The sequence below is a fragment of the Fervidobacterium sp. genome (genome assembly GCF_059913585.1).
Genome location: NZ_DBOLZL010000006.1, coordinates 115,343 through 164,143, shown reverse-complemented (window position 1 = coordinate 164,143; position 48,801 = coordinate 115,343). Strand labels below are relative to the sequence as shown.

44 protein-coding genes and 2 pseudogenes (1 of these 46 running past the window's edge) are annotated in these 48,801 nt (G+C 36.9%); 28 read left to right on the top strand and 18 right to left on the bottom strand.

Going from position 1 to position 48,801, the window contains the following annotated elements; all coding sequences use genetic code 11:
• A partial coding sequence (locus tag AC3M61_RS01400) for a DDE-type integrase/transposase/recombinase (RefSeq protein ID WP_500779147.1) occupies positions 1-296 on the bottom strand: 296 nt, incomplete at its 3' end.
• Between the two features lie 123 nt (positions 297-419).
• On the opposite strand from AC3M61_RS01400, the gene AC3M61_RS01395 reads away from it, so the two are divergent.
• The 4 genes from AC3M61_RS01395 (at position 420) to AC3M61_RS01380 (ending at position 4,688) form a co-directional block, all read left to right on the top strand.
• The gene (locus AC3M61_RS01395) at positions 420-740 is read left to right on the top strand and encodes a hypothetical protein (RefSeq protein ID WP_500779146.1); all 321 of its coding nucleotides are present in this window, start codon (positions 420-422) and stop codon (positions 738-740) included.
• Positions 741-783: 43 nt separating this feature from the next.
• Positions 784-1,755 carry a glycosyltransferase family 2 protein gene (locus AC3M61_RS01390; RefSeq protein ID WP_500779145.1) on the top strand — a complete coding sequence of 324 codons (972 nt, stop codon included), beginning with the start codon at positions 784-786 and terminating at the stop codon, positions 1,753-1,755.
• Between the two features lie 335 nt (positions 1,756-2,090).
• The gene (glf, locus tag AC3M61_RS01385; RefSeq protein ID WP_500779144.1) at positions 2,091-3,197 is read left to right on the top strand and encodes a UDP-galactopyranose mutase; all 1,107 of its coding nucleotides are present in this window, start codon (positions 2,091-2,093) and stop codon (positions 3,195-3,197) included.
• Between the two features lie 39 nt (positions 3,198-3,236).
• Positions 3,237-4,688 (top strand): flippase, encoded by a 1,452-nt coding sequence (locus AC3M61_RS01380; protein WP_500779143.1) that lies wholly within the window; start codon positions 3,237-3,239, stop codon positions 4,686-4,688.
• A gap of 123 nt (positions 4,689-4,811) precedes the next feature.
• Here AC3M61_RS01380 and AC3M61_RS01375 read toward each other — a convergent pair whose 3' ends face one another.
• The 3 genes and pseudogenes from AC3M61_RS01375 to AC3M61_RS01365 form a co-directional block, all read right to left on the bottom strand.
• The gene (locus AC3M61_RS01375; RefSeq protein ID WP_500779142.1) at positions 4,812-5,000 is read right to left on the bottom strand and encodes a hypothetical protein; all 189 of its coding nucleotides are present in this window, start codon (positions 4,998-5,000) and stop codon (positions 4,812-4,814) included.
• 255 nt (positions 5,001-5,255) lie between these two features.
• Positions 5,256-5,531 carry a hypothetical protein gene (locus tag AC3M61_RS01370; RefSeq protein ID WP_500779140.1) on the bottom strand — a complete coding sequence of 92 codons (276 nt, stop codon included), beginning with the start codon at positions 5,529-5,531 and terminating at the stop codon, positions 5,256-5,258.
• 319 nt (positions 5,532-5,850) lie between these two features.
• A pseudogene (locus AC3M61_RS01365) lies at positions 5,851-8,180 on the bottom strand (AAA family ATPase).
• Between the two features lie 650 nt (positions 8,181-8,830).
• On the opposite strand from AC3M61_RS01365, the gene AC3M61_RS01360 reads away from it, so the two are divergent.
• The 5 genes from AC3M61_RS01360 (at position 8,831) to AC3M61_RS01340 (ending at position 16,323) form a co-directional block, all read left to right on the top strand.
• Entirely contained in the window at positions 8,831-9,691 is an 861-nt protein-coding gene (locus AC3M61_RS01360; RefSeq protein WP_500779139.1) for a restriction endonuclease, read from the top strand.
• 287 nt (positions 9,692-9,978) lie between these two features.
• Positions 9,979-11,832: an ATP-binding protein gene (locus tag AC3M61_RS01355; RefSeq protein WP_500779138.1), complete on the top strand. Its 1,854-nt coding sequence runs from the start codon at positions 9,979-9,981 to the stop codon at positions 11,830-11,832.
• Between the two features lie 105 nt (positions 11,833-11,937).
• Positions 11,938-13,296 carry an MBL fold metallo-hydrolase gene (locus AC3M61_RS01350; protein ID WP_500779137.1) on the top strand — a complete coding sequence of 453 codons (1,359 nt, stop codon included), beginning with the start codon at positions 11,938-11,940 and terminating at the stop codon, positions 13,294-13,296.
• Positions 13,297-14,086: 790 nt separating this feature from the next.
• A complete protein-coding gene (locus tag AC3M61_RS01345; protein WP_500779136.1) occupies positions 14,087-14,353 on the top strand; it encodes a hypothetical protein in 267 nt (88 codons plus the stop codon).
• A 251-nt stretch (positions 14,354-14,604) separates the two neighbouring features.
• Positions 14,605-16,323: an ATP-dependent nuclease gene (locus AC3M61_RS01340; protein ID WP_500779135.1), complete on the top strand. Its 1,719-nt coding sequence runs from the start codon at positions 14,605-14,607 to the stop codon at positions 16,321-16,323.
• Between the two features lie 683 nt (positions 16,324-17,006).
• On the opposite strand, the gene AC3M61_RS01335 is transcribed toward AC3M61_RS01340, so the two are convergent.
• The 7 genes from AC3M61_RS01335 to AC3M61_RS01305 all read right to left on the bottom strand — a co-directional run bounded on the left by AC3M61_RS01335 (position 17,007) and on the right by AC3M61_RS01305 (position 22,578).
• The gene (locus tag AC3M61_RS01335) at positions 17,007-17,141 is read right to left on the bottom strand and encodes a DUF4411 family protein (RefSeq protein WP_500779157.1); all 135 of its coding nucleotides are present in this window, start codon (positions 17,139-17,141) and stop codon (positions 17,007-17,009) included.
• Between the two features lie 74 nt (positions 17,142-17,215).
• Positions 17,216-17,506, bottom strand: a complete 291-nt coding sequence (locus tag AC3M61_RS01330; RefSeq protein WP_500779134.1) for a DUF4411 family protein — start codon at positions 17,504-17,506, stop codon at positions 17,216-17,218.
• Positions 17,503-18,627 carry an ImmA/IrrE family metallo-endopeptidase gene (locus tag AC3M61_RS01325; protein ID WP_500779133.1) on the bottom strand — a complete coding sequence of 375 codons (1,125 nt, stop codon included), beginning with the start codon at positions 18,625-18,627 and terminating at the stop codon, positions 17,503-17,505. Before AC3M61_RS01325 ends, AC3M61_RS01330 begins: the two co-directional genes overlap by 4 nt.
• Positions 18,628-19,515: 888 nt before the next feature.
• Positions 19,516-19,878, bottom strand: coding sequence for a hypothetical protein (locus AC3M61_RS01320; protein WP_500779132.1), 363 nt, complete (start codon positions 19,876-19,878; stop codon positions 19,516-19,518).
• Positions 19,879-19,899: 21 nt separating this feature from the next.
• A complete protein-coding gene (locus tag AC3M61_RS01315) occupies positions 19,900-21,447 on the bottom strand; it encodes an AAA family ATPase (protein ID WP_500779131.1) in 1,548 nt (515 codons plus the stop codon).
• A 95-nt stretch (positions 21,448-21,542) separates the two neighbouring features.
• Positions 21,543-22,097, bottom strand: coding sequence for a TIR domain-containing protein (locus AC3M61_RS01310; protein WP_500779130.1), 555 nt, complete (start codon positions 22,095-22,097; stop codon positions 21,543-21,545).
• Positions 22,098-22,158: 61 nt separating this feature from the next.
• On the bottom strand, positions 22,159-22,578 hold the full coding sequence (locus tag AC3M61_RS01305; protein ID WP_500779129.1) for a hypothetical protein: 420 nt from the start codon (positions 22,576-22,578) through the stop codon (positions 22,159-22,161).
• 185 nt (positions 22,579-22,763) lie between these two features.
• Here AC3M61_RS01305 and AC3M61_RS01300 point away from each other — a divergent pair, with 185 nt between their 5' ends.
• From AC3M61_RS01300 to AC3M61_RS01290, 3 genes are read left to right on the top strand one after another with little or no spacing between them, the layout of a single operon-like run.
• Complete coding sequence (locus AC3M61_RS01300) at positions 22,764-22,973, top strand: TIGR04255 family protein (RefSeq protein WP_500779128.1); 210 nt, start codon at positions 22,764-22,766, stop codon at positions 22,971-22,973.
• Positions 22,964-23,530 carry a TIGR04255 family protein gene (locus AC3M61_RS01295; RefSeq protein ID WP_500779156.1) on the top strand — a complete coding sequence of 189 codons (567 nt, stop codon included), beginning with the start codon at positions 22,964-22,966 and terminating at the stop codon, positions 23,528-23,530. Before AC3M61_RS01300 ends, AC3M61_RS01295 begins: the two co-directional genes overlap by 10 nt.
• Before the next feature lie 5 nt (positions 23,531-23,535).
• On the top strand, positions 23,536-23,817 hold the full coding sequence (locus AC3M61_RS01290; protein WP_500779127.1) for an AbrB/MazE/SpoVT family DNA-binding domain-containing protein: 282 nt from the start codon (positions 23,536-23,538) through the stop codon (positions 23,815-23,817).
• A 217-nt stretch (positions 23,818-24,034) separates the two neighbouring features.
• Here AC3M61_RS01290 and AC3M61_RS01285 read toward each other — a convergent pair whose 3' ends face one another.
• Together AC3M61_RS01285 and AC3M61_RS01280 are read right to left on the bottom strand one after the other, a co-directional pair.
• Entirely contained in the window at positions 24,035-24,907 is an 873-nt protein-coding gene (locus AC3M61_RS01285) for a DNA adenine methylase (protein ID WP_500779126.1), read from the bottom strand.
• A gap of 98 nt (positions 24,908-25,005) precedes the next feature.
• A complete protein-coding gene (locus AC3M61_RS01280) occupies positions 25,006-25,635 on the bottom strand; it encodes an IS1096 element passenger TnpR family protein (protein ID WP_500779125.1) in 630 nt (209 codons plus the stop codon).
• 327 nt (positions 25,636-25,962) lie between these two features.
• Here AC3M61_RS01280 and AC3M61_RS01275 point away from each other — a divergent pair, with 327 nt between their 5' ends.
• The 6 genes from AC3M61_RS01275 to AC3M61_RS01250 all read left to right on the top strand — a co-directional run bounded on the left by AC3M61_RS01275 (position 25,963) and on the right by AC3M61_RS01250 (position 33,355).
• On the top strand, positions 25,963-26,916 hold the full coding sequence (locus AC3M61_RS01275) for a Fic family protein (protein WP_500779124.1): 954 nt from the start codon (positions 25,963-25,965) through the stop codon (positions 26,914-26,916).
• 73 nt (positions 26,917-26,989) lie between these two features.
• A complete protein-coding gene (locus AC3M61_RS01270) occupies positions 26,990-28,108 on the top strand; it encodes a Fic family protein (protein WP_500779123.1) in 1,119 nt (372 codons plus the stop codon).
• 641 nt (positions 28,109-28,749) lie between these two features.
• Complete coding sequence (locus AC3M61_RS01265) at positions 28,750-30,204, top strand: oligosaccharide flippase family protein (RefSeq protein WP_500779122.1); 1,455 nt, start codon at positions 28,750-28,752, stop codon at positions 30,202-30,204.
• A gap of 28 nt (positions 30,205-30,232) precedes the next feature.
• Positions 30,233-31,567 carry a glycosyltransferase gene (locus AC3M61_RS01260; RefSeq protein WP_500779121.1) on the top strand — a complete coding sequence of 445 codons (1,335 nt, stop codon included), beginning with the start codon at positions 30,233-30,235 and terminating at the stop codon, positions 31,565-31,567.
• A gap of 16 nt (positions 31,568-31,583) precedes the next feature.
• Positions 31,584-32,516 carry an NAD-dependent epimerase/dehydratase family protein gene (locus AC3M61_RS01255; RefSeq protein WP_500779120.1) on the top strand — a complete coding sequence of 311 codons (933 nt, stop codon included), beginning with the start codon at positions 31,584-31,586 and terminating at the stop codon, positions 32,514-32,516.
• Entirely contained in the window at positions 32,513-33,355 is an 843-nt protein-coding gene (locus AC3M61_RS01250) for an NAD-dependent epimerase/dehydratase family protein (RefSeq protein ID WP_500779119.1), read from the top strand. Before AC3M61_RS01255 ends, AC3M61_RS01250 begins: the two co-directional genes overlap by 4 nt.
• A 537-nt stretch (positions 33,356-33,892) precedes the next feature.
• On the opposite strand, the gene AC3M61_RS01245 is transcribed toward AC3M61_RS01250, so the two are convergent.
• A complete protein-coding gene (locus tag AC3M61_RS01245) occupies positions 33,893-35,062 on the bottom strand; it encodes an ATP-binding protein (RefSeq protein WP_500779118.1) in 1,170 nt (389 codons plus the stop codon).
• Between the two features lie 198 nt (positions 35,063-35,260).
• Complete coding sequence (locus tag AC3M61_RS01240; protein WP_500779117.1) at positions 35,261-35,698, bottom strand: hypothetical protein; 438 nt, start codon at positions 35,696-35,698, stop codon at positions 35,261-35,263.
• Between the two features lie 222 nt (positions 35,699-35,920).
• On the opposite strand from AC3M61_RS01240, the gene AC3M61_RS01235 reads away from it, so the two are divergent.
• The 5 genes from AC3M61_RS01235 (at position 35,921) to wecB (AC3M61_RS01215) (ending at position 41,568) form a co-directional block, all read left to right on the top strand.
• Entirely contained in the window at positions 35,921-37,039 is a 1,119-nt protein-coding gene (locus AC3M61_RS01235; protein WP_500779116.1) for an AAA family ATPase, read from the top strand.
• A gap of 82 nt (positions 37,040-37,121) precedes the next feature.
• Positions 37,122-38,285 carry a glycosyltransferase family 4 protein gene (locus AC3M61_RS01230; protein WP_500779115.1) on the top strand — a complete coding sequence of 388 codons (1,164 nt, stop codon included), beginning with the start codon at positions 37,122-37,124 and terminating at the stop codon, positions 38,283-38,285.
• Between the two features lie 48 nt (positions 38,286-38,333).
• A complete protein-coding gene (wecB, locus tag AC3M61_RS01225) occupies positions 38,334-39,413 on the top strand; it encodes a non-hydrolyzing UDP-N-acetylglucosamine 2-epimerase (RefSeq protein ID WP_500779155.1) in 1,080 nt (359 codons plus the stop codon).
• 4 nt (positions 39,414-39,417) lie between these two features.
• The gene (locus tag AC3M61_RS01220) at positions 39,418-40,503 is read left to right on the top strand and encodes a glycosyltransferase family protein (RefSeq protein WP_500779114.1); all 1,086 of its coding nucleotides are present in this window, start codon (positions 39,418-39,420) and stop codon (positions 40,501-40,503) included.
• A gap of 12 nt (positions 40,504-40,515) precedes the next feature.
• A complete protein-coding gene (gene wecB / locus AC3M61_RS01215; protein ID WP_500779113.1) occupies positions 40,516-41,568 on the top strand; it encodes a non-hydrolyzing UDP-N-acetylglucosamine 2-epimerase in 1,053 nt (350 codons plus the stop codon).
• A 47-nt stretch (positions 41,569-41,615) separates the two neighbouring features.
• On the opposite strand, the gene AC3M61_RS01210 is transcribed toward wecB (AC3M61_RS01215), so the two are convergent.
• Together AC3M61_RS01210 and AC3M61_RS01205 are read right to left on the bottom strand one after the other, a co-directional pair.
• Complete coding sequence (locus tag AC3M61_RS01210) at positions 41,616-42,590, bottom strand: LCP family protein (RefSeq protein ID WP_500779112.1); 975 nt, start codon at positions 42,588-42,590, stop codon at positions 41,616-41,618.
• Between the two features lie 33 nt (positions 42,591-42,623).
• On the bottom strand, positions 42,624-43,634 hold the full coding sequence (locus tag AC3M61_RS01205; protein ID WP_500779111.1) for a glycosyltransferase family 2 protein: 1,011 nt from the start codon (positions 43,632-43,634) through the stop codon (positions 42,624-42,626).
• Positions 43,635-44,073: 439 nt separating this feature from the next.
• On the opposite strand from AC3M61_RS01205, the gene AC3M61_RS01200 reads away from it, so the two are divergent.
• From AC3M61_RS01200 to AC3M61_RS01180, 5 genes and pseudogenes are all read left to right on the top strand, one after another.
• Complete coding sequence (locus AC3M61_RS01200; RefSeq protein WP_500779110.1) at positions 44,074-44,697, top strand: HAD family hydrolase; 624 nt, start codon at positions 44,074-44,076, stop codon at positions 44,695-44,697.
• Between the two features lie 31 nt (positions 44,698-44,728).
• Positions 44,729-45,793: a mannose-1-phosphate guanylyltransferase gene (locus tag AC3M61_RS01195; RefSeq protein WP_500779109.1), complete on the top strand. Its 1,065-nt coding sequence runs from the start codon at positions 44,729-44,731 to the stop codon at positions 45,791-45,793.
• 32 nt (positions 45,794-45,825) lie between these two features.
• Positions 45,826-46,758, top strand: a complete 933-nt coding sequence (locus AC3M61_RS01190) for an acetamidase/formamidase family protein (RefSeq protein ID WP_500779108.1) — start codon at positions 45,826-45,828, stop codon at positions 46,756-46,758.
• Positions 46,759-47,073: 315 nt separating this feature from the next.
• A complete protein-coding gene (locus AC3M61_RS01185) occupies positions 47,074-47,772 on the top strand; it encodes a formyltransferase family protein (protein WP_500779107.1) in 699 nt (232 codons plus the stop codon).
• Between the two features lie 234 nt (positions 47,773-48,006).
• Positions 48,007-48,180, top strand: a pseudogene (locus AC3M61_RS01180) (N-acetyltransferase); the annotation flags it as partial.
• On the opposite strand, the gene rbsK reads toward AC3M61_RS01180, so the two are convergent.
• Positions 48,168-48,801: the 3' portion of a ribokinase gene (rbsK, locus tag AC3M61_RS01175; RefSeq protein WP_500779106.1), read on the bottom strand. The gene runs 284 nt beyond the window's last position; only the last 634 of its 918 coding nucleotides appear in the window; the start codon falls outside the window, past its right edge — the gene reads right to left on this strand; the stop codon is at positions 48,168-48,170. The pseudogene AC3M61_RS01180 and the gene rbsK sit on opposite strands and share 13 nt — an antisense overlap.

Sequence of the window (48,801 nt, the reverse complement as noted above, 5' to 3'; positions counted from 1 at the left end):
AATATCAGTGCACTTTCATATGCCCCAAGTTGTTTTGTAATGAGTTCGATACTTTTGTCTTTGCAATTGCCTAAAAACTTTTCAAGTAGCACTTTTACTTGACCCATGTCACGATACTTTGAGACATGCCAGCAAAGGATAAGGTTAGTATCGTGGTCAACTAATAACCAGACATAATATTTTTGGTCTTTGAATACTACAATAGTTTCGTCAGCATGAACTCTGAAAACATTCTCGTAGATAGAAACATGAGAGACTTTGATATTAAGAGAATCTGCAACAGTACGATAAGACATATTGCGTTTCATATACAAAACGAAAGTTTTTAAGACAATAAAGATAGGGAAACGGAAGTATTTAAAGTAATCAGAAACAAAAGAGACAGGTTCAGGGAGATTAAAAGGGACCCTATCTTTTGTATGACAAGTTCTACAACGGAAGACAACGAAAGAACGATGGGGTTTGTGAATTTCCATAGATTTACCACAAGAAGGGCATTTAGGATAAGGGAAAGAGACCTTTTTGTGCTTATGAGAATGAGAAAGTCTAATAGAATGTTTACAGACTTTGCAAGGGAATTGTTGATTGCCGTATTTGTCGTGACCATTTTTATAGACGTTAGAAGAACGCCATTTAGAACAAGCTGTTCTTTTGGCTTGCATGGTGGAGTATCCCATCTGCGGAGCGGTGTCGAATGTGTTCCCTGTTTAGAAGATAATGTGGTTTTTCAAAAGTTTTAACACTTATAGTTAACATTATTACAAATTGGGGTGAGGTGCTTATATGGAAAGTGTTTGTGCTGTAGTTGTTACGTACAATAGAAAAAACTTACTGATTGAATGCCTGGAGGCACTGAGAACTCAAACAAGACCTGTTCAGGGGATCGTTATCTTAGACAATAATTCGACAGACGGCACGCCTGAACTGCTGCTTGAAAGAGGTTACATTTCAAAGTTGCCGCCAAACGAACTCACAGAACCCTGGGAGCATTTCAGGTTGGTGAGCAACTACTTGGATAAAGAGTCGATAAAGGTTCATTATGTAAGGATGTCAGAAAACACAGGTGGGGCTGGTGGTTTCCATCACGGAGTGCGGATAGCATTCGAAAACAATTACGATTGGATTTGGGTTATGGATGATGATTGCGAACCACAAAAGGAAACATTGGAGCGCTTACTATATAATGCGAACGAAAACATATCTTGCCTCTGCCCGGTCATAGTACATAAGCATTCTGGAGAAGTCGAGTATTACCACCATAAGGTTTTTAACTCTGTGATGGACGATACTCCTGTGCTGAATAGTAAAGATATTGAGGATTTCAGAGGGAAAGTTTTAGAACTTGACGCAAATGCGTTTGGAGGTCCATTAATACGACGTTCTGCAATCGGAATTGCAGGTTTTCCAGAAGCTTCTCTCTTTATTTGGGGCGACGACACGGAGTACACCCACAGAATTAAAAAAAAGGTCGGCAAGGTAGTGCTTGTTGGTTCCTCTATAATGTATCATAAAGACAATCCTTATCAAAAGGTTATAAGTAAGCAACACATTAGCAGAGTATATTATTTTTATCGCAACAGACTATGGTTAATAAAATCCTACGCTAGATACAACTTATTGGCGTATCCATACTGGCTATACCGTTCCATCCGGCACTCTCTCAGTCTTCTGTTGAAGCACAATGCGGGAGTAAGTTCTTTCATCCCGTTGAAAGGCTTTTTTGCAGGAATCTTTAAGACTTACAGAAGAAAGTAGCCAAGATATGATAAAAATCAGTCGAAACAATACACGCTGAGTGAAAAACGAAGTCTTGTTTAAACTTTTATAAGTCTTTTTTCGTTTGTAACCAGGGCAGATTTCCTTTGGTTAAGCACTATTCCGAAAACCTGCTTTGAAAGGTCTCTCATTAATAAGAAATACAGGAAAAATTTCTGCGGTTTCCACAGGATAAAACCGGTAAATCTTCGGTTCGCTATTTAGTGAGAGCACGTTTTTACTATATTATAGAGTTCTAAGAATGCTTTATGGAGTGTAATTTTCTTTTGATTTTTGCATAAAACAAGAAAATATTTGAGGGATGGTGATGTATTTTGCAATTCGAAGTTGTCATAGTTGGTGCAGGATTAGCAGGAGCAACAGCAGCAAGAATTTTGGCAGAATCAGGAAAGAAAGTTCTTGTTGTTGAAAAGCACAAACACATTGCAGGTCATTGCCATGATTACAAAGATGAAAATGGCATTACTGTCCATACGTATGGTCCTCATATCTTCCATACCAACAACAAAAAAGTCTGGGATTTTGTTAACCGCTTTACCGAATTCCACTACTACCAGCACAAAGTCCTCAGCTATGTTGAAGGCAAGCTCATTCCATTTCCAATCAACAGAGACACACTGTGCGAAGTGTTTGGGGTTAATATAGCTACATACGAAGTAGAAGAGTTCTTAGAAAAAGAAGTGAAAAAGTCAAAGTTCAACAAACCGCCAAAGAACTTTAGGGATGTAGTTGTCTCACAAGTTGGGGAAAGGTTATACGAAATGTTTTTCAAAAACTACACGATAAAACAATGGGAAAGAGACCCAGAAGAGCTATCACCAGAGATAGCAAAGAGAATACCGATAAGGACAAATAGGGATGATAGGTACTTTTCTGACAAATACCAAGGTATACCAAAGCAAGGATACACAAAGATGGTAGAGAATATGCTCAATCATGAAAATATAGCAATACTTACAGGAGTGGATTACTTCGAAGTAAAGGATTTATTCAAACCGCAGCTAACAGTATACACAGGGGAGCTTGATAGGTTCTTTGATTATGTATATGGGAAACTTGAATATCGTTCGCTGAGGTTGGAGTTAAAGACATACGATAAAGAATATTACCAACCAGTGGCAGTTGTTAATTATCCGAACGATTACGATTGGACAAGGATAACTGAGTATAAGCACTTTTTGAACGAAAAGAGTGAGAAAACGACGGTATGTTTTGAATACCCTCTTGCGAGTGGGGAGCCGTATTACATAGTGATGACGGAAGATAATATGGAGAAAAGGGAAAAATACATGAGAGAAGTGAAGAAGTTGGAAGAGAGTGGGGAATACATATTTGTAGGAAGGCTTGCGGAATACAAATACTACAACATGGATCAGGTTATTGAGGCGAGTATGCAAAAATTAGAAAACAGGCTTTTGTAATGACTAAAAGTTATTCTCGACTTATGGATGTGACGAGGAATGAGCATAGCAAAAAACTACATATACAACGTTCTACTTCAGATAACAAATATATTAATACCGTTTATCACTACACCATATATAAGTCGTGTCCTTGATCCCAAGGGAATAGGAATTGCATCTTTTACGGGCTCAATAGTGCAATATTTCATACTTATTGCAACACTGGGAACAGGACTGTACGGAAGCCGCGCCATTGCATATGTAAGAGATGATTCAGAGAAGCTCAGAAAGACTTTTTGGAATGTGTTCTACGTAAAGCTACTCGCCGGTCTTTTAGCATTCATCGCTTATTTGTTTTTTGTTGTCTCCTTTACAAAAGAGTATATGCTTGTTTATTTTATACAATCCCTGAATCTCTTTGCTGCAATTATTGATATAACTTACTTTTTTCAAGGTGTGGAGGATTTCAAAAAGATTTCGACAAGAAGCCTTGTAATTAGAATAGCTTCCGCTGTATCAATTTTTCTGTTTATAAAAAAGGAATCAGATTTTGTAATTTATGTTTTGATAACAACCTTAGGCAACCTTATTGGTCAGTTGATTATGTGGTTATATGTCCCGAAAAGTTACTTTGACATTGAAAGGGCTAAATGGAATGATATTTTAGAGCATCTTATCGGAAGCTTTAAGCTTTTCATACCTATGGTTGCCATTCAGATTTATATTGTTTTAGACAAGACAATGGTTGGCTTATTAGCAGGAGAAGAACAGGTTGGTTATTACGACATGGCTCAAAGAATTGTCAAAATGCTGCTTGGGTTAGTTACTTCAATAGGACCAGTAATGTTAGCAAGAATGTCTTCGCTTGTAGCCAGAAAAGAACATGATTCTGTTAATTCTTACACAATAATGGTATTCGATTTTGTTACTTATCTTTCTCTGCTAATAATTAGCATTCTGTTTACAACGATGCCATATTTCGTTCCAATCTTTTTTGGTTCCAAGTTTTTGGCTGTAAAGGACTTAATTTTGATTATAAGTCCGATTATACTTTTCATAAGTTGGAGTAATCTATTTGGTATTCAGATTATGTTGCCTTTTAAGAAAGAAAACGAATTCACTTTGTCGGTTATCACCGGTGCTGTGGTAAATTTTTCATTGAATATGCTATTAATACCAAGATATGCTGCCAAAGGTGCTTCTGTAAGTACTGTTATTGCTGAGTTCTCCGTAACTTTGGCTCAGATAATAATGATAAGAAAGATGATACCTCTTCGCCAAATGTTGAAGACGGTTCCTACACATGTTGTTAGTAGCATTGGAGCACTCTTAGTAACTTACGTGTTGGGGGTTTTAATTAATAACGTAGGTAATCTGGAAAAGACGATTTTAAATGCAGTTCTAGTAACTGTTACGTACGTATTCATCGAGTTTATTCTTGGTAGTAATATTAACAAGTTAGTGATTTCTAAGGTGTTTCATGGTGTATTTCAGAGGATATTGAGGTGATTATTAGTGTGACGCACTTATGTTGGGGAGTTAAGAATCTAACCATGATTGCTATTTTAATGAACTTATATATCTTCTGAGATATTATTTAAACATCATGACATGATAGCCTTACAGTGGTTTTTACCACCCCATCCCAAGCACCCACATTGGTATAGCATTTCTAACAGGCAGGTCGATGTCATCTCGGATGACAAAATCTGCCTGTTTTGGTTTTTTACTTGCTCCTCCGATTTCTAAGCGAATTCCGTTGAAGATTAAATCACCTTTTGTTTCATCTTTTTCAGCAAATAGTGTCCCACGATTTTTCAATGCAAAGACAACAAAAGCCTCTCGGAAGTTTCCTGTTTCGGCTTCCAGAACATTGTAAATAACCGGGTCAGCGAAGAATATCTTTGAGCCTTCTATTGTTTTTTTGCATCTATTAGTGAAGGGTTTCGAAAGCTGCGGCCTTTATTTTTAACTATCAGATAGCTTTGTTTCTTAAACACTATTAGCTGACAGCTTATTTTTGTTTTTACATAAACCATCTTGTGGCTGAAGGTTTTTTGATTAAGTTGCTTTTGATTATTGATTAACTGGTTCTAAAGCGTCTTCTAGAACATAAAATGAATCCGTCTTTTTATTACATTCCTTGCAAAGTGGGACTATGTACCATTTTCTATCACTTGGTTCATCCTTTTGAACATGACCGCCAACTTCGGCTGGGTTCTTACAATTTAAATTTGAACACTTACCAAACTTTCGCCCTTTTCTGGCTTCCCACCATTCTCTCCAGCTGGAATATCCACTTGGAGCAGGTCTTTCAGCTGTGCCTTTTAAGTTACGAACCCTAACTGCCATATGCATACACCTCCTGAAGTTCATAGTTTTTTAACCTTCAGCCACAAGATGTGTTAAGAGCTTATAGAAAGCACGAGAAAAGATGGATGTTTTTGCAAACAATTAAAATATTCCGGGTTCTGTTAGAAGTTACCTAAACTCAACAATACGAGTTCTCTTTTCTAAAGAGATTCGAAAGTGCTGTTCTCAAAGTCATGAACAATCCTTTCTTAAAAAAGCATTCTGGCGTAACTTTTTTCAAAAATAATCGATTTTCAACAGATTTAATTATTCTTTCCATGTCTATGAAACACCATTAAATCAATCTTTTATTTGAGCATCATATTTCTAATCTCTCAGTACTTTCTCCTATTTCACTTAATAAATGTTTCAGGTGATTAGGGTCAGTTGCTTTTAAAAGTTGGAGAATATTTCTACACGCTAATTGAATCTCTCCAAGTAGTCGTTCATCAAAGTCGTGAATTGAGTCGTGGTACAGTGGATGAGATTGGTCTTGTGTGAATGATTCTAATCGATGTATGAGTGTTTTGTCGAGATTTGGGTAGTCTTCAGATAACTTGCGGAGTTTTTCGTGTATATTAACACCACTAAGAGGTACTTTGAAGGAGATGTATGATTCCAAGAATTTTCTTAGGACATTAGGTAGTATATAATCTTCTTCTAAAGATGATGAAGGAGTTTTTGCTTTAGAGTAGATTAATTTGAACAAAAACGTGTATTCAGAATTGTGTTCTAAGAGTAGTTTGTCTGCCATTTCAATATCAGAGACCCTATTTTGATTTCTGAATTTGGAGCGCAGAAAATAGATTGATGCGTCACATCGGGAGTGTTTGAACCAATCTCTTATCAACTTAAAGAATTGATAGTTGTGAGTAAAGATAAAAAGCTGTTTTGGTTTTAATTCTTGAAAGGCTTCTTTAATTAAAGCATATACTCCATACGAATTTTGCGAGTCAAGACTTGATACTGGATCGTCTATTACAACAATACCGTTCTTAGCATCGAAAGTATTTTCTTTTAGCTTTATGAGAAAGTAGATAAGCGAAATGATATTTCTTTCTCCCTCGCTAAGGTTTTGCGCTATTTCTCCGTTACGCAAGATTTTGTAGCCCTCTTCGAAAGGTTCTAAGGAAAGTTCGTTATATCCAAGGAGTAATTTTAGTTTTTTGTTAAACTCTTCTGCCGCTATCTTGTAATTGTTAATCTTTTGAATAATGGTGTTTTTTTCGTTTTCGAGATTTTCCATTTTTTCAGTTTCCTGCTCCATACTTTGTTGTAATTCTAAAAGTTGTTTATTTATTTTATTGTATGTTTCAGCGTGCTTTAAGACAAAGTACTTTTCCAAAGAGTGAGCCGCATTTTGTAATTCTTTGTAGAATTCTTTGGTTGTATTGTTGTTTTTTCTATTAGGATATTTACTTGTTTCAAAATCTCTTCTATTTCGTTTAGCGTTTGATCGAATAGTTTTGAATCAACGCTTATCTTTGTTGAAGGATTCTCTCTTTTTGCTTCAATTTTGTCGCTTAGAGCATTTATCAGTCTCGAGAGCATGTTTGTAGCATCGCTTAATCTTTGATGTAGATTTAGATATTCGGTATGATATTCTAAGTAAAACTCATCCTTTTTGAGATTGAGAGTAGGCGGAACGAATTTTGAAATCTGTCTTTCAACGTTGTCAAGTTTGTGGTAAAAATCTTCAACTTCTTTTGCGAAAGAATTTTCAATTTGTTGCCATCTTTTGTCTGAGATTTCGTTTTTGCAGAAAAGGCATGTCTTTGGTTTGCTCAGGTCTTTGTGAAGTTGGTAGCCTCTTAACAACCATTCTCTGACGCTTTTATCAAGCTTTTTAGAATTTAGAGAAATATCAATTGTTGTTTCCGGTATCTCGGTTTCTAAAATATCTTTAGTTTTTTGTACAAGTTCTTTTATAGGTTTGAGAATCTCTTCTATTTGCAAGGGTTTAATCTCGGCTTTTGGATTTTTTTCCTCTAAAGTGAGCTTCCATTTTCTTATTAAATCTTCATTAGCGTATTTATCCTTGGTTTTGGAAAATTCAGCTAATATCTTCTCTGCATCTTGAGAGTTATAGTTTATGTAATCTTTCGCTCCACCACTAAGTGGTCTTATATTTTTAACCTTTCTAAGTTCGTCTCGTACTTCTTTGGCGGCTTTGGATAAAAGGTTTGATATCTCAGTTTCCACATTTTTGATTTGTTTTTGTACTGTGTCGACAATCTCTTTTTGTCTTTCAATTTTTTCTTCTATGCTTTTTAAATTCATTTTCAGTTGTATCGATTGCTGACCAATCATTAGAATTTTACCTAACTTGCCAGACGTCCATTCTATATTTTCTTCTACGAAGTCTTCATTAAAAACTCGCACTTTATTACTTAATGACCCGGGTGTGTTTCCATTACTAAGAGGCAGAGAAGTCAAATGGTTATTATCACGAAACTCTATGATACACTCAGAATTTTCGGACAGTTTCAGTTTGCCTGGATGACCTTTTTCCAGACAAGCAAAAATACGGCTCAACGTTGTTTTTCCACTCGCATTCCAGCCATAAATTAAATTTACGTTTTTAAATTCTCTAAGATTGTTATTATACCTATCCCACTTGAAGTCTTTAAATATGCCTACGTCCTTCATAGTTCTTATGGATAAGATCATGGCAATAACCTCCCATCTTCTTAATTTACATGGCGTGATTTTTATTGTGAGCGTAAATATAACGTTTATTAAAATGATAAAGATTTCTTTTGAGCAGAATCTGAAATACTATCTGGGGTTTGCATTGTAAGTTTAGTGTTCTGCCATTACTTAAATTTTATCATATAATCGCTACGTTTTTGCAACAAACTAAAAAACATAGCCGTCGTGAGACAGGGATAGAAATTGTTAGTATCTTAATGTTAAAAAAACGACACCCGAAAATGTTAATTATTCTCAGAAAATATTACTGTAAAAGCATTGCTATTTTTTTGCTTGTGTGTGTTATAATAAAAATATATTGTTGTAAAATTATAATATGTTGAAAGTTTTACTACGTACTAAGAAGAAAGTTCATTGATAAAAAATTCACAATACTTTTTTGGAACTTTTACGTAACACCAAATGCTTTTTAGTGAAACTTGCTCTGGCATAAGGCAGGATTCTTGCCATGCATGGAAACTAGCAGAATAGAAAAGTTTAATTTTTTTGCCAGTGGTACTTAAAGAGAGAAGTCAAACCATAGCATTTTAAACTTGGTTCTTTTGAAAATGGTGCTTTTGTGTTGCTTTATTGAAAGAGGTGTTAGAATGCCCAAAAAGGCCTGGAAAGAGTACGAAGAAATTGTGAAATTGATTTACGAAAAACTTGGTGAGCAAAATGGAGTTAAAGTGGTATGTTATGGAAGTAATTGTAGGTTAAAAGGTAAAAGCGGAAATGAATATCAGCTGGATGTGTTAACGGCACATTCTGATGGTCTTCATGAGTATCTTACCTACATTGAGTGTAAGCACTGGGAAAGAGAAGTTGACAAAGACGTTGTTATGAAGGTTTCTTCAATCGTTGAGGACTGTGGGCTTAGCAAAGGTGTTATTGTTTCAAGCTCGGGTTTCACAGCAAGTGCGGAAAGGTATGCAAGGGAAAAAGGTATTGGCCTTGTAATTTTATGTGAGCCCACTGAAAATGATTTGGTAAGCAAAATTGATTGGTTGGAAATAGGATGCAAAGCGTATGTCCGAAGTGTTTCAGCCAGTTTCAAGATTTCTGTTAATTCACCATTTGAGACTAATGTGATTGATCATTCGGAAAATTTTTACATCCGTTTTTTGGATGGTAGCACTGTGAATGTGGGATTGTTTGTAAGCAGTCTTACAGATTCTTACGAGGACCCAAAAGACATAGGCAAATCAGGAGAAATCGAAGTTAAAATGCCAGAAAATACATTTTTGGTCAAAGACGATGGAAGCATTCTTGGAACTATAACCTCTATTACACTAAAAATCGAATGGAAGCAATTAAAGGATAGTACAGTGAGAATAGAATACAAAGACCGTGTCTGGCTCATAATGAAGGCTATTTTTGAGGGCAAGGAGTTCTTTATATCAAAGGATCTTGAAATTAGCGAAAGTCTATTACCTTCTTCGGAAAAGCTTAAGAAGTTGTTTGATTAGGCAAAAGTGTGAGAGTTCATAATTTTTTACAGAGAAACTTTGAATCGATTTCCTTAGCATATACTCTCTCCCTGCTATGTATTTTTGAGCGATGCTTATCTAACTGCGAAACCCTATAAATGTAAACGTAATCATAGATATCTAAAGAGGAGTAAACTCTATAGATATAAAGTTTTGTCACTTGGCAAAAATAAACAGTGATTAACGATGAAAAAAGACCGATAATTTAGAATACTTCATATAACTTTGTGTGCATCATTTTAAAAACGGTAGGGCGGAAGATATTTATGAAAGTTGAGAAGATTATTCTCGAGAATTTCAGAGCATACAAGGGAAGACAGGAAATCGAAGTTGAGGATTTTGTAACTTTTGTTGGAAAGAACGACCAAGGAAGGTCAACAATCCTTGAGGTGCTTGAAATCTTTTTTAATGAGGGAGATTCTATTGTCAAACTCCAGGGAAGTGACATGAACATTGATGCAAGAAATGAGGGCGATAATGTATTTAGGATAGGCGTTGTGTTTTCCGAGGTTCCAGATCAAATCGTGATTGATTCTACTAATCCTACGAGTCTTAAGGAGGAGTACTTACTTAATACTAATGATAAGTTGGAGATTTGGAAAGAATATAGAGAAGATAAATTGAAAAGAACATTTATCAAATGCTATCATCCTTGTAATGATGAGTTAAAAGACCTGATACTTCTTAAGATTGACAAGCTCAAGGATAAAGCAAAAGAACTTGGAATTAAAGATGCGGACATGAGAACTGCTGCTGAGATTAGGAGAAGTATTCGAAATTACGTCGAAGGAAAAGAAAAACTAAAATTTGTGGATACGGAGATTTCGATAGACTCTGACAGTACAAAAGAGATCTGGACCAAAATAAAGGAATACGTGCCTTCATATGCTTTGTTCCAAGCTGATAGAAAAAACCAGGAAGCTGATCCAGAAGTTCAGGACCCGCTAAATACCGCAGTTATTCAAATTCTTAATCGCTCCGACATTAAAGCCAAACTTGAAGAAATAGCAAATGAAGTCATAAATGAAGTGAAAGGTATTGCAGAAAAGACGAAAGAAAAGTTTAAGGAGCTGTCAGAGGATAAAATTGATATAAAGCCAAGCATACCTTCTGTTGAGAGATTAAAATGGAAAGATGTCTTTAAAAATATGGGGTTTGTTACTGACAATGAGATACCTTTGAACAAAAGAGGTAGTGGAGTTAGAAGGTTGATGCTTCTAAGCTTCTTTTTAACACAGGTTGAACATTTAGATGATAAAGGGATGAATGAAACATCAAAAACAGTGATATACGCTATTGAAGAACCAGAAACAGGATTACATCCAGAAAAGCAGATACAGCTTTTGCAAAGTCTTCAGAGACTCTCCGAATCGGGAAGATACCAAGTTTTTATTACAACACATAGCCCTCAATTCATTCGTTTATTACCTCTGAAGTCTATTCGTTACGTCGAAGGAGGTAACGTATTTAGTATAGAAAATAATGAAGAACTCAAGAACAGAATGATAAAAAACATGGGATTGCTACCCAATATTGGAAAGGTAATATGGTGTGTCGAAGGTAAAAACGATGAAATATTCCTGAAACAAATAAACAAATCTATTCCGGAGCTGACGGAAATAATAGACATAGAAAAGGCAATTGATTCAGGACTACTAGCTTTTAACATAATGAATGGAGCAAATTGTGAGGACTATGTGAGTAGATATTTAACGAAGTATACCAATGCCGTTGAGTTTCATTTATATGATAGAGATAGCGACAGGAAATATCAGAACGTTTCAGAACAGGTGAATCGACGTAATGATGGTTCAAAAGCCGTTTTGACCAAAAAAAGAGAAATGGAAAACTACATACCAAGGCATCTTATAGAATCCGAGTTTGGAATAGACCTTAGTGACATTGGTGACTGGGATAATGCAGATATTCCGAAGATAATTTTGGAAAGATACAAAAAAACACTTAATAAAAAAGACATTAAGGAAAGACTTAATGGGAGATTATCTAAGAAGATCACAAAGAAAGATTTGGAGATGACTGGAGCATGGGATGAGATTGTTTCATGGTTCGAGAATATAGCCGAAATGGTTGATAAGTGTACGAATCTAGAAAAAGATTAATCTAATAAAGAGCAACAAGTATTTTGTCTTTTGCTCTTAAGGTATGTCAAAATGTCTGAGTAACCCCGTTGCTTTACGAATACTCCGAGACAGGTGGTAGTAAAAATGAGTATAGAACTTTCTTTCAAGGAAACGTTCCACAGCGTAGGACAGGGATTGTTTTACTCAGCAACTATTGAATGTGACGGTCAAAAAATTTTGATCGTGTATGATTGTGGTTCTGAAAGAATTTTGAGTTTAAGAGATGAAATCAAAAGATTTAAGAGAAGGAATTTCCAAAAGAAGGAGATTGATTTGCTCATAATTTCGCACTTTCATGAAGACCACGTAAATGGGTTGAGAGAACTTCTTGATGAATTTGACGTTCGAAACATTGTAATTCCATATATTCATCCTTTTATAAGACTTGGCTGGGCTTTAAAGTCGAGAACTGCGAATTTATGGTATTACGAATTTCTTGCAAATCCTGTCCGTTTTTTAACAGAATTGTTGACCAAGAACGGTGAAAGAAGGGAATATAAGATCTTTGTTATAAAGGAAAATGGCAAGGAAGGTGTTCCAGAAGATGTAGAATTTTTCTCAGATGGAGAAGTTGGTATTTTGGACAGGCTTAGGAATGTTAGCCGAGAAAGCCTGGAGAGCATGGATTACGATGTTGAAGAACACACAGTAGTAAAAACTTCAGAAGGCTACATTGCACTTGTAGTTAATACAAACTCAATTGGTATGAAACGCATAGTACCTTATTATCTGGCGTTTTACAACTATCATGTTGATATAAAGGAACTCGAAGAATTTTTAAATCGATTTCGAGAAGCGCTGCTTAAAGAAAGTGGAATGAATGGTGAATGTGTTGATTTTGCGAAAATCATCAAGGAGATAGCAAATGATGCAGACTTAAGAAAAAGAGTAAAAGAAGCTTATGAAGAGTCCTTAAAAAGTTTGGGAAATGGACTCGGGAAGCGAATAAATAACACATCACTGATAACCTATATTGGTCCTCACGAAGACCTAAGAATTACATCAACGGCTCGGCTGATTTTTCAATGTTTAATATTCGAAGAAATATGCAGGGGCTTCTGTATGGACTATGGTTTGAGATGCTTTGATAGTTACTGCCTTGGCGGTGCGTCTTTTTTGACGGGCGATATTAACTTGAATCATGACTTGGAAAGCATTGTTAAACATTTCAAAGAAAAGAACATTGACAAAGTTAATTTATTTCTAATTCCTCACCACGGTTCAAAACATAATTGGAATCCTGAAGTTTTTAAAGCTTTTCCAAATGCGTGTATGTTTCCTGTGAGTTATGGAATAAAAAACAAATATAGACATCCTAGCAGAACAGTTGTAAGTTCATTTGGATGCTTCCCTTATCTTCCATGTTTTTCTGCTCATCGTCGATTAATATGTGTGAATGAAGTCTTAAGTTTCGAAAGGAGAGTTAAGCTGACGAGTCTCTGATTTTTTTCATTTAGTGACAGAAATTTTAATTCTTAGATGATACTTTAAAATGAGCTTGTGATTTTTCTAAAACGCTTGACTAAAAAAACGGAAATGGTTGTTGAGTTATCCTTAGGAAACTATGATATTTTTTTGTTATTTAATGAGGATGTGCATTTTAAACTATGCCTTGTCTCGATTTGAAGACGTATTAGTTCAGTTTTAGTGAGTAACTTGCTGTAAAAAGTTTTTCGGAGGGTTAGAGCTACATTGTAAAGAATGGGTAACAAGAACGCTAAATATCTTGCAATTACTTCTGAATTCGTTGAGCTATATATGTCTATTCTTTAATATTGATCATACTTGTGAATTGAGCAGATAAAGTGCAAGACATTTTCGATATCTAATAGTGAAACATGTGGAATAGAAAAACTTAAAACAGAGATGTTACATCTATAATCTTCTCAAAAAAAGAGTCGGTGAGCTCTTTACTGCTCGAAAGTTTTCTTTGCGGTATAAGGTTAAAATAATCATCGGGTATCTTAGCAATTTGTTACTTAACATACAAACTGTGATTTTTCCACGATTTTGTGAAACGGAAACATATTATATATGATGTGCGGTTTGAGAATTAAGTTAACTGTTAGTTTGTCGACAAAAGCAGTCATGGGAGGTGGATTATATGTTCAGAAAAAACCAAAAAGTGTAGTTGATGCTTTAGGTAGTTACAATCATTTTACGAATAACTATGTTCTTCCTCATTGGAGAAACGAGTGAACCGTTAAGCAAGTTAAATAAGATTGAAAACCGAATGGAAGAATTGTATGGTAAACTCAAAAATTTAATTAAAGATCTCGAAGGGATAACCATGAACATTGTTGATGAACAAGTTAAAAAACTCTTTAGAATGAAAGTCTATTCTTCTAAAAGAAAAAGAATGAAAAGAGTATGTTCCTGTGGTGCAAGCAAAAGGTACTTGGACGAAACTGGTAGATTTTACGGGATAGCCTTTTTAGTAGTATCACTGAGTAGTATTTTTGCTGAGATTTCATTTAGTTATGTAACATTCACCATTTGAATGATGTATATGTGAATTTTATTTTGCAGTCTTTGCAAAAGAACTCTTGGTTACCGTATTTATCGTGATCATTTTTATAGACAAAGAACCGCACTTTGGACAAGAAACTGTTAAGTTATTCATATTGGGATACCTCCTTTTGTTAAGAGTTGTTGTGAGGGTGTCCCCTATTTAAAGAATAATGCGGTTTTTGGAGAATTTCAATACTGTTAGTAAACATTATCATTTTTACGTAGGAGGAGGGGTTAGGGATGAAAATCGAGACAGTTAAAGTTCAGAACTACCGAAACCTGGATGGATTAGAAATAGCTCTTCATGAAGAAGTTAACTTCATAATAGGTGAAAACAACTTAGGAAAATCTAATTTTTTAGACCTACTAGATACTATTTTTAATGGGACGAAGTTTTCGCAAAGTGATTTTGCTAACAATAAAAAACCTATCATAGTAGATGTATCACTGAAAGTAACAGAGGAAGAGAGCAGCGCTCTAGGATTGGAAGGAAAGAAGGATATAGTAAAAATTAAAGTTATTCAGAATTCTCCAGATGATAGAATAGAGTTGAAAGATGAATCAAGTGATAAAGACTTAAAATATATGGGTATTAGGCTGGCAAACTTTATAAAATACGATCCTTTAAGAATACCAAAAGACGAACTAAATTTTTATAGAAACAGAGGTGTAGGCAGGTTTTTGTCATATATAGTTCAAAAAGTAATCGCTAACAAAGCTGTTAAAGTTGATGATGTATTTAATCAAAGTGTACTAAATAATCTTATTAATACAATGAATGAATGTTTCAATAAAATCGAACATTTTGTCAGATACGGTATTAAAGCCAGCAAAGATGAAGAAATAAAGCTTGAAGATATTATTTCAGAAGCAGTTATCTTGAAAGATAGCACAGATATTAATATTACTGATGCAGGAGCTGGTTTGCAATTCGTGATTTTGATAATCCTAAGCATACTTGACAAAGTAAAAAAAATTGCAGATGGGTATAAAAGAAGTGACAATCGAAAGAAGGATATCTCAATGATTGTTGCTCTTGATGAGCCAGAAATACATCTGAACCCTTATTTGCAGAGAAGCTTGGTTAAATATTTAAGAAGAATACTTAACAATGAAGATAGTAAATTTAATGAATTGTTAAAAGAGCTATTCGGAATTCACAGCATAAAAGGCCAGCTAATCATTGTGACGCATTCGCCAGGAGTGTTGTTGAATGATTATAAGCACTATATAAGGTTTTATATAGATGATAAGAAAAAACTGTCCTGCGCGTTAGGAACAAAAGTAAATATAGATGATAAAGAGAGAAAACATTTATTAAGAAATATTGCATACGTAAAAGAAGCATTCTTTTCCAAAGCGGTTGTAATAGTCGAAGGAGATTCTGAGTTGGGCTGTGTGCCGGGGTGGATATCAAAGTGTATCGGTGATTTGGATGACCTAGGAATTTCAGTTGTAAAAGCTGACGGAAAGGAGTCAGTAGAACCATTGAAAAAAGTTTTAGACGCGTTCAATATAAAAACTATTGCAATAAAGGACAAAGATGACAATACTAAAACTACAAAAAACGAAAAAGACGGGATTTTTTATACAGATAAAAAAGATCTTGAACATGAACTGGTTGAACACCTCTCTTCCGAAGGCAGGCTTGACCTTCTATTCGAAATAGTAGAGGAGTTTAGTAATAATAAAACAGTAGTCAGTTACGAAAATATAAAGAAAGCAGGTGAAAAATACTCGATAGACGTTGAGAACACGATAAACGATTTTAAAAAGGAGAAAGTAGATTTAGAAACAGTTCGTCGATGCAATGATGAAATTTTGAAAAAGCTTTGGCTATTAGCTTGGCTAAATAACAATAAGCGCATTTCGATATGGCAAGAAATAGGTCAGAGGGTTACTCCGGAATTGGTTCCAAACACATATACAAAAGCGTTTGAGAACCTTAAGCAAAAGTAAGCTCTAAGGGCGAAGTAGATTTCTTAGTTAATTTTTAAGATGTTTCTCCTGCTGTAAAATTTTCTGCGAATATAGAAAAATAAACACATTTCCTTTCTACTTACTTACCATGGCTTCGGTATTATACCGAAGCCATTTCATGTGCGCCCGGCATGAGCGACAGCTTGGCGCTGAAAGTCCGCTATGGGCTTGGTAGTGGGAACGTAAATGTGGCGGGTAAATTACCTACGTACCCAGCTCCTACTCGATTTAATTACACTTAGCATGAGCTACCGTTTATTGGTGACAGTTCACTACATGCAGGGCGAAGAACAGAACCTTAGAAGGCTTTGACTTTTAAAATTTCAAATGACGGCAATCAAAAAACAGAAGATGGTTACCTTGGTGAAAGAAGGGGCGAATTCGAAGATGACCAGCGGGAGTTGAAAATCACAAGCCAGTGAGCAGAAAGCTCATGTCAACCAATAAACCGCCGTATACTGGTCGGTATGTAAGGTGTTGTGAAAGAACGCTTTATAAACTACCTAATTACCCATCTGCTAATTGATTAAATCGATGGTTGAAGGTTTTCAAAATACTCTTATAATTATCATTCCTTGGTTATTTGTGGCTAACAAATATCTTTTATCTTCTGGTGAAATAAGAACGTTTTAGCAAATCGACGGCTTATTTTATTCCATCTCTTATAGCTTGAAACGTAAATCTTTGAGCATCTGAAAAAGGTCAACGTATTTTATATTGCGTTCAACGCACGCGTTTGGTATTGGTATTTTTCTTTTAATATGCTTATCTTCCTTTTCAAATTTACAATCATATATTCCTCTGGGTTTGTTAATGCAAAGGCAACAAGCCGCGTATCTGCGTTTCTCTCGTTCAAAAACTCTTTTATGGCTTAATCGTTGTAAGTTCCTTTTTGTTCATTCGTCCAGCGTGCAAGTATAGCATACTTTTTAAGGACTGCATCCGTTTTTGTGTTGAGAAAATATGGCGCAAACTCCGTGAGTGCCCAATGCTTCAGTTTGTCATTTCCGTTCATAAGTTCGTCTCGTACTTTGTCAATACTTGCTACAATGCCTTGCTTAGCTTTTTCGAGTAGAAAGTCCCAAAATTTCGTTCCAAACTGAAAGCTGTAATAGTTTCGATATGGGGTTATGAAAGTATTAGAGTCAAGTACATACTTCACGTCGAATACCTCACCAGTTTAGAGAATGTGTCACGTTTGAGCTTCGTGAAGCGGATAGCATCTAAGTAAGTTATTAGATTGTTATATATAGCAGAACTTAATATTCTTAGGAACCGACGACTGAGTCGCTGTATTTCCATTTCATAAAAATTGCCACCGCGATTGTATTGTTTTATTTCCTTTCTTTTGCTATCTTGTAGAAAGTTGTAAAATTCGTTTTTGCTGATCAGTTCTAGATCTAACAACCTGCGTGCAATTACTATTTGGCTAACTTTGAACTTCTTTGCCAATTCTTCATAATTTTTTATACCTTTGTAAACTTTCTTTAACTCTTGAGTTGGAACTAAGAACTCTGCTGTGCATTTGTCACAAAATTTTTCTATTTCGTTCTGCGCAGATTGTAAGTCTTTTAAGTCAAAGGAGGCACTCTTTCCTATTATTATGTGAACAACCTCGTGTATTAGGGTGAAAATTTTTCCAGAGATATAATCATTGTTGTTGATGAAAATTACTGGAGCTATTTCATCGTACAGCACAAAGCCTCTGAATTCTTCAACATCCAACTTTCTATGTGTGTTGTTCCATACAACTCCGTTCACAAGCACTATTATTCCCTTCTCTTCAGCCTTGGTAACAAGGTATCTGAAAGCATCACGCCAGCTATTCATCGATTCGGCCCATCCATCTCTAATTTCGAAAATGTTCTTTAACTCGTCTACGACTTCGTCTACCTTGTACTCATTTTTGAGTTTACCACAAAAACTAAGTTTATCGTTTCCTAATTCTATGAGTATATCCTTAGCCCATTTCTGTATGTCTTCAGCGTATTCTAAGGTGTCCTTTAATTCTTCGGACGGAGTGAAAACTCCATTTTGATTAGTCCTGTAGTGTGGAATTGGGAAGAGATACTCTGGGAGCTCATCCAGAAAAAAATATCCAAATGGTACGTTAAAGAGTTTGGAGAGCTCAACCAACTGGTTATATGTTGGATAATTTTTTCCCTCCAACCACATATTAAAATTTTTATACTTTTGTCTTGCTATAACAGCTTTGTTCGGTTTCATACTTGCAAGTTTCTCGAGAATGTGGGGATTGAAATATGTAATTTTGGGTACTTGCATCTTCTTTCACCTCTAATAACTATCCGGGTTTTGTTAAGAGAAAGTTCTTTTTGCTGTATCTCTGTGGTGAATTTGCCTGTTACAGCGCTTTTGACAAAAGATACGGTAAGAAGTTCTAAATTCCGACCAATAAAATTATATCAGAAAAATTCAAAAAATAATCACTTGTTGACAGGAAAATGGCTCCACAAACTCTTCTCTTAATAATGCTAACTTGCCGTGGCAAAAGTAGTCAATTGTAAAACGATAGTGTCTATTTTCCTTTGCAGTTTTTTTCAAATACTTTTAACTATTCAAGTACCATGGATATATAAATGAAGATTTTCCAACCTTTTTAGACCTTGCTTAAGTAGGAAAAAGTCTATTAACAATGAGAATTTAGATTCCATTGCTTGTTTTTACTATGAGTTGATAGTAGATGATTGCGAAACTAGAAAATTTAAGGAAAGCAGGAACCAAAGGAACAGTTTCAAGCCGACTGAGGAAGACTCTATTTTGGTAGTGAAACTTCTACAAAGCAACAAAAGAGCGATGAACTTTGCGAAACTCTATAACTTACCACAGATGGACATTCAAGGTAAGGTGAAGAGAACTTTTTGTGCTTTTGAGAATGTTATAGTTTAGAAGAGTATTTGCAATCTTTGAAGACGACTTATCGATGCTGTATTTGTTGCGAATGTAATGGAATTTTTAAAGCCACACTTGTGGTATAAAACTGTTGAGTTGTTTATATCGGGATACCAACTTTTGAGAAGCATTTTTGGGGTGTCTTCTGTCTGAGAATACTGCATTTTCTGCGTCAAGCTTTTATTTAGCATTATCCCCAAAACTTTCTATTGAGCAGTATGCGAAAATATGCCAGATTTTAACGGTGCGGATTAGATTTTCTCAGAAGTTCATAACGTCTTCTATAGTTATTCCACAGCGTTTGGTAAGTATGTTGTATTTTTCTCCGTCAATGTTTGTAAGTTTTTCTATTAACTCCTTTGCATGGACTGTCTTACTCTTAAGTTCTGCAATTATTACGTGCAAAGTGTCGTTGTTAGTTAAGACAAAGACTATACAATCACACATTTTTATATTCTTTTCTGTATCGTTTTCTATGTTCTTTGCTAAATCTTCACCTTTGAGAATCAGGGTATCATGTGTCCATTCCTTAGGTTTCTTTAAGGCGCATTTGTTTTCTTCACAAGAAGATAACAAGGCTCTTGTATATTTACTCAATGCAGTTTGAAGGTATGACATAGGCATTTGATATCCTCCACTTTATCCCTAGTCCCTTAAGTCTTCCTTAATTTTAAAAGCTTCTTCGTACAGCTCTTCGTAAATTTTTATAAATTCCTGCTCGGAGATACCTTTTTCGTAGTCCACATTGAGCTTTTTTGCTTGGTATCCTCCTGTTTTGGTGTCGAATTTCATAAGGTATGGTGATACTTCTTCTGCTAGAATGTAGTCTTGCTCGCCGTAACCGTATTTTTCTTTCCTTTCTTCTTTTGGTATTTTGCTAAGCAGAATGAAGGTATTAATCTGTTCTATCAGAAAGTCGCTGTGTGTGGTTACAATAACATATACTCCACTTCTAACAAGTCTTGTAAGAAGTTGGGCGAGTATTCTTTGATTTTTTGGATGGATGTGCGCTTCAGGTTCTTCGATTATCAGAATATCTCCGGGTTTGAGAAGGTATTCGGCATACAAAAATAGTGGGGCAAGTTCGGAAACGGAAGACGAAGCTTTTTCCAGAGAAATCTCTGCGTTTCGGAATTTGTATTTCACCTCTGCGATTAGATTTGTGGCGGTTCTTTCGACTATGATTTCTCCGTTCAGTATTTCGTTCTCAAAGGGTTTAAATGTGTCGTATAGTTTTCCTTCCTTGTTCGGCAGAGTTATAATGGTTGAAATAAAATCGGCAACCGTGCCTGGAAGGGAGCGCATTTGCTGGTCTTCGAAAAATTCGGCTCCAGAGCGGACGAGCGCCGAAGCTATTTCTCGATAGGTTTGAAGTATTCCTGAGCGTTCCGCTGGTAGATAATGCGAAGTTGAAAATAAGCCAACGGTCGGATAAATAAATGTGTAATCAGTAAAAAATACTAAAGAAGTGTATATCGAGTCGATAAGGTTATCTATTACGCTCTTTTGTTTTTTCAAAATAGTGTTCACAAAGTTGATAATCACATTATTTGCACTCAGTAAAGCCACTTGCAAAGTTTCTGAGTCTTTAAGAGTTAAACGTATCTCAAAGCCTTTCAGCAAGTGTATGTCTTTTACATCCACTTCTAATTTCTCCTTGCGGGAGGACAATTTTATCTTAGAATTACCTACAGAAACGTTTATTTTAAAGCTATTTTTCCCAAAGGTTTTTAGCTCATTGAGTTCTTTTCCAAAGAGTCTTGAAATCTCCTTGGATAATCTGTACTCGTAAGTGTCCCGCAACGCGAGGTTTATAAGTTCTTGAGATTTGTCTTGAGGTATGGAGATTTCGGAACCGATTTGAAGTTTTTTTAATTCTTCAATGAATTCTGGAAATTTTTTTAAGATGTGTTTGGCTTTGGATTTGTAAAGTGGTTCTCTTGGAATTAGTAACCCTTTTGTTCCTAAGCTAAGTGCACGCACTATAGCATGAACCATTTTCGCAGCGTAAGATTTTCCTGAACCGTTTGGTCCAATAAATATCGTAAGAGGTTTAACGCTGATTCTACCAGAGGTTATTGGACCAAAGTCTTTTAATGTAATGCTAAGGATGTCTTTTGACTTGGTTGGGTTTTCTTTTCCTTCAGTTACTGATATACTTGTTTCTAAGTTTTTTATGGTTTTTCTTCGCATTTGTTTCACTCCTTTAAATTTAGCGCTCCGTTGTTGATTGTATAACTCGTTATTTGAAAGTGTTGGAAAATAATCAAGAGTTCTGCTATACCCGCTTATTTTCCTACAGCACTCGCAGCATTTTCAACCCATTGACCTATGTTGTAATATCCGTTGTCCACTTTCCAGTCGTATATTTGTATATCAACGTTGTAGAGGGAGTTATAAACTTTGGAAATTTGTATAAATTTCTCAATAGGGGGAAATTTTATACTTGGGTTTTGGAGTAAGTCAAATTTTTTTACACCGTTGTTTGAGAGTTCTGCATAAACGAGTTCATTTGATAAATTAGCAACACCGACGTAATGAAAAGGGTTTTCTCCAGCTTTATCAGTCATTCCTTCTTCGTCTTTCAGGTTATGTATCCGGATTCCCAGAAGTGCGTTTCCTCTGTCAAAACTTTTGAGTATTTCGTATCTAACCCATTTTCTTTGATAAGTCTCAGCTCCGATGAGAACTACTGTAACACTCGTTCCTTCAAGCTGTTCGTCTATCCATTTTTTTACAGCTTGTTCTCCTCTTAATTTTAGCTTTTCAAATTCAGCCTTATCGATATAACCTGCTTCTTGGAATGAGCCTTTTGTAACCCAGCTGTTGCGTACTTGGTTCACCCGCCAAATTCATGTTCGTAATGGTAGCTGAAAAATACCTTGCGAGCCATGATTCACAACCTCACAGTAAGAAAAGTATATAAAGTGTTGTTAAGAGTAATAATGAGCCGTGGAATGAGAGTAAAGTTTTAGAAAAAGCTACCTGAAGTAATGTTTTTTCTTGTCCGGTGAACCTACTGTAATTCATGTCGAATAAGTGTTCAGTGGTTTTTAGTCTATTTTCTCGTATCCAATCGTAAAGTTTTCTATATAGCCTTTCGAGCCAGAGAAAGTAAGCATCGAGGTACCAGAAAAAGACGATTGGGATGTAAGTTAAATATGCTGTTATCTCGGTACCCTTAAGTAGCAAAATTCCAATAACCAATGTTATCGACCAACCTTTGATAAGGAACGAGTTGTTCGCCATTCGCTTAATTATCTCTTGAGCTATTCTCAGTTCCTCGAACATTATTTTTAACAGTTCGTCCTTTGTGAATTCCATATGAACTCACCCCTATCTGAAAGTTTTTTCTCTCACATTAAATATTATACCACTTTCAGATAAATAAGATTGCATGATTCTAAGGGTTTTTTGTGGTATAACTATAGTGGGTATAATACAGTTTGCAAGTTTGGGTGTCGAGTCGATATTAATTTTTAAACTGTTTGAAGGTTGGTGGAAATAGTATGAAGGCTCAAAATTTAAGGAATAAGCCTCTTATTGAGGCGATATTTGAAGTGAGATGGGAGCTCGAACAAGATGCTTCTGGTGTTAGGATGGATCCAAACTACAAACTAAACGTTGGTAGGATATATGAAGAACTGAAGCATGATTATCCAAAATATGAACAGTTGCCAACAGCAGGGGTTCCAGATGATTTAGTGCCATATATATAGTACAACATATAGTACAACATAGGTTCAGAAAAGGAGAGAACAGCTGGCCGTTAGTTCAAGTCGGACCTGGGATTTTGACACTTAACGACACGGAAAATTACAGTTGGAACGACTTCAAAAGAAGAATTGAAAAAGTGCTTACTGTGCTTGACAAGGTTAATTATACGGAATACGAGAGTATTTCGTTAATATACATTAACGCAGTAGATTTCAATTTTGCTAAAGAAAATGTTTTTGACTTTTTGAAGGCACATTTTGGGATAGAACTACGTTTACCTGGGCAACTTTTCGAGGATGGAAAGGTTACCGCTCAACCTACAGGATTAGAATTTAGAGTAGATTACCCAACCAAAGAGCCGGGCGGTGTTATTACGTTGCGTATAGAAAGAGGGATTGCATATAATAAGGAATCGCTGATATGGATGCTAAGCGTTAATGCAAATGGTAATGATGTGCCACATAATAAAGAAGAAATTTTGAACTGGGTTGAAAAAGCTCACGACTTAATTGAAAAGTGGTTTTTTATGCTTTTGAGTGATGAACTTCGTAGGGGGTGATTCTAATGCATGAAATTATACAATCTTCCGGTACAATTTCAAGCAGAGGTCAGGTGCAGATACCAGCAAAAATAAGAAAGGTAATAGGTGCTCAGACGGGAGATTTAGTCATCTTTCGTATGCTTGATGACGGAACAATTCTGATGAAAGTGGTGAAAAGAAAAAGACTTTCTGAGTTGTACGGCTCTTTAAAATCAAACGTGAAGTTTTCAAGTTTGGAAGAGGAGACAGAGAATACCAAAAAGATATGGGCAGCAAAGAAGGAAAGTGAGAGGCTGAAGGGATGAAAAAATATTGGATTGATGCATACCTTGCGTGAGATGCCTTAAACTCAGATGCAGAAGGAGTAATTATTTTTGACAAGAATCAATTTGAAAGATTAGGCGTGAAAATAATTGAGCCCGATGCTTTTCTAAAGTAGCATCGGCTCTGATGGTAAGGTTTTTGTTTTGAAATAAGTTTTTTCAGAAGGCTCACCGTGGGTGTTTGATATTGCTGTAGTTCCTACCAGCTGAAGGTTAGTTGTTCTTGATGTGTTTTTGTTGGTCGTGTTGGTTTTTGGATTTCTTTGATATCGTGAAGAGGATAGTTGGATATGAAAAGCTCTTTGCCTTTTCTTGCTTTTGGTTGTTTGTAATTCGTCATTCCATACTGGAGTTCCCAAGGGTAGATGTAGGCAAATGAAAAGAGTTGGCGTACTTCTGGGCAGTCGTCGTATGTGATTAACCAGAGATGCGAGCATTTTTGGACGTTCTGAGCGAATCTTTCATGGTCAAATGTTGTGTGGAGTGTTCCTTTCTTACCATACAACTTTGATTTGGTTGTGCTGTAGTATGGTGGGTCTAAGAATATGAAGACTTTTTCCCCATTTTCAAATAAGAGAGGTTCATAGTCTCCGTGGGTGATTTTGAAGTCTTTGATTATTTTGGAAACTTCCCAAAGTTTTTCGATAGCACTGATAGTAAATCTGCGTTCAAATGCATGCTGTGAATAGCCACCAGAATCGACTGTCCCAGAGAAACTGATTCTGTTAAGGATAAAAAATCTTACCGCCCTTTCAAATTCTGTCCCGTCAGTTTGGTTAGACAATTCTAAGAAAAGTTTTTTACCATCCGTTGTTGTAAGTTTGATTCTCATAATTTCGTCTATCAGCTCTGAAGGATTATCCCGTAGTGTTTTCCAAAAGCAAATAAGGTCGTAGTTGAGGTCGTTTATCCAAATATTAACATGTGGATAGAGTTGTTTGATGGCAAGTGAAACAGAACCTCCGCCTACCATTGGTTCTCTGAATTCTTGTATATTATTCGGGATTTTTGGTATTATTAAATCCAGTGCTTTTGATTTTCCACCAGGGTATCTGAGTACGTTCTTTATCAAATTTAGTCACCTCTTTTGTGTTCGACCAGTTCCAACTGAAAACGATTAAGTAATGCTTAATTTTCGAGATTTTCAAAAAAGTTTGACTAATGTATGTATTATTCTTCGTATTCCAGATATTGCTCAGGTGCTTCGCCAAAGGTTTCGAGGATAGTGGGATATCTGATATTTTGTTCAGGTTCAACTATCTTCTTTAATTCGACAATGAAATGCCATTCATCACCGTAGTCGAATAGAAACAGCATTCTCTGGCGAGGTTTTTCAAATATTTGGCTGACTTTTGTGTTTTTAACTCCTTTTCTGATGGGCCGGTTTTTAAATGGGTGTTTGAGTTTTTCTGGTGGAAGACCTTCGAATATTTCCTCCGGTTCTATTATGTTTTCTTTTTCTTCCAAATCGACGTTCAGCTCGTATCTTATTTTTGAACTAGCCCAACTTTTGGTGTTGTCATAAAATCCGAAGAGGTGGTCGAATCTAAAGCCAAAAGCATCGATGATAGTTCTTGCGAGCCGATACAGTGTTGTCCTGCCCAAAACGGCTATAACTCTATAGGGTGGTTCTTTGACTTTTTTGAAAAAAGATTCACTCGCAAACGATTTTCCAAGGGTTATTTTGAAAATATAAACCATGTTGTTTTTGTTTGTCGAGTTTTTCTTGACCTTTTTCATTTTATTTGGAGTTGAGTTGGGGAATATCTTGTCGTTTTGTTTCCCACCGTTGCTTACCATCGTCATCCTTCCTTTTTGGATTTCTTTTCAATTATTCAAGTGGTCTTTCATTCTCTAACGTAATTATATCACAGGCTAAAATCTTTTGAAAAAACAAGGGATTTTGTGGTAAGATATAAACGAGAACTGGCATATAAAAAGAGAAGGTATAGTAAGTTAAGAAAGAGTGAATGATGTGTGTCGAAAACGTAACCATGTGTCCGTTTTAAGGTTTTGGTTGTTAAACAGGACAAAGTTCAAGGTTTTTAAAATCATTTATTTAAAATGCTTAATAAGTATCACCCTAAAGCACAAGAAACAAACAGGACAGTTGTTGGTGGTGGAAAGATGAATAATGACTTAACAAAGTTAATAGAATGGAGAAGGAACCTGCTCAAGCTAAGTGTAATTCAGATACCAAACACTGAATGGCTGTATATGTTGACTGAAGAGACGAGGAACTCACTTATGATAGAAGGGATTTTTGCAACCGATGAAGAATTGGAAGGGGTTCTGAATGGAAGGTACAAATCAAGCAGAGAGGTTGTAAATTATTTTAGAACTGCAAGTTTCTTCTACGACTTAGCTTTTGAATATTACAAAACAGGCGAAAATCCTTATTCATTAGCTATTGTTAGGATGTGCCACAAGAAGTTGTTCGAAGGGATTATCAGCAATTCAGAAAGGTTGGGTAATTTTAGGAATGGTCCAATCAAAATAACAGGTGCAAAGATTAAACCACCTGAATACGATATTTCAGATTGGGTAAGTTTTTGGCTCAAATACATTCAGTTTGTGTATGATAACCATCCTGTCCATGAAGCAACTGCGAGAGCTCATGTTCTTTTTGAAAGTATCCATCCTTTTGAGGACGGTAACGGCAGAATCGGACGGATTTTGATGAATTTCTATTTGATTTATCATGGGTATATTAATATCACAATTAAAGGAATGGAGCAAAAAGAGAGGAATGAATATATAAAGGCTTTGGAAAATGCTGAAAAGGGAATAAGAAGGTTATTTAAATATTCTCCAAAGGATTTATCTGCCGAGCAAGTAGATAAAATGTTTTCAAGCGATGATACGAAAAAACTTTCAGCGTTGCTCGGACTTGCTTTGATAGATGCGCTTGATAGACAGATTTGCTCTGCCAATAAAGATAAGCTAATTTCGGCGGATGAGTTTGCAAAAAGGATAGGAAAGACTACTGATGCGGTGAGGAAGATGATTGAAAGAAAGAAATTGATAGCTACAAAACCGGCAGGTAGATGGTTTGTATACCCTGAAATGATGGAACGTTAGAGAAAAGGTAATATTGTTGGATTCTTGGTCATACAGTTTACCGAACGTGTTCGAATTGTGGGGGTGAAAAAGTATGCCGTATGATTCAATAAATTTAACTGCAAGGGTAGAATGGCGTGATGAATTGCTTGAAAACTTTGTGGAGGATATAACCGTGGAGCATTTGGATGAGCTGATTTGGGAGGAGGCTTTCCATTCTTGCAGGCTCGATGGAGTTTACGTGGAACGTGAGGATTTGGAAAAGATTAAACAGATAGCTGCCCAAAAGGAGAAATACATGGATGGTATCGTTGAAAAAATCTTGTCTGGAAAATACAGTGATGCTCAGGTGGAAAAAATTCTAACTGACCTTACAAGAAATTCGTTTAAGGGTATAGACCCCAACTGGGCACAGGTAATTAGGTACTACGAAGTAGCTTCCTCGGTGTACGCATTAACGTTGGAAGAAGGTAGGAACATCTTTGGTTGGTTGGGATTGTTACCAAAGATTATACATGCAAGCCTCTTTTATGGACTTCCAGAAATGTCGAATGTTGGTCAGTACAGGAAAGGGAAACCGAAAGAAAGATTAGGATACGCCGATGTCGATGATATGCTAACAGATGACGCATTGCTATCACCACCTATGAGTTATATAGAAGAATGGATGAGTCTTTGGTCTATGTACACTGTAGTAGTGTTAACTAATAGGTGGACCTTAGATGTTGCTGAGCATTCTCATGCACTCTTTATGAGTATTATACCTTTCGAATATGGAAATGGACGGGTTGGAAGAATCCTCATGAACGTAATACTTCTAAGCAACAGGTTTGTGAATGCAGTTATCCCTTCAGAAGGTAAAGAGAAAGAAATGTATTTGGAAGGACTTGACAGGGGGGCTACATTCTTCTGGAGCTTTACGGATACACACCCCGCATACGTACTTGAAGACTTTAAGATGTCTTTTATTGCTGAGCGGTATGATTCATATAGAAGTGGACATCTGATAAAGTCTATAGCTTATTGTGTTATGGATTCGTATGACAAATTATTAACAAAATTTCTGGAGGATAAACTGATACCACTGAAGGATTTCGAAAAACAACTTGGGAAGAAAGCATCCTCAGTGAGGCATATGTTGGAAGCGAGAAAATTAATACGTAAAAAGATAGGTAAAGAATGGTTTGTGTATCCTGAAGTTTCTCCGTGGTAAGAGCCTGATATGAAGACTTAACTTTTAGGTTTGGAAAACTTTTTATACCCGACAAGTGTCGAAGTACTCTTTAAGTTTTAGGTTTTGACGATATTGAAATGGAATGAATGTTGTTAGTTCAAGTCCCATAACGAAAAGCCCAATGAACGTTACGAATTTCCGATGATTAACAAGGGCTTTTAGAGCATAGAATAACGGAAAGAGAAGATTTTGTGCTTATGAGAAAGGCTGAAACAATGTTTGCAGACTTTACAAAGGAAATGATTGACTTTATTTTTAGAGAAAGGACTTTGTAGGAAAGAGATATAAAAAATACAGTGTCCTTGGATAATTTCCGGTGGAAGAATAAGGAAAGTTGTGTTAGATGTATAACGATATGCTCAATGGAAGCGTTCAAAAAAAGCAGGAAATGGGAGCACTCAAAGCTGTCAAGACTAAGTTCTAAGACAGAGGGATGTAAAGAGGGAACACTTACAAAAGATAAAGTTACAAGTTAGGTCTTTTGAACCTTTCAATATGAATTAACCCAGTTGGCAAAAGCTTTGGACATTAATTTTGATATGAACATATCGTTTCTAAATGAAATGAGAATCTGTCGATGACATCGGTGACGGCTTATTATAGAGGGAGGGCATGGAAAATTGGTATCTCAAGAAAACAAATTCCTTTTGTTTAGAAAATACTTAACATTCTCTATTGGAACTTGGGTAAGTGCTGTCATCTCTTTTTTGTTTTCTCCTATAGTAAGCTGGTATATCAGTCCTGGTGAATACGGGAAGTGGAGTATGTTCTGGACAGTTCAAGGATTCTTGCTAACAGTTGTTTCCTTAGGCCTTCAAAATTCACTTATGAGGTTTTATTTCGAAAAGTCAGAGAACGAGCGTCCAAAACTCATTTTCACTGCATTCATGCCAACCTTGGTTGCTTGGGCTGTTTTGAGCTTACTTGTTGTATTTTTTAGAACAAAAATCAATATTTTCATACTTGGAGAGGGCAGTGTTCCCGTTTACTTATGGCTCATTTTTTCAGTTCTATTGGGCAATGTTTTCAGTTTTGTTCAGACGATATTAAGGATAAACAATAAAGGTATAAAATATTCGTTCTTGCAGGTAACATCTGTGGCATTTAATCTAGGGTTTTCGGTGTTGTTTCTTACCATTTCTTACAGGGACTTCAGGGCACTTTTGTATGGGGGAATCCTTGGAAGCTTTTTTGCCACAACCTTAGGAATCGTAATGGTGAGTAAAGCAAAAATTCTGCCTCATTTCGACAAACAGCTCTTTCTTGAACTACTTCATTATGGGTTTCCGTTCATTTTTGCTAGCTTGTTGTGGTGGTTACTGAACTGGACAGACAGACTGGTCTTGCGCTTTTACACTAATTTTTTCGAAATAGGACTCTATTCAGCAGCTTTTAAACTTGTTCAGGGTATGGGTATTTTTACAACCGGTTTTTCAACGTTATGGTATCCATTTGCGTATGAACAGTACGAGAAGAACCCAAATAACAAGAAAGTATTTTCTAAGGTGTTCGATTATGTTTCTTTTTCGATGATTTCAATGGGCTTATTATTTATGTTATCGAAAGATATAGTTTTTATACTTTTCTCAAAAACATATAGGCAAGCTGCAGCCATTACTCCATTTCTTTTACTTTTACCTATAATGTCCACAGCTTGTGTAGTAGTTGGTCGTGGTATTGATTTTATGAAAAAGACCTATTGGGGGATAGTGATTGATGGAATAACATTTGCTTTCAACTTGATAGGAAATCTTTTGCTCATACCTATTTTAGGAGCGAAAGGAGCAGCGCTTTCAACAGGCCTTTCATTTATATTGTTTTTTTTCTTAGAGAGCACAGTATCGATGAAGCTTTATCCCGTTGACTACAAGCTTAAAAGTTTTTACGCAGCAACCAGTATTTTTGTTTTTGCGTCTGCTATTAACAGCTTTTCCGTAAATAAGTTAATAAATTCCGTTTTAACATTTGTTGCACTGTTGGTTGTTATTTATATATACTTCGGCATTTTCAGTGAAGTTTTAAACATTGCACGCGATTATCTTGCAAGAAAGTTTGGAAAATTTAGAAAAGACTAAAAGTACTGACAGGAGGAGGATTTCTAATATGCTGCTTAGTAACCTTGTGACAAAAACGTTTAAGTTTATGCTAAGACCTGTGGCTAAGAATTTATTAGCAATGTATTCATTACCTCACCACACTAATAACTGCACAAATTTTACAGAGTCAGGTAATGATAGTTTTTACAAAATAAATTTGCTTGACAGGTTTATGACATGGTACTACTTTGTCAGGAGGTTTAGAAACATCAGCGCAACAGATATCGAAAATCACCATCTATGTTCCTCAGAGCAGATAGAAGAGTATATTCAGTTCAGCGATGAAATAATTAACAAAAGAAACTCCGACGAAATAAAGATTTCCATTGTAACCCCAAACTACAACGGAGGAAGGTTTCTTAACCAACTGCGGAACTCGTTGATTCGGCAAACTATAGCACGTCAAGTTGAATGGGTTATAGTCGATGATGGTTCAACAGACGAAAGTATGATGTTTTATGAAGGGCTCATTAATGAAGACAAACTTGGGGCAGTTAGGGTGTTTAGAAATTTTCAAAACTTGGGAGCTAGTAAAGCTTTGAACATAGGTTTTTCAAAGGCAAGTGCAGATGTTATTGGATGGGTTAGCGTTGATGATTACTATGAAAGTGTTGATAAATTAGAGAAAGACCTTGGAATGATTCAAGACGGTGCGGATATAGTTTATTCATCGACTACCTTATCTGTTTCTGAAAAAGGCAAAGTTCTTTCCCGGAGTAAGGTACCGGATTTAGTTAAGTCTGGCGATTCAACAATGAGGTTTCTAATCAACTCTTTCAATAACTATATAAACTCTTCTTCTCTCGTTATGAAGAGGGAACTGTTCGAACAACTGGGTGGATTTAACACAGCACTTGGAAATGTGGATGGAGATTTTGACTTGTTTGCACGTGCTGTGATATTAGGAAAGAGAATAGAATTTTCGGATACTATAACAGTTATTGGGGTGCATGAGGGTCAAACAGGAAAGAATTCTGCGAAAATGTTCTTGGGTACTAACTTGACAAGGTTATCATACACGAGATTTCTGATAAATTCTGGGGAAAAAGAGGAACTTTATCACTCACTAAATCACTCACTAAAGCTTTTTTTGGAATATTTCAAACATTATAAATTCGCTGTTATTGGTAGCCTGATTGAAAGACACTATCTTTGGTTGAAAGAACTGATGAAGGAAAAGTTTGATAGGGTCTTAAACGAACTATCATTACCCCTGGATGTTAGAAGAAAAATGGAATTAGCTGAGAATAAAATTTACCAGCTCAGCGATGAATTTATGCAAACAGCGGTGTTCCAAAAGTTCGCAGAGCTTTACAAAAAGCAAAAGAAAACGACAAAGTGAAGGAGGTAGAACTACTATGAAGATCCTGGTGACTGGGGCACTTGGTTTTATTGGGAAGAAACTATTTTCACGTTTGAAAGAACAAGGGCATGATGTACTCGGTATCGACCTTGTGATAGCGGATTACGATGACTATATCCGTGGTGATATCACCTATTTTGAGGATGTATGGCGTTTGTTTAAGGAGAATAACGGATTTGATATGGTTATCCACCTTGCTGGAGAAGTGGGAAGACTAAACGGTGAAGAATATCCGCAAAGAATGATTTATGTTAATGAAATAGGCACTCTAAATTTGATCAAGATGTGCCTCGAGTATGATAGCAAACTTGTGTACTTCAGTACTTCGGAGGTGTATGGTACACTTTTCGACGAAAAAGAAGTTAGAGAGGAGGACTTGTTTTTACTTAGTCCAGTCAGGGTAACGAACATCTATGCCATGAGCAAGTTGTTTGGTGAGGGTATAGTTAACCATTATGTCAAGAACTATGGATTACTTGCGGTAGGAATAAGACCGTTTATGGTCTACGGACCGGGCGTTGTCGCATCTAAGTATAAGTCAGCCATCGACCAGTTTGTTTATAACGCACTCAATGACAAGCCTTTTACTGTACACAAAGGTTCGGAAAGAGCTTGGTGTTATGTCGATGACTTTGTCGAGGGAGTTTTGACAGTGATAAACAGACATGACTTTAAACCAGGTGTATATGAGGCATACAATGTTGGAACACAGGAATACATTGCTACCGAAGAACTTGCACGACTGGTACTTGAGCTTACGGGAAAATCGCCAGAACTAATGAAAGTCGTTGAACTTCCGGATAAGTTCATTTCAGGAAGAAAGCGCTTTTCAAATGAGAAACTGAGAAAACTTGGCTGGGAGCAGCGTGTTCCATTACGAGAAGGACTATTAAAAGTAATAGAATGGCATAGGAGTATGATAAAATGAAGGTAGCGGTTATTGGGGCAGACGGTTTTATAGGGACAAATTTGGTAAAGTATCTTGGAAAAATTCATGATTTAGAACCTTTGCCTATTGTTTTCAGGAACCAGCCAGATAGTTTGTTTTTCGATGAGTTTCTATCTCAATCAAAGAAAGTAGATGTAATTATTTTTGCAGGTGGAAATTCAAACCATTATGTAACCAACGAAACAATTTACAAAGTTATAGAAATGGATAGCAAGTACATCCTCCAAACTATCGAACACGTAGAAAATAAGCTCTCGATTCTAATCTCAAGTGCTGCGGTTTATTACGGCTATAAAGGGGTAGTCGATGAAAATACGTGCGCGAAGCCGTCAGTTAATTATGGTATTTCAAAGCGGACTGCCGAATTGTTGTTTGAAAAAAGTATTAGAGACAAAAAATCCAAAGGAATTGTTCTGAGATTGACACATGCATACGGCCTTGGAGAAAGGTCTACAAGGCTCTTCAGCAAAATTGTAAATTGTCTAAAACAAGGAACAGAACTAATTGTGTACGGCAAAGGAGAATCTTATATCAACCCTGTTCCTGTGGAATTCTTGGCACACGTGATTGCTCGTCTCATACAAGATAGTCCAACAAGTGAAATTGATTATTACAATGTTGGTTCATACGAACCAGTGAAGGTAAGGGACATTGTTGAGGAGGTGCACAAAAGATTCGGACTAAAGTATTTGTTTGAAGGTGAGGAAACGCAGTTGGTTGAATTCATAACATCAACAGAGAAATTAAGACAACGAGGAATATTTTTAGAAAATGCCATCGAAGTTTATCTCAACCATGTGCAGAAAAGTCTCTTATAATTGATTAAGTTTCAACAACAATGACTTCAAATTAAAAACCGGTTGGTCGGATTTTTGCCGACCAACTTTTTTGTTTCCTCGTTCTAAGCGTTAAGATTTGCAGAAGCCCAGCGCGAAAGAATGATTTCCATATTGCTTATGCACACAGGTAAAGATTACAAGGTTATAGTACACAGGAACCGTCAAGATGTGACATGGGGAGACTGCTACTCTTAATCACCAGGTTTGTTCTTACAAATCTTCGAATATTGAAAATCCTTGCTCATAGAAATTCCAACGAAGCGTTATTACTTAATTGTCTGTTTTGCATAGCTTTCTCACCGTACTTTATATGTCATATGTCCCAATTTGTTTTGTAACGAGTTCAATACTTTTAGTCTGAGAATTGCAAAAGAGTTCTTCGAACAGTGCTGCGACTGGTTACTAAGAGCTCTACAAGACTAATAGCATTTTTAACGCAAAAGCTTCAAAGAAAGAAAAGACAGTCAAAAGAATTTAGAGGAAAACCTAGCTTATTCACATCTTTGAAGCAAATGTTTACCACCCCATCCCGAGCACCCACATTGGAATAGCATTCCTAACAGGCAGGTCGATGTCATCTCGGATGACAAAATCTGCCTGTTTTGGTTTTTTGTTTGCTCCTCCAATTTCTAAGCGAATTCCGTTGAAAATTAAATCACCTTTTGTTTCATCTTTTTCAGCAAATAGTGTGCCTTTGTTTTTCAATGAAAAGACAACAAAAGCCTCTCGGAAGTTTGCTGTTTCTGCTTCCAGAACATTGTAAATAACCGGGTCAGCGAAGAATATCTTTGAGCCTTTGGAGTATGGCTTTTCAATCGGTGATTTTTGAACGATAGTGATTAGCCCAATTTCCTCCATTGCAAAGAGAAGTTGATAGAGTTTTTGTTTACTGACAGCCCAATCTCTGCTCATGGCTTCGATGTTAATTCGTGGGATTTTTGAATACGCTAAGTGGCTGACTATTGCTTTCATGACACCGAAATGGTTTTCACTGAGTTGTCCAACTATGTATGGAATATCTACGTATATGCTTTTTTCAAGGACGTTTTTCACACGCTCAGCAAAATTTCCTTCCTGGTAAAAAGGTCTTGTTCCATTTTCTTTGTATGCTTTGAAATACTTAAGAATGTCTATCTCTCTTAAGATTTCAGGAACGATTTGTAGTGAAGTTCTGTCAAATGGGTCAGGTATTTTTGGAAGCTCTTTACCTGTTTCAAAGTAAATGTATTCTCTGAGGGACATCAGAGGTAGGTTGTGGACAACGAACCTTCTTGAAAGGTCGGCGATGCCTTTTCTCAGAATGATTGAGCTACTATCACTAAGCCATATTGCCTTGTTTGGAAAAAAGTCATACAGACTCTTTATATGCAAAGACCAATCTTTCAGGTAATGGACTTCGTCGATAATCAGTCCGTCGTAATGTATGAGAATGTATTGTGCTAAATCTTGGAAAGGAGTAGTATATATAATCGGGTCGTCCGCAGAGATGTAAAAGAGGTTTTTCTCTTCTACTATGGAGAGAAGGAAAGTCGTTTTCCCACTACCCCGGGGTCCGGCAAGCAAGATGCCTCTACTTGTGAAGTGACGTTTTAATTCCTCAAAATAAGGACGTCGTTTCTGAGGAAGAAAGGAAATCACCCTTTTCATGCGAAGCTCCAACAATTCAATCACGTTTTCTACGGTCATATAACGCCCTCCTTAAGATACAGTCTATTCAACAAACTATATTATATCACGATTCGTTCCATAATAGAACGAATTTTTTGAAATTATGAAAAAATCGTTCCTTAATAACACGAATTTTTAAATAAATCGTTCCATGCTGGAACGAAAAATAACCGACCAGGGATTCCCTGGTCGGTTTTTGAATTTTTCTGCTTTTGATTAATCGTCTTCTCCATCGGAGTAAAATAATTCATTGACTTCCGCCAGCTCGTCGGGAGAAACGTAGTCAAAGCGAATGGGTGTGAATGGTAAGTGTGTGCATTTTGGAGGTTTTTTGCCGTACATCATTATCGATACAACCTTGTTTCTTATATACCAATTGAGAAATTGTTCTTCATCGCCCCTTCCGTCGAATTCTTGTAAGCCTACCATGAGGATATACCAGATTGTCTGTTCGAGGTCTTCGTAAGAATAAAGGAACGCTTTGTTGATACCCCAAAAGTAAGCGGTCCACCGACGGACGAGATGTTTGTAGCTAAGAACTTTATTGTGCCATTGGTTGGTATCTTCTGAAGTTTCTTCTGTCAACGCTTTTTCTTTACATTCCCCTTCCGCAAATTGTTTTTGAACATGCTTTTGCTTGTTTTGTTGTTCCATTGGAATAACCTCCTTGCAGAGAGTTTTTTCGAGGATGGTTACCAGTGGGGGTAGGTATACTAATGTATACATATAATACCAAAATTTAAGCCCCTGTGTCAAGGGGAAGGTATGTTGCAAAATTATAAAACCGCCCGTCAATTAGATGTATCTACCAATTTTGCGCCATTTTTGGAGAATCTTTTGTTACAAAAATGGATACAACTAATTGGAGGTGGTTGTATGGGAAGTTTTGTTAATCCGTTTAAGATAGGCAAGACGTATAGCCCAGAGAATTTTATTGATAGAAAAGAAGAATATGGGTATTTGGTCGGTGCGGTTGAGAGTGGGAACAATGTTGTAGTTGTTGCTCCGAGAAGGTTTGGCAAGACTTGGCTTTTGCAAAAGTTCATAGCTGAAGGTGGGTATCCAGTAATCTATCTTGACTTGTTCGGCTCTTTTTCACTGAAAGGTTTTGTGCAAAAGATGATGAAACAAGGATACGAGTTGCTGAAAGGGAAAAGCCCTATGAACTTTGTGGGTAGGTATCTTAAGCATATTGCAAAGCATGTGAGTTTTTCTGTGGATATTGGTGGAGTTTCGTTTTCGATAGACGGTGAACTGAGCGATGAGTTACTTATTGAGCAGATGTATGAATTATTGGAAGGTGTGCAAAAGGATTTAGAGAAGAAGTTAGTTATTGTGCTCGATGAGTTTCAGGCTTATAAGTCCATTAGTGAGAAGCTACCGGAAAGTTTGAGAAGTTTTTACCAGGTGCAAAAAGATGTAGTGTTTGTTTTCTCAGGTTCGATGAGGCATATGATTGAAGAGTTATTCTTTGAAGAGTCAGGTGTTTTGTATCATTCTTGCTTGAGAATAGATATTGGAAAGATGCTTCCTGAAGATGAGAGTGTTGAGTATATTGTTGAAAAGTTCAATGGCACTGGGAAAAAGATACTATTGGAGGATGCAAAGAGGATATATGCGTTTACAAAAGGGCATCCGTATTTTCTCCAACTTCTGTGTTATGAGCTGTGGGATAAGGTAGAAGGAGTGATACACAAAGAAGAAATAGATGTTGTTTTTGATAGTCTTTGCGAGAGGGAGTCGTATGGGTATGAGTTAGTAATTGAAACGCTTGAATACAAGTATCTGAAAAATGTGCTAAAATTAATTAGTGAGCAAGCAGGGGATTATTTTAGTAATGCCAACCTTCAGAGATACAAAATCCCGAATGCCACTACATTAAATAACTTGCTTAAGAAACTTAACGAGCGAGGAATAATCGAAAAGCTCGGAAGGGGAAAATACCAGATAATCGACCCATTGTTTGAAAGGTATGTGCTGAAGAGAATGGAATAACGAAAGTTGGTGGTGCTTTATGAAGGTTTTGTTGCTTACTTATTTCTACCCCTATGTGAGTAATCCTTTGAGAGGAATTTTTGTGACAAAAAGGATTGAACAATACAAAAGGATAGGGATAGATTACACCGCAATTCCCATAGGATTTGGGGAAGGGGCTATTTTTCGTTTTTTCAGACAAGTTTTGGGGAAAAAATCGATGAAGCCGATTGAGAAAATAGGGAATGTAGAGTATTCTATTGTGGAATCCAGAGGTGCATTCCCATGGGTGTTATGGCAAATTACAAGAAGATTGAACATTAAACGGGAAGAAGAAATTGTCAAAGCTTTCTCAAAGTATTTAGCAAAGAAGATAGAAGAAAGTTTTGATGTGTCTTCGTATGATGTAATCCATGCGCATGGGATGTACACACCACCCGCGGGGTTGGTTGCAAAGATACTTGGAGAGAGGTATTCAAAACCTTATTTAATTTCTCTTCACGGAAGTGATGTTAATTTTGTGATGGAGCGAAGAAAGAGCTACTTGGATGTTTTAGAGTTTGCTTCTGCGGTTATCTTTGTGAGTGATGCACTTTTGAAAAAAACAATGGCACTTGGATATTCGGGGAAGAATGCATACGTAATCCCTAATGGGTATGACCCTGATATCTTTAAACCTTTAGATAAGAATAAAATAAGAAAGCAGTTGGGGATATATGAGGAAGGCTACAAATACGTTGGATTTGCTGGGAATTTGATAGAGATAAAGCGAGCTGATAAACTTGTAGAGATATTTGAGTTGGTGAGAAAAGGATATCCAAAAGTTAGGTTTCTTGTAGTTGGAGATGGTTATTTGAGAGCAAAGATGGAGCAAGAAGTGAAAGATAAAGGATTAGAAGTTTTGTTCACAGGAAGGTTAGACCAATCGGAGGTAGCGAAATACATGAATGCAATGGATGTTATGGTTTTGCCAAGTAGAAACGAAGGTTTTGGAGCAGTTGTTATCGAAGCCCAAGCATGTGGGACATGTGTTGTAGGAAGTAGCAATGGGGGTATACCTGAAGCAATAGGATTTGAAGAATACGTGGTTGAAGAAGGACAAAATTTTGAGGAAAGATTTGCCAAAAAGGTTGTTGATGTGTTACAAAATGGATATGACGCCCAAAGGCTTATTGAAAGGGCGCAGAAATACACTTGGGAGAATATCGTCGGAATGGAAAAAAAGATTTACGAAGAAGTAGTTACCGAAAGACTAAAGGGGTTCTGATGAATGGCCGATAGAAAATTTGCAATCAATGGTTTGGAGGTGTCTCTTGTGAGAATTGGTATTGTCTTTGGCACAAGACCGGAAATCATTAAGGTCGCACCTGTGTATTTGAAGGCAAAGGAAATGGAAAAAGAAGGTATTGAGGCAGATTTTATTTGCACTGGTCAGCACAGGGAAATGGTTGATATGATGAAGGGAATTTTTAACGTTGAAGCGGATATCGATATGAATATCATGACCGCAAATCAGACGTTAAATGAGGTGATGTACAAAGTCGTTCGTGGATTTGAGGAATTGTTAAAAGAAAGGCACTATGATTGGATTTTTGTCCAAGGTGATACAACCACAGCAATGGCGGCAGCACTCGCTGCATTCAATAGAGGTGTGAAGGTTGGACATATTGAAGCAGGTCTTAGAAGCGGGGATTTGTATGACCCATTTCCCGAAGAGATGAATAGAAGAGTCATCGACCAAGTTTCTGAGAGGATGTTCGCACCAACGCAAAGGTCAAAAGATACGCTGTTGAGAGAAGGATTTGACGAAGAAAGAATAATAGTTACAGGCAACACGGTAATTGATGCGCAAATGTATGTTGTAAATCATTTCGCCCTTGATGATGTGAGAAGGAAGATAATTGAACACGACAATTATTTTCTTGTGACGTTGCATAGGAGAGAAAATATAGGGCAGAGGATGAGAAATATCCTGAGGGCGTTGAGAAGGTTCTCTGAGAAAGAAGGAATAGAAATCGTCTTTCCAGTGCACAAAAATCCGAAGGTTAGGGAAATTGTATACGAAGAGCTCGGCAATTGTAAAAATGCGCATTTGATAGAACCTGTGGACTATGTCGAGCTCACAGCTTTACTCAAAGATGCAAAGTTTGTTGCAACGGATAGTGGAGGTATCCAAGAAGAAGCACCAACGTTTGGAAAATTCGTTGTTGTGTGTAGGGAAACAACAGAACGACCAGAGCTAATTGAGAGTGGATTCGGTCTATTGGCAGGGACAGAGGAACAGAAAGTTTTTGAAGCACTTTACAAAGCTTTGGAATTTAGGGCAGGAGAGTTGAAAAATCCATTTGGCGATGGGCACGCATCGAAGAGAATATTGAAAGCCATATTGGGGTGAGTAGATGAAGAAAATTCTGATGATTGGTTACATGCATCCAAAATATGATAAGCGCGTTTTTAGGACTGTCCGAGCGCTCTCAAAGTATGCAAAAGTGATTTATCAGTACCTAACAGATAAAAGCGAAAATGAACATGAAGAAGGTAATGTTCGATATGTTCCAATACAATGGACTGAGAATATACACGCAAATGCTATTGCAAAGTTATGGAAAAGAAGAACGCTTGATAAAATGATAATGGAGTTAATTAAAAAAACAGAGTTTGATATTTTGTATATGCACCATTTCTTGCCCTCCAGACCACTTGAACCCTTTAGATACGCAAAAAAGGCGGGTAAGAAGGTGGTATATGATATCCACGAATACCACCCGGAAAATTTCCTCTCAAATCTGCACGGGATGATAGGGGAATTGAAAATTAGAGTAATGAAGAAAATATTCGAAAAGCAAATTGGTTTGTCGGATAAGTTGATTTTTGTGTCACAAGAAACGATGATGTACTCAATTGGAAATAGAGATAAAAATGTTTTGATTGTTCCAAACTATGCGGAAATGATTACTCCAAGTGGTGAGAAAAGAAAGGAAATAGTTTTCGTAGGCAAAATAACAAGAGCTCTCGGAGATGAAAAGCAGGTTATAAAAGAACTTATCAAAGAAGGGTTTGTTTTTAAGATAATTGGGATGGATTCAAATATTTTTTCAGACATAGAACACGTTTACACTGGTTTTCTACCGTATGAGAAGATGATGGAAGAGATATCAAAAGCGTCATTCAACTTCATATCTTACAGTTTTCCTAGCGGAGAACCAAGAAACTACGCTTTCTCTCTTCCAAACAAATTTTTTGACTCACTTGGTGCTGGTACACCCGTGATTGTCAAGGAAAGTTTTGTTTCTATGAGAAAGATAGTGGAGGAACTTGGAGTAGGTGTCGTTATAGACCCTAAGGATGTGGAAGGTTCTGTTAGAAAGATTTTGGAAGCATATAGAAATTATGATAAGCTTATAGAAAATATCGAAAAGCACAAAGAAAAATTTGTTTGGGACGAGAAAAAGGAGAGAGAGTTTGTAAAATTCATTCTAGATTGAGGAGGTTTCGCTATGAAAGTTCTTTCCTTAGTCGGTGCAAGGCCACAGTTTATCAAGGAAGCTGTTTTACACAAGGAATTTGAAAAGGCGGGAGTTCAAGAAGTTTTGGTTCATTCTGGGCAACATTATGATTTCAACATGAGTGATGTGTTTTTTGAGGTGCTTGATATCCGAAAACCCGGTTATTATCTGAACGTAGGTTCTGGATTACACGGTGAAATGACTGGAAAGATTATGATTGAATTTGAAAGGGTGGTTCTTGAAGAGAAGCCAGATGTGATAGTTGTCTACGGCGATACGAACACAACACTCGCTGGTGCAATTGTTGGGGCAAAATTGAAGATTCCCGTGGCACACGTTGAGGCGGGTTTGAGGCAAGAGCCAAAGGATATGCCTGAAGAGATTAACAGGGTGCTTACAGATAGAATTTCTAAGTATCTATTCTGTCCTTCACAGTTGTCTGTTGAGAATCTAAAGAAAGAAGGCATCGTCGATGGTGTTTATTTCACTGGTGATGTGATGTACGATTTGTTTTTGATGATGGAGCCTATGTTTAAATACGATGTATTTGAAATCTTACACCTTGAAGAAGGAAAATATATTGTTATGACCCTCCACAGAGATTTCAATGTGGATAACAAAGAAAAGTTTGAAAAGATTTTAAGTGAAGTTTCAAAAGTTGCCGAGGAAGTAAGGGTTGTCTTCCCAGTTCATCCAAGAACACGTAAGAGAATTTCTGAATTTGGTTTGGATGGGTATCTGAAAAATGTTACTGTAATCGACCCGATTGATTATTTAAACTTGATGGGCTTGGTGAAGAAGTCTTGGAAGGTTATCACCGACAGTGGTGGACTTCAAAAGGAGGCGTATTTTGCTGGTAAACGAGCTGTTGTTGTAATGCCTGACACAGGTTGGAGAGAGCTTGTTGAAACTGGATGGAACGTCTTAGCAGATGGTGAAAGGATTTACGATGCAGTGTTTTCTTCTCAAGAAAGACCATATCCAACAGGCTTGTATGGAAATGGTGATGCCGGGAAAAGGATGGTTGAGATTTTAACCAAGTAATGCGAATTAAAGTGAGCAAATAGCTGCCCTATGGGCAGCTATTGTTTTTATCTTTCCAAAAATTCATGCAGTGCTTGAGTGTTTCTTTCGATATTAGTAACGAGAATCCATTGTTTTATTCCATCGATGGTTGCGTATCCTTCTTTGAACGAGCCGTTGATTGGGATTCTGGTGCGCTCGAGCGTGTATTTTGAGTAGTTTTTTGTAGCAAGTGATATGATTTCGTCTCTTGTTAAGTTTGTTTCAATATATGGGAGCACCATATCAATTATCTGTAATTTGGTAGAAAGAGAGGCGTGTTTAAGTTTCTCAAAAACCTGTTCAACGATGCGTTGCTGTCGCTGGACTCTTTCGTAGTCTCCTTTCCCAACTTTTCTAATTCTTGAGTAAGCTAAGGCTTGTCTTCCATTTAAATGATGAACACCTGGTGAGGAAATCTCTCTTACATCTCCTCCGAGGACTTTCTTTAAGTTCCATAGGATATTGTTGAAATTCTCAAGTTCATATGGTTTGATTTCGACTTCAACTCCACCTAAGGCGTCCACAACTTTTTCAAATGCCGCAAAGTCTATTGTTATATATTTTGTCAGGGGTAATTTGAAATTGATATTTATTGTTGTTAGTGCAAGTTTTGGACCACCAAGTTGATATGCACTGTTGATTTTGCGTTTGCCAAATCCCGGAACTTCAATGTAAGTGTCTCTCATTATAGAAACAAGCTTTATAGTTTTTTCGTTGTGATCCATAAAAAGGAGCATTATGGTATCACTTCTGGAATTTTCTCCTTCCCCGTGGGCATCAACACCAAAGAGCGCTATTGCAAATCGATTATTTCTCTGCTTGGGTTGAAAAGTTTCTTGCGAATTGTGATAGTTTGAGCCATAGGCACTGACATCTTCCAGTGAGAATTCGAACGTAAAGTTTATTTTAGATATCTTCGTCTCAAAGTAAAGCCAGAAGATAAATCCAGTAATCGCAATTGCCAGCGAGATTGCAAGGGTTATTTTTAAAAATGTGTACAATTTAAAATCCTCCTCTTGACAACACTATCGTTGCTATTCTTTCCTTTTGAAAATGCCATCGATAGAGCCAAGTCCGTAAGATATGTGGAGTGTGATAAATGCAACCAAGGAGTTTACGAAAATTTTGTCACTGTTGTGTTTAATACCTATCGATGCAGAAAAAAGCGTTACTAATGCGATGTAAAAGAAAAATGGCACTGAGTATATTAGCTTTACAAATGTAGGAATTGATGGGATAAGCGAGAGTATTAATAGCGTAAATAGATAAATGACAAATGACATAGGAATTAGGTGTCTGAGTCTATAGGCTTTTTTTACGTATTTTGAGCTATACGTTACCCAAAATCCATTTGAGTAGTTGTTTTCCCAAAGTTTTTTGAAAGTATCTCTTGCAAAATAATAGGACTTTGCTTGAGGAACGAGCATAATCCTATAGCCTGCGCGTTTTAAACGCAAGTTGAATTCGATATCTTGGTTTCTTATCAGCCGTTCGTCAAATAGTCCTATGTTTTCGAAGATTTCTTTTTTGTATATTCCATACGCAACAGTATCGACATACTCATTGTTTTCTACACCTGTTCTATACTTTGCCCCACCGATACCGAATGGATGCTTTAATACCTCACTTATTGCTATCGCTTTTGGGGTGTTATTTCTGGGGAGTGTTTCCATTAATCCTCCAGCAACATCACAGAGGTTTGACTCGATGGCTTCAACGCAGGCAGATATATAGTTCTCTGAGTAAGTCGCATGTCCACTTGCTATCATTATATACTTCCCAGAAGCGTTTCGTATACCGATGTTTAAGCCGGAGGGTGTGTGCTTTTTAGGATTTTGGAGTATCTTTATTTTTGCTGGATATTTTGAAACATATTCTTCGGCGACTTTCTTTGTATTGTCAGTGCTCATGCCATCTACCACGATGATTTCGATGGCTTTGTAATCGTTGTTGAGTAGGCTTTCGAGTGTTTTTGAAATGGTCTTTTCTTCGTTGTAAACTGGGATAATTACTGAGACTTTGTTTTGAGAATTGATGGCAGACATGTGAATTCCTCCATATGTTTTTTTGTGTTTTTAGAATAGTTCCATTTGAAAGTATATCGCATTTGATTGTATTTTCAACTACAAAAGGAGGCAAACGGTAAGAATAAGTGAGAAGGTTGCAAATTTGGTGGGTTTCAAACTCGGGGTGGGTTTGGAGTGCTGTTTGAAGGGCTTATGGGGGAAATTTAACGATACAGTAACTGTTTTCAGTTTTGATTAGGTTGTTCTCAATTTCTTTAAATAAGTATATTCCCTCGACGAATCTCTTAATGCGCTGAATCTCATCTAAAATGTCTTGTAAGAATAATCTAACGTCCCGTCTTTTAGACATATTTTGCTTCCTCTAAAATGTAAGGAACTTTTATCTTATCCAGTTAACGATTTTATATTTAAATGGTAAAATCTACAATGAGAGACATATAGATTAAGGGGTGGTTAGATGGTTGAAACTAAAGAGATAGATACCTTGGTCTTTGACCTTGGTAGGGTTTTAATACACTGGGACCCGTATGGGTATATGGTTGGAGAGTTTGGCGAAGAGGTTGCTAAGCGATTGGTTGAAAAGGTTTTCAGTGCTCCGGAATGGAATTTGATGGACAAAGGTGATATATCCGAGTCACAGCTTTGGAAGATGATGGAGGAAAGATACCCGGAAGATGCCCAGTACATACATCATATGAAGAATGCGGTGTTGAATTTGCTCAAGCCAATAGAAGAGAACACAAGGTTGTTGCCTATTCTGAAGGCTCATGGGTATCGCCTGTGTGTGCTTTCAAATTTCAGCTACAAGGCGTTTGAGTATGTGTACAATACATTCGACTTTTTCAAGTATTTTGATTGCATGGTTATCTCAAGCCATGTTAAGAAGATAAAACCCAATGAAGATATTTTCTATGAATTAATCGAACGTTGCGGTGTGAGGCCATCGAATTCTTTGTTTATTGACGATAGGGCGGATAATATTGAAACGGCGAGAAGGTTGGGATTCCACGTTATTCATCTTGTTGAGCACACTAAGCTGAAAGAAGAATTGGAGAAAATAATTGGAACTAAGTTTGAATAAGAGATTAAAATTGCTTAGGAGGAGCGATAGTATGGCGGAAATTAAGGATTTTGCATTGATAATGGCTGGTGGGAAAGGGGAGCGCTTTTGGCCACTTTCAACCGATGAAAGGCCAAAACAGTTTTTGAATTTGTTCAGTGATAAGACGATGATACAACTCACTGTTGAAAGGCTCGAAGGACTTGTTCCAATTAATCATACGTTTGTTGTGACAGGTGAGCAGTACGTGGGAATCACGTGTGAGCAGTTGGCGGGACTGCCAAGGGAGAATATAGTCGTTGAGCCGATGGGGAGAAATACAGCGCCAGCAATAGCACTATCGGCTTTCTATATCAAAAAACACTTTGGAAATGCCAACCTTGTTGTTCTGCCAGCAGACCATCTTGTAAAGGATGTCGAGGGATTTAGGACGGCTTTGAGGAACGCGCTGGATTTTATCAAGAAGAATAAAGATGCTGTTGTTACACTTGGAATAAAGCCGGATAGACCTGAGACGGGGTATGGGTATATTAAATTCGTGAAAGAAAATGAAGATGTTAAATACAATGAAACGGTATTGAGAGTGGAACGATTTGTCGAAAAGCCGGCATATGAAGTGGCACTGAAATACTTAGAAGAAGGCAATTATCTGTGGAATGCTGGGATATTCATTTGGAATGTTGATACGATAATTGAGACAACAAGAAAATTTCTTCCAAAGACTTACGAAATTCTCAATAAGTTATTTGAATCACCTGAGGATTCATACGAGCAGTCTTTGAAAGAACTCTATCCTCAGGTTGATAATATCTCTGTTGACTACGGGATAATGGAGCATTACGACAGGATTTACGTTATCCCCTCGGAATTTGGCTGGGATGATGTGGGAAGTTGGACAAGTGTTGAAAGGCACAGCGAGAAAGATGAGATGGGAAATGTGGTTGCAAGCAATGTGTATTATTTCAAGAGTAAGGGAAACATAGTCAAAACGAATAAGAAGACGATTCTGAACGATGTTGAGGATTTGATTGTGATTGAGACGGATGAGTATATAGTGATTTCAAGTAAGAAATCGGCGCAGGGGATTAAGGATATAAAGAAGGAAGTGGGTAAGTAAGTTTGAAAAAATGGGGGATGGGGGTGAGTTTGATGGGAAGCAGGCACTTGGTTTCTTCAGATAATAAAGTTTTTGCATTTAGCAGAGACATGAAACCTGCTCTAATTATTGAAGACGGCGATGAGGTTGTCTTTGAGACGCTTGATTGCTTTTCAAACCAAATAAAAACAACAGAAGATAGGTTGGAAAACTTGGATTGGTCAGAAGTTAACCCGGCAACGGGTCCTGTTTTTGTGAACGGAGCAAAACCCGGGGATGCATTGGTAGTTGAGATACTCGATATCGAAGTTGCAAATCAAGGTGTTATGGTTGCTGGAAAAGGACTCGGACCTCTTGGAGAAAAGTTTGAAGGATTTCATACAAAGATTGTTAAAATAAAAGATGGATGTGCGATGTTCAATGATTTGGAATTACCCATTGACCCGATGATAGGCGTTATTGGAGTAGCACCAAAAGAAGGAAGCGTCAATTGTGGCACTCCGGGACCTCATGGAGGGAATTTGGATACGAGGTATATAAAGAAGGGGGCGAAGGTGATTTTACCAGTTTTTGTTGAAGGTGGTCTGCTTGCTCTGGGTGATTTACACGCACTGATGGGTGATGGGGAAGTTTGTGGAACGGGGATAGAAGTTGCTGGGAAGGTTACAGCAAGAATTTTTCTTAAAAAAGGCTTGGAACTTAGAAATCCTATGGTAATTTCTGAAGGTAGTTTGTTCACTTTGGCTTCAGAAAAAACATTGGATGAAGCAATAAAATCAGTCGTGAGTGATATGGCGGAGTTTGTGCTGAGGTATGCTAATATAAGCCTTGAGGAGTTGACAATGCTGTTTAGCATCGTTGGTAATACGGAGATTTCGCAAGTTGTAGACCCACTTCTGACTGCAAGGTTTAGGATACCGTTGGATGTTCTTGAGAGGTTAGGGTTTTTGATCGAGATGCTTGGTAGTAAAAACGGATACTGTTAATTCGTAATAGGGATATGCGAGCAAAGATTTATCGAGCTTACCCATACTAGGGAAAGAAAATAGTTTGAATTTTTGAGGACAGAAAGTTTCAAGGTGCATTTAATAAATTCTTGAGCGTACATGGGGCTACTATGTTTTGAACATTTGCGTAAGTACAGGGTACATCTTGTTCCAAAAAGGTAGTTAACTGCGCACACTTAGATGTGTTTTTGTGCAAAATTTGGACAGCAAACTTTGTCGCTTAAAGAATACGGCGTTCGGAAGTTTTTTACACTTTTACTTATATGGCGTTAGTCTAAATAAGGAGGGATTATCATGAAACTTGGGTTGATCACATACGATACAGCGCATTTGAAGACCGAGCAGGTTTTGCTGAACTTGATAAAGAAATATGAACCAAAGGATATGACACTTTTTGCTTTACCTTATGTTCCAAGAAAAGAAAGAAAGGTTTTTTTTAACCATCGACCGAATCAAAGTGAAGCTACGCCTACGCAAATTTTGGCAGAAATTTTGGGAATAGAGTATCAACGAGTTGAGAAAGATGTTGAAATTCCTGAAGGTTTCGATTATTATCTGATCCTAGGTGCCGGAATTTTATCAGCAGAATTTATCGAGAAAGCAAAAAAAGTAATAAACTGCCATCCCGGGGTTATTCCAGCAGCAAGAGGTCTAGATGCGTTCAAATGGTCTATCCTAGAAATGAAACCCCTTGGTGTAACCTTACATTATATAGACAAGGAAGTGGATAAAGGAGAAGTCATTTCAATAGTCCCAACCCCCATTTTTAGCACAGATACATTGGAAATGTTGGCAAGACGCCACTATGAAAACGAAATTTATGTTCTAAGCAACTTTGAACACTATCTTGAGAGACCAAAAAATCCTTTTGAAGGTATTGCAGAAGGTGAACCTCATAGGCGGATGCCTTATGAGTTAGAAAGAGAAATGGTTAGTAAATTCGATCAATACAAAGAACATTTTGTTGTTGAACAAAGAAGATGGCTCCATTGATAATTTCTCATTCTTCACACCTCTTTAGGAGCACGACAAATCTAAAAAGCACATCCACTCGATTGAATTTTGGCGAATAGCAAATTTAATACTTACCAAACACAGCACTAGTGGAATGAGAAGATTGTTTAACAATAGATTAGAGAAGGGAAACAGGTATCGTGGCTACTGCAATAATTGAAAGTTATCGCCAACACGAAAACAGGTTGTAGATAAGGAGCATGCGTTGATACAAATTCTACAATACTTCCTGGAATAGTGATTGCCGAAGACACACTCGTTGCTGCAGGTTCGGTTGTTACGAAAGATACCAAACCAAGAAAGATTTACATGGGCGTTCCTGCAAGAGAATACAAAGACGTACCAACAGAACAGTTGTTGGAAAATCAGGTGTATTACAAAGGCTGAGTACCTTTCAAAAACTCTTCAACTTCAATTTTTTGGGGAATTGATGGCTGAGCACCTTTTCTCGTAACAGAGATAGCCGCACATATGTTGGCGTATCTGATGGCCTCGACCAAGCTTTTACCTTCACTCAGGGCCACTGCAAAAGCTCCGTTAAAGACATCGCCAGCTGCCGTTGTGTCGACAGCTGTGACTTTCATTGTTGGAATGTTGAAGAGTCTATTGGAGTCTACATACGTTGCTCCCTTGTCACCGAGTTTGACTATCATAGCCTTCAAACCTAATTTATTGAATTTTTTGAAAGAATCTTCTATTGAAACAAAATCGCCAAAAAACGTTCTGCTAAGTGTTTTAAGTTCTTCCTCATTTGGTGTAAGAAAATCGACGTATCTAAAAATCTCGGGCCTGATATCTTGAGCGGGTGCAGGGTCAAAAATAACAGTTTTGCCCGATTCTTTAAACATAGCACAAGTGTAGATGGTTGTTTCGAAAGGTATCTCATTCTGTGTAAGTAAGATATTAGCTTTGAGCAACTCTTCTTTCGAATCTAATACCATTTCTTTAGTTAAATAAGCATTGGCACCAGGATTGATTATTATTCTGTTCTCTCCTGTGAGGCAAACT

Bases quoted from the DNA above. Each gene is read 5' to 3' on its own strand.
- AC3M61_RS01395 (WP_500779146.1), top strand. From the start codon at position 420: ATGACAAGTTCTACAACGGAAGACAACGAAAGAACGATGGGGTTTGTG.
- AC3M61_RS01390 (WP_500779145.1), top strand. From the start codon at position 784: ATGGAAAGTGTTTGTGCTGTAGTTGTTACGTACAATAGAAAAAACTTA.
- AC3M61_RS01380 (WP_500779143.1), top strand. From the start codon at position 3,237: ATGAGCATAGCAAAAAACTACATATACAACGTTCTACTTCAGATAACA.
- AC3M61_RS01370 (WP_500779140.1), bottom strand. From the start codon at position 5,531: ATGGCAGTTAGGGTTCGTAACTTAAAAGGCACAGCTGAAAGACCTGCT.
- AC3M61_RS01360 (WP_500779139.1), top strand. From the start codon at position 8,831: ATGCCCAAAAAGGCCTGGAAAGAGTACGAAGAAATTGTGAAATTGATT.
- AC3M61_RS01355 (WP_500779138.1), top strand. From the start codon at position 9,979: ATGAAAGTTGAGAAGATTATTCTCGAGAATTTCAGAGCATACAAGGGA.
- AC3M61_RS01350 (WP_500779137.1), top strand. From the start codon at position 11,938: ATGAGTATAGAACTTTCTTTCAAGGAAACGTTCCACAGCGTAGGACAG.
- AC3M61_RS01345 (WP_500779136.1), top strand. From the start codon at position 14,087: ATGGAAGAATTGTATGGTAAACTCAAAAATTTAATTAAAGATCTCGAA.
- AC3M61_RS01340 (WP_500779135.1), top strand. From the start codon at position 14,605: ATGAAAATCGAGACAGTTAAAGTTCAGAACTACCGAAACCTGGATGGA.
- AC3M61_RS01325 (WP_500779133.1), bottom strand. From the start codon at position 18,627: ATGCAAGTACCCAAAATTACATATTTCAATCCCCACATTCTCGAGAAA.
- AC3M61_RS01320 (WP_500779132.1), bottom strand. From the start codon at position 19,878: ATGCCTATGTCATACCTTCAAACTGCATTGAGTAAATATACAAGAGCC.
- AC3M61_RS01315 (WP_500779131.1), bottom strand. From the start codon at position 21,447: ATGCGAAGAAAAACCATAAAAAACTTAGAAACAAGTATATCAGTAACT.
- AC3M61_RS01305 (WP_500779129.1), bottom strand. From the start codon at position 22,578: ATGGAATTCACAAAGGACGAACTGTTAAAAATAATGTTCGAGGAACTG.
- AC3M61_RS01300 (WP_500779128.1), top strand. From the start codon at position 22,764: ATGAAGGCTCAAAATTTAAGGAATAAGCCTCTTATTGAGGCGATATTT.
- AC3M61_RS01290 (WP_500779127.1), top strand. From the start codon at position 23,536: ATGCATGAAATTATACAATCTTCCGGTACAATTTCAAGCAGAGGTCAG.
- AC3M61_RS01280 (WP_500779125.1), bottom strand. From the start codon at position 25,635: ATGGTAAGCAACGGTGGGAAACAAAACGACAAGATATTCCCCAACTCA.
- AC3M61_RS01275 (WP_500779124.1), top strand. From the start codon at position 25,963: ATGAATAATGACTTAACAAAGTTAATAGAATGGAGAAGGAACCTGCTC.
- AC3M61_RS01270 (WP_500779123.1), top strand. From the start codon at position 26,990: ATGCCGTATGATTCAATAAATTTAACTGCAAGGGTAGAATGGCGTGAT.
- AC3M61_RS01260 (WP_500779121.1), top strand. From the start codon at position 30,233: ATGCTGCTTAGTAACCTTGTGACAAAAACGTTTAAGTTTATGCTAAGA.
- AC3M61_RS01255 (WP_500779120.1), top strand. From the start codon at position 31,584: ATGAAGATCCTGGTGACTGGGGCACTTGGTTTTATTGGGAAGAAACTA.
- AC3M61_RS01250 (WP_500779119.1), top strand. From the start codon at position 32,513: ATGAAGGTAGCGGTTATTGGGGCAGACGGTTTTATAGGGACAAATTTG.
- AC3M61_RS01245 (WP_500779118.1), bottom strand. From the start codon at position 35,062: ATGACCGTAGAAAACGTGATTGAATTGTTGGAGCTTCGCATGAAAAGG.
- AC3M61_RS01240 (WP_500779117.1), bottom strand. From the start codon at position 35,698: ATGGAACAACAAAACAAGCAAAAGCATGTTCAAAAACAATTTGCGGAA.
- AC3M61_RS01235 (WP_500779116.1), top strand. From the start codon at position 35,921: ATGGGAAGTTTTGTTAATCCGTTTAAGATAGGCAAGACGTATAGCCCA.
- AC3M61_RS01220 (WP_500779114.1), top strand. From the start codon at position 39,418: ATGAAGAAAATTCTGATGATTGGTTACATGCATCCAAAATATGATAAG.
- wecB (WP_500779113.1), top strand. From the start codon at position 40,516: ATGAAAGTTCTTTCCTTAGTCGGTGCAAGGCCACAGTTTATCAAGGAA.
- AC3M61_RS01205 (WP_500779111.1), bottom strand. From the start codon at position 43,634: ATGTCTGCCATCAATTCTCAAAACAAAGTCTCAGTAATTATCCCAGTT.
- AC3M61_RS01200 (WP_500779110.1), top strand. From the start codon at position 44,074: ATGGTTGAAACTAAAGAGATAGATACCTTGGTCTTTGACCTTGGTAGG.
- AC3M61_RS01195 (WP_500779109.1), top strand. From the start codon at position 44,729: ATGGCGGAAATTAAGGATTTTGCATTGATAATGGCTGGTGGGAAAGGG.
- AC3M61_RS01190 (WP_500779108.1), top strand. From the start codon at position 45,826: ATGGGAAGCAGGCACTTGGTTTCTTCAGATAATAAAGTTTTTGCATTT.
- AC3M61_RS01185 (WP_500779107.1), top strand. From the start codon at position 47,074: ATGAAACTTGGGTTGATCACATACGATACAGCGCATTTGAAGACCGAG.